Source organism: Streptomyces actuosus (genome assembly GCF_016921115.1).
Classification (GTDB): domain Bacteria; phylum Actinomycetota; class Actinomycetes; order Streptomycetales; family Streptomycetaceae; genus Streptomyces; species Streptomyces actuosus_A.
Map to the genome: position 1 here is coordinate 1 of NZ_JAFFZS010000049.1, position 43553 is coordinate 43553.

The 43553-nt window shown below is 69.9% G+C and carries 38 protein-coding genes; 11 read left to right on the forward strand and 27 right to left on the reverse strand.

The window, feature by feature from the left end:
- Nucleotides 1-35: 35 nt before the first annotated feature.
- The 24 genes from JS756_RS33065 to JS756_RS33175 all read right to left on the reverse strand — a co-directional run bounded on the left by JS756_RS33065 (nt 36) and on the right by JS756_RS33175 (nt 30816).
- Entirely contained in the window at nt 36-809 is a 774-nt protein-coding gene (locus JS756_RS33065; protein ID WP_205386964.1) for a GP88 family protein, read from the reverse strand.
- 416 nt (nt 810-1225) lie between these two features.
- Nucleotides 1226-1732: a hypothetical protein gene (locus tag JS756_RS33070; RefSeq protein ID WP_166633249.1), complete on the reverse strand. Its 507-nt coding sequence runs from the start codon at nt 1730-1732 to the stop codon at nt 1226-1228.
- 256 nt (nt 1733-1988) lie between these two features.
- Nucleotides 1989-2417 carry a hypothetical protein gene (locus JS756_RS33075; RefSeq protein WP_205386966.1) on the reverse strand — a complete coding sequence of 143 codons (429 nt, stop codon included), beginning with the start codon at nt 2415-2417 and terminating at the stop codon, nt 1989-1991.
- 161 nt (nt 2418-2578) lie between these two features.
- Entirely contained in the window at nt 2579-3049 is a 471-nt protein-coding gene (locus JS756_RS33080; protein ID WP_205386967.1) for a hypothetical protein, read from the reverse strand.
- A 20-nt stretch (nt 3050-3069) separates the two neighbouring features.
- Nucleotides 3070-5313: a hypothetical protein gene (locus JS756_RS33085; RefSeq protein ID WP_205386968.1), complete on the reverse strand. Its 2244-nt coding sequence runs from the start codon at nt 5311-5313 to the stop codon at nt 3070-3072.
- The gene (locus JS756_RS33090) at nt 5313-7910 is read right to left on the reverse strand and encodes a hypothetical protein (protein WP_205386969.1); all 2598 of its coding nucleotides are present in this window, start codon (nt 7908-7910) and stop codon (nt 5313-5315) included. The genes JS756_RS33085 and JS756_RS33090 overlap by 1 nt, the downstream gene beginning before the upstream one ends.
- Nucleotides 7910-8311 carry a hypothetical protein gene (locus JS756_RS33095; protein ID WP_240204735.1) on the reverse strand — a complete coding sequence of 134 codons (402 nt, stop codon included), beginning with the start codon at nt 8309-8311 and terminating at the stop codon, nt 7910-7912. The genes JS756_RS33090 and JS756_RS33095 overlap by 1 nt, the downstream gene beginning before the upstream one ends.
- A gap of 79 nt (nt 8312-8390) precedes the next feature.
- Nucleotides 8391-9506, reverse strand: coding sequence for a DUF4417 domain-containing protein (locus JS756_RS33100; RefSeq protein ID WP_024126644.1), 1116 nt, complete (start codon nt 9504-9506; stop codon nt 8391-8393).
- A complete protein-coding gene (locus JS756_RS33105; RefSeq protein WP_205386971.1) occupies nt 9503-10846 on the reverse strand; it encodes a ParB N-terminal domain-containing protein in 1344 nt (447 codons plus the stop codon). The genes JS756_RS33100 and JS756_RS33105 overlap by 4 nt, the downstream gene beginning before the upstream one ends.
- Before the next feature lie 36 nt (nt 10847-10882).
- Nucleotides 10883-11917 (reverse strand): replication-relaxation family protein, encoded by a 1035-nt coding sequence (locus JS756_RS33110; RefSeq protein ID WP_240204736.1) that lies wholly within the window; start codon nt 11915-11917, stop codon nt 10883-10885.
- Entirely contained in the window at nt 11914-14400 is a 2487-nt protein-coding gene (locus JS756_RS33115) for a type IV secretory system conjugative DNA transfer family protein (protein ID WP_205386972.1), read from the reverse strand. The genes JS756_RS33110 and JS756_RS33115 overlap by 4 nt, the downstream gene beginning before the upstream one ends.
- A gap of 32 nt (nt 14401-14432) precedes the next feature.
- The gene (locus JS756_RS33120; RefSeq protein ID WP_205386973.1) at nt 14433-14918 is read right to left on the reverse strand and encodes a hypothetical protein; all 486 of its coding nucleotides are present in this window, start codon (nt 14916-14918) and stop codon (nt 14433-14435) included.
- A 223-nt stretch (nt 14919-15141) separates the two neighbouring features.
- Nucleotides 15142-16599 carry a peptidoglycan DD-metalloendopeptidase family protein gene (locus tag JS756_RS33125; protein ID WP_240204737.1) on the reverse strand — a complete coding sequence of 486 codons (1458 nt, stop codon included), beginning with the start codon at nt 16597-16599 and terminating at the stop codon, nt 15142-15144.
- A complete protein-coding gene (locus JS756_RS37325; protein ID WP_240204738.1) occupies nt 16592-17272 on the reverse strand; it encodes a hypothetical protein in 681 nt (226 codons plus the stop codon). The genes JS756_RS33125 and JS756_RS37325 overlap by 8 nt, the downstream gene beginning before the upstream one ends.
- A gap of 75 nt (nt 17273-17347) precedes the next feature.
- On the reverse strand, nt 17348-19780 hold the full coding sequence (locus JS756_RS33135; protein WP_240204739.1) for a hypothetical protein: 2433 nt from the start codon (nt 19778-19780) through the stop codon (nt 17348-17350).
- Nucleotides 19777-22380, reverse strand: coding sequence for an ATP-binding protein (locus JS756_RS33140; RefSeq protein WP_205386974.1), 2604 nt, complete (start codon nt 22378-22380; stop codon nt 19777-19779). The genes JS756_RS33135 and JS756_RS33140 overlap by 4 nt, the downstream gene beginning before the upstream one ends.
- Before the next feature lie 42 nt (nt 22381-22422).
- Entirely contained in the window at nt 22423-22986 is a 564-nt protein-coding gene (locus JS756_RS33145) for a hypothetical protein (protein ID WP_205386975.1), read from the reverse strand.
- Entirely contained in the window at nt 22983-23324 is a 342-nt protein-coding gene (locus JS756_RS33150) for a hypothetical protein (protein ID WP_205386976.1), read from the reverse strand. The genes JS756_RS33145 and JS756_RS33150 overlap by 4 nt, the downstream gene beginning before the upstream one ends.
- A 16-nt stretch (nt 23325-23340) precedes the next feature.
- On the reverse strand, nt 23341-24462 hold the full coding sequence (locus JS756_RS33155) for a conjugal transfer protein (RefSeq protein WP_205386977.1): 1122 nt from the start codon (nt 24460-24462) through the stop codon (nt 23341-23343).
- Nucleotides 24459-24725: a hypothetical protein gene (locus JS756_RS33160; RefSeq protein ID WP_031048149.1), complete on the reverse strand. Its 267-nt coding sequence runs from the start codon at nt 24723-24725 to the stop codon at nt 24459-24461. Before JS756_RS33160 ends, JS756_RS33155 begins: the two co-directional genes overlap by 4 nt.
- A gap of 184 nt (nt 24726-24909) precedes the next feature.
- Complete coding sequence (locus JS756_RS33165; protein ID WP_205386978.1) at nt 24910-25863, reverse strand: hypothetical protein; 954 nt, start codon at nt 25861-25863, stop codon at nt 24910-24912.
- A 1496-nt stretch (nt 25864-27359) separates the two neighbouring features.
- Entirely contained in the window at nt 27360-29012 is a 1653-nt protein-coding gene (locus JS756_RS33170; RefSeq protein ID WP_307791341.1) for a hypothetical protein, read from the reverse strand.
- A 717-nt stretch (nt 29013-29729) separates the two neighbouring features.
- Nucleotides 29730-29858: a hypothetical protein gene (locus JS756_RS37730; protein ID WP_275892774.1), complete on the reverse strand. Its 129-nt coding sequence runs from the start codon at nt 29856-29858 to the stop codon at nt 29730-29732.
- A 181-nt stretch (nt 29859-30039) separates the two neighbouring features.
- Complete coding sequence (locus JS756_RS33175; protein WP_205386979.1) at nt 30040-30816, reverse strand: GntR family transcriptional regulator; 777 nt, start codon at nt 30814-30816, stop codon at nt 30040-30042.
- A 146-nt stretch (nt 30817-30962) separates the two neighbouring features.
- Between JS756_RS33175 and JS756_RS33180 the strand changes: the two genes are divergently transcribed.
- The 11 genes from JS756_RS33180 to JS756_RS33230 all read left to right on the forward strand — a co-directional run bounded on the left by JS756_RS33180 (nt 30963) and on the right by JS756_RS33230 (nt 39658).
- On the forward strand, nt 30963-31601 hold the full coding sequence (locus JS756_RS33180; protein WP_208106602.1) for a WhiB family transcriptional regulator: 639 nt from the start codon (nt 30963-30965) through the stop codon (nt 31599-31601).
- Nucleotides 31598-31882, forward strand: coding sequence for a hypothetical protein (locus tag JS756_RS33185; RefSeq protein ID WP_205386980.1), 285 nt, complete (start codon nt 31598-31600; stop codon nt 31880-31882). The genes JS756_RS33180 and JS756_RS33185 overlap by 4 nt, the downstream gene beginning before the upstream one ends.
- Nucleotides 31879-33423, forward strand: a complete 1545-nt coding sequence (locus tag JS756_RS33190) for a DUF2637 domain-containing protein (protein WP_205386981.1) — start codon at nt 31879-31881, stop codon at nt 33421-33423. Before JS756_RS33185 ends, JS756_RS33190 begins: the two co-directional genes overlap by 4 nt.
- 60 nt (nt 33424-33483) lie before the next feature.
- On the forward strand, nt 33484-33654 hold the full coding sequence (locus tag JS756_RS37965) for a hypothetical protein (protein ID WP_166633254.1): 171 nt from the start codon (nt 33484-33486) through the stop codon (nt 33652-33654).
- On the forward strand, nt 33651-34682 hold the full coding sequence (locus tag JS756_RS33200; RefSeq protein WP_205386982.1) for a hypothetical protein: 1032 nt from the start codon (nt 33651-33653) through the stop codon (nt 34680-34682). The genes JS756_RS37965 and JS756_RS33200 overlap by 4 nt, the downstream gene beginning before the upstream one ends.
- An 8-nt stretch (nt 34683-34690) precedes the next feature.
- Nucleotides 34691-35131: a hypothetical protein gene (locus JS756_RS33205; RefSeq protein ID WP_024126623.1), complete on the forward strand. Its 441-nt coding sequence runs from the start codon at nt 34691-34693 to the stop codon at nt 35129-35131.
- Nucleotides 35128-35955, forward strand: coding sequence for a hypothetical protein (locus JS756_RS33210; protein WP_240204740.1), 828 nt, complete (start codon nt 35128-35130; stop codon nt 35953-35955). The genes JS756_RS33205 and JS756_RS33210 overlap by 4 nt, the downstream gene beginning before the upstream one ends.
- Nucleotides 35956-36232: 277 nt before the next feature.
- Nucleotides 36233-36469 carry a hypothetical protein gene (locus tag JS756_RS33215; protein ID WP_024126621.1) on the forward strand — a complete coding sequence of 79 codons (237 nt, stop codon included), beginning with the start codon at nt 36233-36235 and terminating at the stop codon, nt 36467-36469.
- 218 nt (nt 36470-36687) lie between these two features.
- Nucleotides 36688-37269: a hypothetical protein gene (locus JS756_RS33220; protein WP_205386983.1), complete on the forward strand. Its 582-nt coding sequence runs from the start codon at nt 36688-36690 to the stop codon at nt 37267-37269.
- Between the two features lie 32 nt (nt 37270-37301).
- A complete protein-coding gene (locus tag JS756_RS33225) occupies nt 37302-37826 on the forward strand; it encodes a hypothetical protein (protein WP_024126620.1) in 525 nt (174 codons plus the stop codon).
- Nucleotides 37827-38668: 842 nt separating this feature from the next.
- Nucleotides 38669-39658 (forward strand): hypothetical protein, encoded by a 990-nt coding sequence (locus tag JS756_RS33230; protein WP_205386984.1) that lies wholly within the window; start codon nt 38669-38671, stop codon nt 39656-39658.
- Between the two features lie 1152 nt (nt 39659-40810).
- On the opposite strand, the gene JS756_RS33235 is transcribed toward JS756_RS33230, so the two are convergent.
- The 3 genes from JS756_RS33235 to JS756_RS33245 form a co-directional block, all read right to left on the reverse strand.
- The gene (locus JS756_RS33235) at nt 40811-40984 is read right to left on the reverse strand and encodes a hypothetical protein (protein WP_205386985.1); all 174 of its coding nucleotides are present in this window, start codon (nt 40982-40984) and stop codon (nt 40811-40813) included.
- Between the two features lie 87 nt (nt 40985-41071).
- Entirely contained in the window at nt 41072-41455 is a 384-nt protein-coding gene (locus tag JS756_RS33240) for a BAR domain-containing protein (protein ID WP_205386986.1), read from the reverse strand.
- Between the two features lie 501 nt (nt 41456-41956).
- The gene (locus JS756_RS33245; protein WP_205386987.1) at nt 41957-42583 is read right to left on the reverse strand and encodes a hypothetical protein; all 627 of its coding nucleotides are present in this window, start codon (nt 42581-42583) and stop codon (nt 41957-41959) included.
- Nucleotides 42584-43553: the final 970 nt, after the last annotated feature.

Consider the following 43553-nt stretch of genomic DNA (forward strand, 5'->3'; position numbering starts at 1 on the left):
TGCCCCCCGGCCCCCTAAGACACCCCCGTGAGTATTCAGTGCGCCAGCGCGAACTTCTGGCCCGCGCGAGCGTTCTTCGCGCGCAGCTTCTCGTCGCGCGCTCGCTGAAGGCTGCCGAATGTCTCCTGCCCTTGCTTCTTGAGAAGGTGCGGAATCCGGTTCGCCGGGATTCCGACGAGAGGGGACTCGCTGAGCACCGCCAGAAGGTCCGATTCCGTCTGGTCGGTGTAGTCGGCGGCGATCAGCGCTTCGACGTTGGGGAAGACGTCCGCGTGCCTTTCTGTGCTCAGGTCGATGAGGTGGTCCTCTTTTCCTCCGAGGCTGTAGCACCAGAGGAAGTTTCCGGGCGGATCGTTGGCGACAAGCCGCTTAAAACGGCTGATTTCCTTGGTGTAGCAGTAGAAGCGAACGCCCGGTGAGCTGCGCATGATGCGCAGCCAGGTGAGAAGGTATTCGTCGGAGAAGAACTCGCCTGAATCGTGCACGCGAATCCACTTGCCGACGTACCTCTTGTGCGTGAGTTCCTCCGTCATCTGCCTCTCGAATTCCTCCGGGTTGTCCCGGCAGAGGAGGAGATTCCGAATGTGTGCTGCGCGGACGTTCTTGAACCGGTACGTGCCGACCCGGGCGTAGCACAACTGTGCGCACACGCCGGCCTGAGGGCAGACGTTGAAATGGCTTCCATCAGGCATTTCGATCACGAAAGCCGGCAGTGTCCAGTTGAATACGCCGATCCTCCTCAGATCCGAGTTCTGGGTGAGGAGCCGCTTGGTGGCGGTGCGGCCGGTCGCGTTGGTGCTCTCAGACATCTCGTTCCTTGTGTTCCGAAGGGGAGGGCGGGCGGGTGAGGCGCCGGGCATCCCGCGTGCGGGCGCATGCGTGCGTGGATCCGAGCGCGATCACGCCGCAGTCGGCTCTCGTGAACGCGGCCGGTCCTGGCGATGGCGCTGGCGGTGCGCGCTGCTCTGGTGGTGGCCGCCGAACTGGGCGTCGTCACCCTGACTGGCGATCAAGCCGGTGGGCCGTGGCGAGGTGCGCTTGGTCTCGGGCTCCAAGAGGCCCTGTAACTCGGCGACGCCCGGCGACGTCGACGACGCGGACGTCGCACTGTCTCCCCGGGTCGCCGCGACCCGGCCGAGCGGCTGCCGGCGTGGTGAGGTGTCGCTTCATGCAGGGCGCCCCCGGCTGATTCAGCCGGGGGCGCCCGTCGGGTAGGGGAGCGCGATCAGTTGCCGCGTGCGAGGCAGCCGTCGGCGTGCGCGGGGGAGGTACGGAGGCGGGGGGATCCCCCGAGGCCGTCGCGGGTCTGGAGGAAGTGATCGCCCAGATCTTCCAGGGAGTTGATCTCTTCGACGGGCACCGGCTTGCCGCACCGGTCGCACGGGCCGATGAGGTCGAAGGTGAGGCGGCGGCGATCGTCGTAGGTCGCGAGGAAGTTCAGTGTTCTGTCCGCGAAGGGGATGGACAGCGCCACCGCGGGGAAGTGCTGGCCGTCCGCGACGAGCGGATGGGTGTCGTCGTCCTTGGTGCGGATGCTGACCGGGCGGCCAAGGGAGTTGAGCGAGAGACGGTGGCGCAGTACCGCCTCCACCCAGCGCAGCTCGGTGTCGTGGCTGTGGAGGGCCGGGTCCGGACCGATCCGGCTGGCCTGTCCGGTTTGTGCGCGCTTCACCGCGGCCTGGATGGCTGCGGCCTCAATGGGGTTGGAAGGCGTCCTCGTGGTGCTCGGCATCGGATCTCCGAGAAGAAGGGTCGGGTCCGTGATCGGCACGCTTGCGCGCCTCATGGACACCGGGGCTGGAATCGAAGGCCGCGGACAGCGGCTCCGGCCGGCGGAATCTCCCGCCCGGCGTCAATCACAGTACCTATTGAAATAGGAATACGCAACATGATGGTTGAAGGGACGGCCGGCCAGCCGCTGCTCCCAGGGAAGACGTACGAGTGGGGGCAGCGGCACGGCCGGCCTGTGTGCTGCGGACGTGGCCGGCCTATGCCGGCGCGGTGGTGAGCTGACCGACCTGGTCAAGCAGGAGTTGGGCCCGGGCGAAGGCGGCCGCCTTGTGACCGTACGACGGGACGACCAGGTGCATGGTCTCGTGTGCCAGGGCGCGATCGGCTTCCTCGCGCGTGGTCACCAGCCCGAGGTTGATGGCCATCAACGGCACCTTCAGCCGTCCGGTCTTCGGGCCCAGGTACACCTGGGCGGCATAGTGCGAGAGGTAGGGCATGCCGCTGATCGAGGCGTATGCCGCAAGATCGGTGACGAGGTGAAAGTTGCGCTCGGACACCGTCGCGAACAGCTTGGCGCGCCAGCGCAGCCAGCCCACGTCGACGGGGAGGTCGCGCTCGTGCTCCGGCAGCGGGCTGCGCAGATCAGCGTGCCGCTGTTCGGTCACCGGATGTGCTCGATCTGCCATGTGCTTCCTCCTCTCGAGTGGGGTCCTGCTCTTCCGCCAGGGCGTCCGGCAGGCCGTCCCCATCTCCGGGCCGGCCAGTGGTCGTCTCGCGGCGGTCGGGCCGCGGGGACATCATGCCAACACGTCCCGCGGCCGCCCTTCGGCACCGGCGACGGCGCTGCTCAGGCATAGCGTCCGTGCCAGGAGTCCGCGTCCAGCCGCTCCAGTGCGGCGTCCTCCTCTGGGGTGAGGCGGTTGGTGAAGTCGTCCCAGCGGTTCAGCTGCTCGAGTTCGGGGCCGTCGGCCGGCTCGATCCGTGCCTTCTGCCCCGTGGTCAGCTCCATCTCCACGCCGTCGTCCACGAGGTCGGCACTGGCTACCGAAAGAGATCGCCGCCGAGTCAGGTTGAGGTTGAACAGGTAGCCGCCGCCCTCGGCGTCCTGGCCACCGACCAGGGGCCTGATCCATATGACCTGTTCGTCGTCGTCCTCGAAGCGGTGGTGGCGGGCGAGAGCGGCGCGGAAGACCTCCGTCCCGTCAGGGCCCGACACGACCAGTCGCGCGCCGGCATCCACCGGGTCCCCGGTCGCACTGTGGTTGCCTGCGACGAGGTCTGCGAACCGCTGGCGCCACTGCTGCTGTGTTGCTGTCATCGAATCGCTCCTGGTCAGCCCTAGTAGTCGGATTCCGTGCACAGGACATCCTCGACGGGTTTCCCGCCGAGCTGGGTGATGCCCCGCGCGGTGAGGGAGGCAAGGATGCTGCTGCGCTCCGCGGCGGTGTGGCACACGATCCTGCTGGGAGCCTCGGCCCCCAGCAGGTCGATCCCGTTCCGGAACATGATTTCGTTGCTGCTGCCGGTGAACTTGGCGATCTTCATCGGGTCCCGTGTGATGGCCCCCGCGTTGTAGTTGTGGTGCGCGGGGTTGATGGCGCCGTAATGGTCGCCGTTGTAGGCGTAGTAGTCGCTGCGCTGCATGAGTACGCTCGGGTCGTCCCAGATCAGCCGACCCCCACCGGGGGAGCTGGGCGTCTTCTTGACCCGCAGGAACACGCTGTTGGCGCCGCCGGTCATCTTGTCGGCCTGCTCGCTCAAGCCCAGTCCCCCGCCGATGCCCATCACGGCCCGCTTCTCCGTGGAGGCCAGGACCCCGACGCCGAGGAGACTGGCGAGATCGCCGCCGTTGAGGTTGTGGCTCAGTGACCGGCCCTTGAATGCACTCTGGATCTCCGCCTTCTTGCCGGTCACATCGAAGCGGGACCAGGTCAGCCACTTCCCTCCGGTCGAGGGCGTCGGCTCGTAGCCCGGGCTGGCCGCGAGTTCGGCGCCGCTGGAGAACCCGGAGGCCTTCGCGACGGCGTCTCGGACGACCTCGACCTTCATGGGCAGCACCTTGTGGGATGCCTCCAGGTGGATTCTCTTCATGGCCGTCTGCAGCGCGTCGCTGTCGAGCCCCATGAGGGACTCCATGCGCTGGTGCACGATCTCCTGGACCTGGAGATCCTGGAGTCCCTGGGCCGTCTCCATGGCGGCCTTCATGCCGGCGGAGCCCTCCAGCCCCTGGGCCTGGATGTTGTTCGCCAGGTACGTCCACTCGCCCTCGGCCGCGGTCATGGGCTTGTTCATCAGGTGCAGCTGTTCCAGCCGATCCACGAGGTCCTTGCCGTGGCCGGCGCCCGCAGGGGCGTGGACTTCAAGCTGTCCCCTCAGCGAGAACTCTGTGTTCGCCGGGTCGTTGTCCTTGTACGGGCGGTAGACGGCCTTCCAGCCGTCGCCCATGTCGATCTCGTACTCCGTGCCTTTGGCGGAAGAGCGGCTGACACCGTCCCAGGACGTCTGCCCGGTGGCCGGGTCGAGGTTCGCCTGGATCCTGCTGGCCTTGCGGACCGTCGCGGCGAGCGTGCCGGGCTCCGGATCCCCGTCGGGCACCGGTATCTGCTTGGTGACCATCTTGGTCGCGGTGACCTCGTAGGCGTCCATCCACGGCATGACCGACCCGCCGTTGTCGATCTTGTCCTTCACAACGTCCAGCTGGTCCATGTAGTGCTGGGCCATGGCTTTCTCGTCGTCGCTGATCGACGGGTCGTTGAGGACGGCGGAGACCGCGTCGACGGCCGCCTGGTGCTTGGCGATCGACGCGTCCGACATCGGCAGGCCGCCCTTGAGCTTGTGCTGCACGGAGGTGATTGCGGTCTTGGTCAGCTCGGCCAGCTTCTTCTCCTTGTCGAGGTCGAGGCGCTCCTTGACCTCTTCCTCGACCTGGATCTCCTCCATGTGCGTGCCGGGGATACTCAGCGCGTCGAGGAGCTTCTCCTCGGCCTCCTCGGATATGTGCGTAAGCAGCACCTCCCGCGGCCCGTCCGGCGAGTCGTAGGCGACCAGGGTTGCTTCGGAGTTGATGAAGTCGTCCCCACCCACCAGAATCGGCGTCCCGGTGGGCTCGCCCACCGGAGGCGCCGCCGGCACCGGGGTCAGCGGGGGATCCGTCTCCTCCTCTTCCTCCTCGACCTCCTCGATGTCCTCGGCCTGGAGCAGCACGTCTTCCTCCGCCGACGGCTCCTCACCGCTGCTCTGCAACTCCCCCTCGGCGGACGCCTCCTGGGCCTCTTCCTCAGACGGCGCGGCGGCCGCAACAGGCTCGGGCTCAGATTCGGTGCCCAGGAGCCCATCGAGCTCCGCCAGCGGGTCCTCGTCGACCGGAGGTTCCGCAGGGGAAGCCGGCTCGGCAACAGGCTCAGGCAGCTCGGGCACCTCGAACGCCGCCTCCCCCGAAGCCCCCGCGGACACGCCCGCCAGGTCGGCCCCCTCACCTGCCACCGGCGCACCGGTGATGTCCAACGGGGCGGCAGGGGCCTCGGCGAGCGCGGTGGGGCTGACCGCGTAACTCTGGTGGCTCGACTTCGATCCGGTTCCCATCAGCTACCACCGCCGTGCTTGAGGGAGGCGCCGGAGGGCAGGCCCAGCTGCTGGACGAAGAAGTCGGAGAAGTTCTCGCGCAAGTTGTTCTTCCTCTCTACGGCGTGGTCCAGGAACGCCGTGGCGATCTGGTCATGCGTGACCTGGGATTGCGGGATCTTCAGGGCTTTGGCCGCCCGGCTGCGCATCTGCGGGACCCAGGCCACACCGGATTTGGCGCCCTCGTACGCGGTGGAGTGCAGGACGGAGCGCAGCTGTGCGTCCGGCATGGACTCGAACTTCTTGATCACCGGGTGTGCGGCGGCTGGATTGATCTTGACGCCGTTGGCAAGGCCGCCCGAGAGCGCCGCCTGATAGAGCTTCTGGTGGATGGGAGTGACCCCGTTGGGGTCGTAATTGACCGAGAGCTTGTCCGCACCGAAGAACTTGTACGACTGGCCGTGATCAATTTGCACCAGTCCTCCAGATGGCGTCTGGAGCCAGTTGTCCTGGTAGCCGTCGTGATCGCTGATGAGCCACGAACCCACGTGCGACCGCACGATGGTGTCCACCTGGGTCTGTGTCCACTGGCTCGGGCTGGAGGTGAACGGCTTGGCGCCCTGCAGCAGCGGCTGGACAGAGCCGGCTGTGCCGTCCTTGGTCTTGTGGTGGTAGACCGGCACCGACGGGACGCCGCTCAAGGCCAGGATCTGGGATGCGGCGGCCTCGGTGTGGCCCAGTGCGCCGCCATGGTTGTGATCGGCCTTGAACATCCACGGCGATCCGTCCGGGGCGGCATGGATGGTCTTGGCGTGTATCCCTCCGAGGTGGGACGCCGTCGTGCCGGCGCCGAAGGTCCAGCTGGCGACCTCCTTGGCGTCGACGCGGGCTGGCAGGTCCTGGTTGGTCGCCTTGGCGTGCTGGACGGCAGCCATCATGGCCTGGACGTTGGCGTTGAAGGAGCCCGGCTTCGGTGCCTTCACCGGCTTCGCCGCCGAGCCGGTGCCCTTCGCCGGCAGTTTGCTCGCCAGAGCCTGGACCGCCTCGTCCGACGCCAACCCGTCATCGGGCTTCGTCGAAGGGGCCGCGGCGGCTGCCGCCTTGGCGGCCTTGGCCGCCTCCTTCTTCGCGACGTCCGCGTTGACCTTGTCCTTGATGGCCTGCTGGTCGTACTTCTTGTTGAAGCTCGCGGCTATGTAGTTCTGGACCTGGGCACGAGTGGCCTTGGCGTTGTTGTCCATGCCCAGCTCGCCCGCGACGGTGCGCAGGTCGGAGAGCTTCTGCTTCGCGGCCCACGACTTGAAGTCGCTGGTCAAATCGCCGGGGTGAAGGTACTTCCCAGGTCCGAGAGCCGGGTGCTCTGCGTACGGGGTATCGCTGGCACCGCCTTGCTGGGTGTAGGAGTACCAGGCGTTCACGTCCGTCTGCATGTCCCGGACGTCGCCGGCGTTCTTCGCCCACGCGGCGATCGCCTGCGGCGCGCCAGGGTCGCCCGCCGGCGGCAGGTTCAGCGGCTGGTCGCCACCGGGAGCCATCGCGACGTGGGCGGCGTAGCCGGCGTCGAGGTTCGCCAGCTGCTCCTGCCGCTTGGCCGCAAGGGCCTTCAGCGACTGCACTTCGCTCTCGGGTGTGCTCGGCCGCATCAGTGCCACGAGCTGGTGACCACCGAGGTGCATCGCCTCGGTCTCGCTCAGCTGCCCGGAAGCGAGAGCCTGCTGCACCAGAGGCTGGACGTCCTTCGCGTGCACGTACGTGTGGTTGAGAGCCTCGTCGACCGCAGACTTGGCCTCGGCCTTGGCCTTGGTCAGGTCCTCGCCGAGCTCGGGACAGTCGGCCGACGCCAGCTTCTGCTCGGCCGCGAGCATCGTGTGCAGGGCCTCGGCCCTCTGTTCCTGAGCTTGAGGCCCGTAGGTCTTCTTCGCCTCATTCCAGGCGTCGATCGACGCGGTGACTGCCTGGGCGGAGGAGGCGACCTCGTCCGGCGTGGCCTTCCATACGCCGCCGCTGACGGGCGGCTCGGTGCCCTCGATCTCGTGCAGGTCGGCGAGCGTCATTCCGCCGACCGTCTTGCCGGCGAGCAGCTCGTTGTACCGGCTGAGCGCGGCGGCCTGGATCTTGGCCTTGGACGGAATGTCGCCCGGGTACGCCGGGTCGAGCCAGTGGACCAGGGGGTGCTGGCCCTTGCCGGACAGGCCCACCAGTGCGGGGTGCTCGAAGCCCTTGGCCTCGGCGATCTCGCGCAGGTCGTCCTCGTCGAGCGAGTTCAGATAGGCCAGCGTCTGCGCCTTCAGTGCCTTGGTGTGGGCCTCGATCTCCTCGTCGGAGGCGCCCGCCTCCTTCAGCTTCTCGATGGCCTCCTGAGCCTGCTCGACCTGGCCGACGAAGAGGTCGTAGCGCTCGACGGGATCCGTCGGGACCTCGTCTTCGGGGTCGACGGCGAACGGCGGGTCGGCGATCTCCTCCATGAGGTTCATCGCCACCAGGAGGTCGGCCTTGGCCTGGACCTCCTCGTCGGACATCGGCTCCGCGGGCGCCTCGGCCACCACGTCGTCCGCTTCGGACGCCGTGGTGGGCCCGACAGCGTAGGAGGCGTGCGAGGACTTGCTGCCGGTGCCCATCAGCCGTCACCCCTCGGTGGGAGCGCAGGGATGACCTCGGCGAGCAGTCCGTCCAGAACGAGGTCGGCGGCGTGCGTGAGGTCGAGCGCACCCTCTGGAACGTCGGCGGGCTCGAGCGAGCACGCGCCCCCGGACTGCGCGATCCAGCGCTCGATGTCCTTGTTGGTCGTGGTCTCGCCCAGGCGCTCGCGCCAGGGATCGGCCTGCTCGTAGACAAGGGGGACCCAGCGCACGACCCGCTCGGCCGGCTGCCGGCCCTCGTCGAGGCCGAGCACGGCGACGGGGTCGACGGGGAGGCCGAGTCCGGGGTGCCAGACGAGCAGGATCCACAGTCGCCAGGCCGGAGCGGCCGGTGACGGCTCCGCCGTCTCGGCATCGGTGGGGTTGGGTTCAGTCGTCACGGAGGCTCCTCCCGAAGGTGCTTTCACCTGCTACAGGTGTGGGAGGAGCCGCCGGTGTGACAGTGCGGGCGAAGAAGTTTCAGCGGCTGGGCAGGAGCGAGGCCATGTACTGGACGGTCGCGGCGAAGGCGTCCTCGGTCCGGGCGTGGACGTCTTCGCGCCCGTTGGCGGTCATCACCGCGCCGTGCAGGGCGTATTGGTGGGGGTTCTGGGAGATCAGGGTCAGCCTGGGGCCGAAGATCTGGGCCATCTCGGCGATGCGGTTGGCCCGGGACAGGCCGGTGAGGATGACCGGCATGTCGTCGGGGAGGTTCTCGGCCAGGAAGTGCAGGCCAGGCCGCTCCCAGCTGTCCCAGTCGGCGTTGTCGCGGACGGTCTGCACGTTGATGGCGATGCCGGCCGGCTGGGTGTCCTCGATCCAGGAGAGGTAGCGCTGGAGGTCCTCGAGCCGGAACCAGTACACGTTCGGCACGACGTTCACGCCGGCCTCGGCGAACTCCTGCGCGAGCAGGAGCGATCGGCGCATGTTGAGCAGGTGCTCGGTGCGCGGCCAGTCCCCGTAGATGCTGTAGTTGCACGAGAGGACCAGGTCCCACTCCTGCTCCGCGATCCGCTCGACGAGCCTGTCGCGGCCGCGGCGGGTCCAGAAGGCCTCGACGAGCGGGTCCTCGCCGTAGCCGACCAGCACGGCCTTCTGGTGGTCCCCGAGGGCGAGGGCCTGGCGGGCGGTCTGCTCGGTGAACCGCTTGTAGAGCGTGTGGGTGTCGGGCGAGAACACGCGCCGCAGACCGACTCCGTAGGCAGGCCAGTTCAGGCTGGCGTCGAGCTTGGTGACCGCGGAGCCGTCGGTCATGGGGATGAAGGCGGGCAGGCCGTCGGGCAGCGTGCTGTCGACGGTGATGTCGTCGAAGGTCAGGGTGCCGCCGACGTCCGCCATCCACCCGGCTATGTCGGTCCGGCTCCCGCACCGGATCGGGCACTTGCGGGTCACGCACGCGTTCGCCGGAGCGTCCGCCTCGGCCGCCGAGCACCCGCAGAACCGGCAGTCGGAGTTCTGGCCGGTGCACAGGGGCTCGACGGTCGCCGGGCCGCCCCGGCCGTCGGGCCCGGCGTAGAAGGCGCAGCTGTTGCAGTCGCAGCCTCGGCCCGGAAGGGGCACGCCGACGGTCGGGATGGGCAGGGAGACACTGGTCATGCTGCTTCGCTTCCTTCGGTGGTTGCATCGTGGTCCGTCGCGCCGTCGCCGGTGGCGCCTTCGAGGTGGTCGTGGAGCTCGCGCAGGGCAAGGCGCAGGGAGCCGCGGTCGTACCGCGCGATCTCCTTGCCGGCCCGGACCTCGGCCAGCAGCCCGCGGATGCCGTCCAGGGCGGTACGGATCGTGTTCGACTCCACCGCCGGACGACTCGGGGCGGTGTCGGCCGGCATCGCTTCTGCGGCGGCTTCCGCTGGCGCCGTCGGCTGCATCGGATGGCCCAGCTCAGCGATCTCTGCCCCTTCATCCGCGCCGAGGGCCGACGGAACAGCAGCGTCATCGCCTTCGTCGGTCTCCTCCTGGTCCTCAGCGCGGGTGGGGACCCGGGTGAGCTTCGCCCGGCGGTCGGCGTTCGCCGCGTCCTGCCGTTCCTCGGCTTCGGTGATGATCTCTTCTGGTCCGAGCTCGGGCTCCTCCAGGCCGACGTTCACGGCGGTCGGGAGCAGGTGGAGCCGCTTGGAGGACTTCAAGGCTGCCCAGATGCCCTCGGCAGCCTGTGCCCGGCCGTTGCGGAGCTCGGCGAATCTGATCCTCGTGTTCAGGCGGATCGCGGCTTCGTCCATCTCCTCGGTGAGGTCACGCGGCAGCGCGCGGAAGGCCCGTACGAGTTCACTGGCCTTGCGCTCGTTGAGCTGCAGCCCCAGGCGGTCCAGCACCTCGCTCCAGGGGGCGGCGCAGGAACTGTCGGTGCCGCGGATCTTCTCCAGGGCAAGGAAGCGTTCGGCCGGGTCGGGGATCGCGTAGACCTCTTGCGGCACGGGCTTGCCGGCCTTGAGGAGCTTGCCGACGAGGATGGCGCACCGCTGGTACAGCAACGCGGCGGCCTGCTCCCCGGGCCGGAGGGGCTCGCGGGCGAAGTTCTCGACGAAGCGCCACATGTGACGCTCCTCCTCGGACAACGGGCCCGGGCAGACCACGGCCGGCAGCGCCTGGAAGTGCGGGTTCTCCGGCCTGTTGACGGCGCCCCAGCGCATCGCGCGCAGGCGGCGCTCCCCGGTGACCAGGCGGATCGTCGGTGCCTTGCCGTCGACGACGATCTCCTCGGCCAGGACCGGCTCCAGGAGGCCGATGACGGACATGGAGGAGATGAGGTCGGCGAGTTCGGAAGGTGGCAGGGTGTCGGAGGGGTTGCGGGCGTGGGGCTCGGTGAAGGGTGCGCCCTGGCCGCGTAGCGGCAGCATCTCGAATCGCCGCTGCCGCAGCTTGACGCTGCGGTGCAGGATCTCGGTGAGCCGGATCATGCTCCCGCCGTCCGGCGGAGCCTCGAACGAGGTACTGGTCATGGCGCTGCTTCCTTCAGGGCCGCGGGGAGCGGCCGGTTACTTCGTGGCGAGGTAGAGGTCGGTGGGGGCGGGCCGGGTGGCCGGAGTGCCGCGCAGCAGCGGGGTGAAGATCGGGGCGAAGGGCCCGTGTTCCTGGAGCTGCTGCAGGGTGGTGACGCCGATGTTGATGTCGCCCTTGAGCCGGCTGAGGCGGACGTCCGCACCGGCGCGCGTGTAGAGGTCCTCGGTGCGCGCGGCCAGCCGTTGCGGGCGCCGGTCCGGCTCCCCGGCCTTCGGCGGCGCCGCGTCAAGAACAACCAGGACCCGGGGAAAGACCGGGTAGTTGTACATCCACGCCGGCCGGGTCGCGTTCGGGGTGCGTCGCGTGCGATCCGCGCTCTGCGGGACGTACTCGTACAGCCGGCCGTACGCCTGCAGCTTCGCGGCGAGCCGCGCGGAGGTCATCGTGGCGCGGTCGAGTTCGACGAAGAAGCTGAGCATGGTGCGCCGCCCGTTCTCCACGTGCACGTAGTTGAGGACGGCGTCGCTGATGACGTGGTCGTCCTCGAAGCGTCGTTGGCCGTCGCGGATCCGGTTGGCGACTTCGGGGGTCCAGTCCAGCGGCCCGCACTCGTGCCCCAGCCGACGCGCCCACTCGACGAAGGCGACCCCGACCTCGTTCACCGCGAGCGTGTGCGCCTGCCGGGCGCCGGCGACGGACTCGGGCGTCACCCGGTACGGCCGCGCGGGCAGTTCGCCGGCCTCCTCCACGGACTCGGCGCCGGCTTCGGTGAGGAACCACAAGAACGGCTGGCTCTGCACCCGCCCGCGGCCGCCTGGCCCTTGGGCCCGGATCCGGTCGACCAGTCCGGCCTGGAGCAGCTCGGCGAGCTGCCAGCGCAGGTACACGGGGCGGGCCGGCCGCTTCTCCGGCAGGGTCAGCAGCACGTGCAGCTGGTGGGTGGAGAGCACCCGGTGCTGGTACAGCAGCTCCAGGACCTCGCCGCCGATCGCGTGGAAGCTGCGCGTGGGTGACGCGAAGCTACGCGTAGGCGCCGCCGAGGCGGCCGCTTCGACAGGGGGCAGAGTCATCCGAGCCTCGACTGGTTCTGGTGGGGGTTGATCGGGTGGACGTTGTCGGGGGCTTCCTCGGCCGGGTTCGGCTCCGCGCCGCTGATGACGGTGCCTTCGCTGTCGTGGACTCGCGGCCTTGCCGCTCCGCTGTCGGACGCGGTGACGTCGACCGGTCCGTCCGGGCCCTCGGGGTCGGGCGGTGCGGCCTCTTCGAAGTCGGGCTCGTCCGGCGGCAGATCGGCGCCGGCCGGTTCGTCGTCGTCCGGCGGGACGGGGAGGGTGACGATGAACCGGCGCAGCCGCGAGTCCAGGCGGCGCAGGTCGGTGAGGATGTCGCGGACCGAGCGCCGCTGCAGGTTCTCGTCGATGGCCCGCGCCAGCCGCTCCTCGTTCTGCGGCCGGTAGTAGTCGCCGTACAGGTCCTCCACCGAGGCGCCGCGGACCCGGAACGGGTCGGTCGTGCCGCCTTCGAGCGTCACGGACATCACGTAGCTGTACCGGTTGAGCTGGACGATCGTGTCGGGGGCGACCTTCTTGCCCCAGCGGCGGGTGACCAGCGTCGCCTCGTCGACGTCGGACGCGGTCGTCGACAGGATGGACAGGTTCTGCAGCAGGCCCTGCCTGGTAGTGGCGCTCAACCGCTGCGCCATCTGCGTCATGGCGAGCAACTTCACGTTGTACTTGCGCAGCTGCTCGGTGATCTGGGCGAGGGTGCCCTTCGATGCGCCGTCCACGCTGGTCAGCTCGTCGATGAAGGTGTAGAAGTCGCGCCGCTGGTCGGGCGGGGTGTCCCGCCGCGAGAGGCCGGCCCGGAAGAGGTCGTAGATCAGCAGGGAGCTGATGATGCGGTCGACGTCGCCGGTGCCGGCGGGGCAGACAAAGACGATCTTCCCGGTGTCCATGGCGTGCCGGATGTCGTACGTCGACCGGCTCGACCCGAGGAACGCCTTGATCGCGTTGGAGGAGGACAACCGCTCGATGATGTTCGTGACGACCGGGATGGCTTCCTTGCTGTAGCCCGGGAAGACGTTCTCCCAGAAGTCCCGGATGTCCTTGGGCAGGTACGGCAGCACGTTGGTCCGCCAGACGGCGTCCGTGAGGATCGTGCGGATCTGGAAGACGGTGGGCGCCAGGTCGGGCCGGCCGGCGCGGCAGACGTGCCACGACAGGTACACCAAGGACTCGACCGCGCGCGTGAGGATGGTCTTCGCACGGCCGGCCGAGTCGGACCAGTTCAACGCCGCGGCGAAGCCGGTGACGATGTACTGGACGATGTCGGGGATCTCGGACTCGCGCCGGCGCTCCATCGACAGCGGGTTCCAGGAGCCGACCATCTTGTCGAGCTCGGGGCTCGTGAGGTCGATCTCCCAAATCCGGTCGGCCAGTTCCTTGTGCGCCAGGTACGGCCGGGCACGGGTCCAGCCGTCACCATGGGGATCAAGGAAGAGGACGCCGAACCCGCCGTGGGCGATCGCGATCGCCTGCACGAGCGACATCTCGGTCTTTCCGAAGCCGGACTTGCCGAGGAACAGGGCGAAGAGCAGGTACTTCAGCGGGACGCCGGCGAGGCGCTCCCCGCCTCCGGACTTCGCCACCCACCCGAGAGGCAGCAGACCGCGCTGTCCCGTCCACGTCGGCAGTGCGGCGGGCGGCGGCGGGACGACTCCGCCCGAGCGGGCGATGTTCGGGGCCATGTTGTGCTTGGTGGGCGGCTTGAGCAGCCCGGCGATCTCCTGGGCGGTCACCCAGGAGTGCCGGCGCGGTACGAAGAGCCCGGTCTCGAAGCGGCGGTCGAACCTGCCCCGGTAGATCCAGTGGTCCGCCCGGACGCGGGTGACTCCGAGGTGGAGACCGACGGGGCGCAGGTGGTTGTCGCCGGACCACGGCTCCAGGGCGGCGAGGACCTGGTCGAGCAGCATCCGGGCCCGGTACTCGTCGCGAGCGCAGGTGCGCACGAGCAGCTGCATGGAGAAGACGGGCTCGGCCCCGGGGACGAGCTTGCCCATGGCGGCCTTCATGTCCGTGATGCGGTAGGTGGTGCGCTGTTGGTGGTGTTGCCGCTGCCGTGCGCCGCCGCCCTGATTGCCTTTCATCTCGGTGGCGATCTCGGACATCACCGCGCCGAGGTCGAAGCCGAACCGGTTGGTGCGCTGCTGGGGCATGCCGGGTATGGCCGGCCCGTCGGAAGGGTTGCGGCGGGCCTGTGCCAGCAGGCGCCGGCGGCGGCTGCTGACACGGTTCGGGGAAACGGGCACGAGGTCCAGGACGACGTCGGCGCTCTCACCGAGGTCCTCGCGGACGTCGGCTACCGCATTGGCCAGGGCCTCGAGCGGATCCGGGGTGAGCGGCACTTCGCGCAGGGCGAGGTGGTCGGGGAGGGCCAGGGCGAGCTCGGCGCGGGCGTAGTGCATCTCCCGGGTGGTCGGCCTGCCGCGGCCGTCTGTTTCCGGCTTGGCTAGGTCGACCGGTTGGGCGACGGTCGTGTCTGCTGCGATGGTCATGATCTACCTGTCTGTGGTGTGCGTTCGGGGCGTCAGGAGCCGAGATGGATCTGCGGTCGTTCGCGCGTAGCCCGGCCGTCGGCTTCCACCGGCCGCATCTCCACCTGGGCGTAGCCCTGGTGGCGCAGCACCGACATCGCTCGGTCCGGGCCCTCGACCCTCATGGACAGCGATCCGTTGGAGCAGGTGAAGCGGACACGGAGGGCGCTGGTGCGGGTCGAGGAGACGAGCCAGCGCGACACGCTCTTGTGCGCGCGGGCCATCTGGTGTCCGAAGCGGATGACCTCTTCCGGCTTCGGGTCGAAGCCCGTGGTCGGCAGCACCTCCAGGGCGGTTCGCTTGGCCATCGGGCCGCGGGACAGGGCCCAGCGGACTGCGGCAGCGCCGCCGCCGGCAGCAAGAGCGAGCAGCGCGACCCACCAGGCGTTGGCCATCACCGAGTCCGCCAGCCGCTCGGCGTGACCCGGAAGGTCCCCGATGAAGCCGATCGCGCCGTCGACGAGGTCGTTCGTGGTCATCGCCCACCGCCCGGGGACGAGGCGCGCGGCGGCGCCGCGGCGGCCGGAGCGGGCACGGGGGGAGTCGGGAGCACGGCGGCACCTCCAAAGAGCAAACGGGCCTTTCACCTGCTACAGGTGTCGGGATCCGGCTCGGTGTGACACTCCGCTCCGAATTTCTTCGCGGTGTTGCGTCGGCCGGCGTCACGACCCCTTGCAGGGGCACGTGACGCCGACCGACGGGTCAGATGTCGACGCCGTGACCGCGGAGGTAGGCCAGCGGGTCGATGTCCGATCCGTACTCCGGTCCGGTGCGGATCTCGAAGTGGAGGTGCGGACCGCTGACGTTGCCCGTGGCCCCGGAGTATCCGATCCGGTCGCCGCCCTTCACCTTCTGGCCCACGGAGACGTTCAGCGAGGACTGGTGCGCGTACTGCGAGTACTTGCCGTCCCCGTGCTTGATCACCACCTGGTAGCCGTACGCGCTGTTCCAGCCGGCCGTCACCACGGTGCCCGGGCCCACCGCGCGGATCGCGGTCCCTGTGGGCACCGGGAAGTCGATCCCGGTGTGGTAGCCGCTCGACCACATCGACCCCGAGACCCGGTAGCCGGTGCCGATGTGCTTGTCGGCGACCGGGGCGACCCACGAGCCCGAGGTGCTGCCCGAGCCAGGCTCGGTGTAGTTGGGCCGCTTCATGATCAAAATCCGGCCTTTCCAGAACGAGAGGGGCTTGATCCGGACGCGGGCACCGGTATGCGGCGCGTCGATCACCTCCCCGCCGCCGATGAACATGGCGACGTGCTCCGGGCTGGAGGCGCTGCCGCCCGAGAAGAGCAGGTCGCCGGGACGCAGGTCCTTCTGCGAGTTCACCTTGGTGCCGATGTCGACCTGGTCGTACGTGACACGGGGGAGGTTCACGCCGACCTTGCTCCAGGCGTACTTGACCAGGCTGGAGCAGTCGCACCCGTTGGAGCCCTGGAACGGGGGCTTGCAGTTCCCGCCCAGGACGTAGGGGGTGTTGTAGGCCTCCTTGGCGCCCGCCACGACCTTGGCCAGACCCCCGGACGTCTTGCCGTCCATCGGTGCGGACCAGCGCTCAGCCCTGTCCCGGATCTCGCGGACGTACTTGCGCGTCTCCTCGTACGGCGGGATCCCGCCGTACTTCTTCACGTTGTTCCCGCCGGCGTTGTAGGCGGCGAGCATGTTGTCGACGACGTCACCGGGCACGCTGCGGATCTCATCAGCGAGCTTGCAGTCGTAGGCCACCATCGACGGAACCGCGTCCTCAGGGTCCAGCGGGTCCGCACCACCCTTGTTGTTGGCGTCGATGCCTTCGGTCGCCCAGGTGGAGGGGATGAACTGCGCGATGCCCAACGCGCCGGCTCCGCCGTCGGGCGGGTTCTTGCGAAAGGTGGACTCCTGGTAGAGCTGGGCGGCGATCAGCGAGGGAGTGACCTCCGCACAGCCGTACCTCGACACGGCATCGAGGATGATGGGGCGTAGCCAGTCGGGTATCTCTTTGGTGTCCGACAGGCCGCCGCCGAATCCCGCGTTCTCCAGTGCGTCGCTCGTGTTGTCCTCACCGATCGCCGACGACAGGGCCAGCACGGCGCTGATGATCAGGCCGAGTCCGAGCAGGGAGGAGACAAGGCCCGCGATCAGCACCCGTCGCAGGACCTTGGACTCGCCCTGCTCAGACATTGGGCAGCCCCACGACACGCCAGCTGCCGTCGGCGCCGCGGCGCAGCTTGAGGGCCACCTGCTCTTCGGACTCGGTGACGGGCCCCTTGGCCGGCGACTCCTTCAGCTTGTAGATCACGCGCGCGAAGCTGGAGTCCTCGCTGGGGGCAGGCGCTCCGTCCGGCAGCGACACCCGCAGAACCGTCACGGTCACCTGGACCTGGCGGTCCTTCCAGCTCAGCCACTGTTGCGTGCCGGCGCTGCCGCTGGTGTGGGTGCGCAGGTCCTCGGCGAGGTCCCCGGCGGCGTAGGCGGCGGCACGCCTGGATGCGTCGTCGAACGACGAGTCCCGGCCCGGCCGGGCGTCGTGGCTGGCCCATGCCGTCGTGAAGGCCCGGGCCACTTCGTCGACCGGCGCTGGAACCGACGCCGGGTCGGGGTCCGGTACGTCATGAGACCCGGACGGTTCGGCATTGGGCGAGGCCTCGGCTGGGGGTGTGTCGTCCTTGCCGTTCCCGACCGCTGCGCTGGATGGCGCGGTCGTACGCGGAGCCGATCCGGAGCCGGCGGGACGCTCGCCTCCACCGAGTCCGAGGAGCAGGGCGACACCAACAGCTGCCAGGACAGCCGCAGCGACGAACAGCGCGATCGTCCCGCGCTGAGCACGTACACGCGCGGCATCGGTTTTGGGCATGGAGGTCCCCCGTGAGGTGGTTCTGGTGCGGTGATCTGGGCGGCCGGGACCTTGGAGGTCCCGGCCGCGCCCCGGCTACGGCCGGGGCCTGGGCGGGCCGGGCGGCCGGGTGGCTCGCCGGATGGCCCGAGGCGGACCAGACGGCTTGGCCGGCGGTTTCGGCGGTGCAGGGGTGGGCGGGGTCGGCATCTTCGGCACCGCCGCCGGCCCGGCGGCCGGGGGCTTCACCGAACCTGGCGTCTTCGTGCCGGCTGTCGTGGTCGCGGGCTTGCCGGGTGTCTTGGCTCCGGCCGCCGTCGGCGCGCCCCCAGGAGTCTTCGGCGCGATGGCGCCGGCTCGCGGGCCGGGAGGAGTCGCGGCCCTGGGGTTCGACTGGATCTGTGCCAGGCCGAGGTTGACCTGCGCCTTCGTGCCTTGCTTCGCGACGAACTTGCCGGCCGTGGCGACGTTGCGCTTGTACTCGGCGCCGAAGTCCTTGGCCTCCTGGACCTTCTTGTCGATGGTGCGTTCCTTGACGGCCTTGAGCTGGTCGCGCACCTGCCCGGCCCGGGCGGTGGCCGCAGCGGCGCCCCGCTTGGTCGCGGCGACGCCGCGGGGAATGCCCACCGGCGCGCCGACGGTGGCCATGAAGGCGAACTTGGTTGCCTTCGCGCCGTACTTGGCGGTGGCGGCGGCCGCTTTGCCGGTGGCCATGGTGGCCCTGCCGCCCCGGGTCTGGGACATCTTGTTCGCGGCGGCCGTGGCCAACCGCTTCTTCAGGGTCTGCTTGGCCGCCTGCTGTGCCGCGACCTTTGCGGCCGCGCTCGCGCCGCCGGTGCCCACGGCTGCGGCGGCGTTGGTGGCGAGCCGGGCCGCGGTTCGCAGTCGGCTGGCCTTGCGGTTGGCCTGCGGCGAGCCGACCCAGGCGTTCTTGGCGGCCTTCATGCCCTGGCCGACGGGCCTGCTCACGCGCCGGGCCTCGCTGCGGGCCTCGCCCCACATCTGCTTCAGGCCGGGGGCGGTCTCGGCATAGCGGCCGGGGCTGTTGAACACCGAGCGGCGGGATCCGCCGACGCGGGCGTTGACGAGCTTGCGGTTGAGGTTGACCGCGATGCTCTGCGCGGTCTGCTTGATGCGCTTGTGGCCGGCCAGACCGGCGACGGCGGTGACGTCGATGACGATGAATTTGACGGCGAGGACGTCGCCGGTGTCCGCGTCGATGAGGGCCAGGACGATCAGGATGAAGATCGCCAGGAAGAGGATGGAGATGATGACGCCGAGGACTGCCTTGGTGATCGCGGAGAACCAGCGCCACAGGGTGGCGCGGCCGCCGCCGGGCAGGATGCCGGCGGTGAGGGCCCAGTGGCCGCGGATCGCCTCGAAGGCCAGCCAGCCCTGCGCGGTGAGGAACGTGCCGGTGACCAGGATCATGAGGATGGCCACGATGACGGCGGCGATCGCGACGAACAGAGCGGAGAAGGCGAGGTCGGCGGAGGCCCGCTTGGCCTTGGGCTTCACGTCCCCGCACGCGGCCTCGAACTTCTTCGAGTTCTCGGTGAGCTGCCCGATGAAGTTCGTGTCGTAGATCGAGTCCATCATCGCGGCGTCCCAGTAGTTCATCCCGAGCTGGTCGAGGTTGAACTCGGCGAGCTTGAACTCGCGGAACGCCTTGTCGCACTGTCCGTCGAAGGTCTGCCCGTACACCATGAGCTGGTTGGGCTTGACGATGAACGCCTCCACGAGGGCGTCAGTGATCGGCTTCGCCACGTTGTTGGGGTCGGCGCTGCCCTTGGCGCTCGCCGGGTCGTCGGCCAGCACGATGGAGGCGACCTCCAGAGTGAAGTCCTTCGACTTCCCCACCAGGCCTCCCTCCGAGAGCAGCATGGTGGAGCCCTGCGGCTGAGCCTGGTCGTGCTGGCCGAGCAGCACTTGGGCCGGCGAGACGAGCACGGTGGTGGTCAGTGCGGCGACGACGAGGGAGACCCCGATCTCGGCGAAGCCTCGTGAGCGCTCCTTGAAGAGGATCAGCCAGCCGCAGTAGAAGCCGGCGAACGTCAGGAACAGGCCGGGGAGCCCCAACCTGTCGATGACCTGGTTCTTGATGGTGCTGGAGATGTCCTCGACGGGGCCGACCATGACCTTGGCCAGTCCGAAGTTCAGAGCCCACTTGATCAGCCAGCAGGTGAAGCCGATGACCCACTTCGAGACGCCGAAGAGCAGCTGGGCGACGATGTTCCAGATCTTGAGGTCGATGTCCTTCCAGCCACCGGTATCCGTTTTGACGGTGTAGGAGCTGATCGGGACGCCGTCCTTGTCGGTGACGTTGAACGGCTGGAGCAAGCCGTCGCTACCGTCCTTCGGCTTCTGGTTCAGGTTCTTGCCGGCCGGGCCCGCAGCCGGCGCGGAGGTGCTGGGCGAAGGCGACGGGTCTGCCGTGGCCGCAGGGGCCAGCACCACGGTGAACAGGGCCACCAGGACGGCGATCAGACCGAGGCGCCGCTTGATCCCCCTTCGCTGTATGCGGCTCATGCGAGGGCTCCGTCCGCCTCGGCGAACTCCACGGCCTCGTCGTCCTCCTCGGCGCCCTGCCCAGGCGTCGTAGTGATCGCGGCGGCGGCGTTCTCGTCCGCCGGGATCAGCACCTTGATCCCCGCGATCCGCTTGCGGAGGTCGCGGTAGAGGCCCTCGCCGGCCCGCAGGGCGCGCTCGGTCTCGCTGACGTTGAGCGGGGAGAGGTTCTCGGTGATGACCTTGAGCATCTCCTCGTCAGCCGGGTCGAGATCGAGGAACTCCAGGCACCTGGCGGCCAGCGCCTTGCCGCGGTGACGGAAGACGAAGATGTGGGACAACAGCGCCCGGATCTTGTCGCCGATCTCCGACTTCGGGCCGATGTCATACGGGTCGTGCGAGCCTGCGAAAGCGCCGGCGTTGTGCTTGCGGCCGTCGGCGATGAGCTCGAGCAGCAGGTTGGAGCCCTCCGCGGACGAGGTGAGCCACCAGCACTCGTCGAGGAAGACGCCGGCGAACTCGTTCGGGTCGGCGAACGCGATCTCCCGGCAGAGCGCCGTCATCAGGTACATCAGCCGCCAACCGAAGCGCTTTTCGACCTCCAGGCTCGGGAGGCGGTGCTCGGAGAGCTCCTCCTTGGTGGGCAGGCCCAGGCGGTCGACGGCGAAGACGATGCTGTCGGCGTCGGTGATCCGTACGACCGGCAGCGTGGGGTCGAAGATGACGCGGCCGAGGTCCTTCTTCGCCAGCGACCGCAGCTTGCGCACGAGTTCGGAGGCGGCGGCGCGGACCGCGTTGTCGTTCGGCTCCTCCGGGTCGGGCGTGCGGGCCCGGTCGGCGAGCGTGTCCATCAGCGCGGTCATGCTGGGCTTGGGCCCGAGCCGGGTGGCCTCGATCGCCTCGGCGAGGGTGATGCCCTCGATGCTCATCGAGCCGATGTCCAGGAGCGGGGTGAGGAAGGACTCGGTGTAGCGGGCGGCGCGCGGGCCGCGGAAGACGCGCAGGGGGTCGAGGGAGACGCCGGCGTTCTCGTCGACGTTGATGATCTGGGTCGTGCCGGGGCAGGCGTTCGCGAATCGCGACCACTCCTGCTGCGGGGTGCGGTCGATGACCAGGGCGCGGCCGCGGGAGTTCCTCTGGCCGGCGCGGTGGCCGGTGGTGAGGATCGAGTACATCGCGCACTTCATCGCGACGGACTTTCCGGAGCCGAGCTCGCCGACGAACGCGGCGGATGCCGAGGCGTTGACGCGGGGGCCGTGGGAGAAGTCGACCAGAACGGGGCGGACGCCGCCGCCGTTGAGCTGGAGGCCGAAGAGGCTGCCGGAGTCGTCGCCCAGGCCAGCGCCGCAGAACGGCATCGACATGGCGAAGTCCCTGGCCAGCAGGTACTGGGTGTAGTCGAGCATGGGCCCCGGGGTCTTGGTACCGGGCAGCATGCCGTGGAAGAGCGCGACCTGGTCGCCGGTGGGCCTCACGAGCGTGTAGTCGTTGCCGCCGAAGTGGTTGGCCAGCGACGTCGCCTTCTCGTCGGCTTCCTCGGGGGTGGTTCCCCACACGCAGGTGGCGACGGTGGCGCGGATCTCGACCTCGGTGCTGGAGGCGGTGAGCCGGTCGCGGTACTCGTCCAGGGCGAAGGACGCCTTGTCGAGGGAGGCAGGCACACCGGAGGTTTCCCCGTCGTATTCGCCGCGCTGGTGGGCGAGCTCGCGCTGCTGGCGCCGGCTCTTCGGCTCTGCCTTCGAGCCGGACTCGACGTGCAGCCGGACGGCCCAGTCCACGGGGAAGTTGAACTCGTCCAGCGCCGCCAGGTACTCGCTGCCGGGGAAGCGGAAGGCTTCGGGCATCTCGCTGAGCACGCAGAACGCCTGGTAGGAGTCGCCGTGTTCGCTGGTGGCGCGCAGGTAGCGGCGCTTGAAGGGGTTGGTCGGGCCCTTGGAGGCCCGGGTACCGCGGCCGCCCTCGTCCAGGATCACCTGGGTGTGGGCGGTCACCGTGTGCCCGCGGCCGCGCAGGGCGCGCGGTGCGCCGTCCTCGGGAAGGAGCGGCTCGCTCAGGCCTCGGCGGGCGCTGTGCCCGTAGATCCACAGGATCTCCGCCTCGGTGGCCGGCCGCATCTTGATGCCGGAGGGCCAGCCGGCCGCCAGGCGGTTGGCCTGCTCCAGGCGCTGGCGCTCCTCGGCGAGGGAGATCGGGGCGACCGGCAGGCCGAGTGCGCCCATGACCTCGACCTGGAGGGAGGACAGGACCGCCCGGCTGCTCTGCTTGAAGTCGAGGTGGGGCAGGGGGACGGCGAGGAAGTCGACGCGGCCGGTGAGTTCGAGGTCCTGGAGCTGGTCGAGGACCTTCAGTGCCAGGTCGACGTACTCGGGGGAGGCGTCGAGGTCGACGCCGGCGGTCATGCGGGTGACGACCGACGCGGCGTCGACGCTCGGGCACAGGCTGAGCAGGAGGGCCTCGCCCCGAAGGGATTTGAAGAGGGCTTCCAGGGAGTCCAGCCGCTCACGCTTCGTGGACTTGCTGGCGTGGGTGTAGTTCTCGGTGTCGACGCGCCACACCGCCCACACGGTGGCGGCGGTGGTCCAGATGAGGTGGCCGCTGATGTGCCGGACGGGGAGACGCATGGGTTCTTCCTTCTGTGCTGGTGGTGATGACGAGACGGTTCGTCACTGCTCGTCGAGGGAGGCCAACAGGGCCTGCAGCCCGGTCTTGGGTTCCGACCGGGCCGCCGCGGCCGCGGCTGGCATCGGTACCGGGCGGGCTGTGCGCCGGGCTACGGGAGCGGGCACCGGGGCGGGCTTGGCGGCGGCCGCCGGGGCGGGCCGCTCGGCGGACCGGACGCGCACCGTGCAGGTGGCGGTCGCCAGTCGCGGTCGAGCGACCCGCTGCGGCTTGCCGGCCAGACGTCCCTGGGCCGGAGTGGAGGAGTAGATGAGCAGGCTGCGCACGGCGCGTGCCGGGTCCCGGCCGTCGAGCCGCGCGTACCGCAGCACCCAGGCCAGGCCCCAGGGGATCAGTGCCATGAGGATGAAGTTCATGGCGCCGAAGTGGGCCCACAGGTCCCGGGTCATGACGAGGAGCCCGAAGCTGATCACCATGGTCATGACCTGGGTGATCGTGTAGGGCCCTCCCGGGAGCCGGCCGGCTCCCGGGAGCTTGCCGATGACCAGCGGGTGCTTACGGGCTCGCGTGTACGAGTGCCCGATCAGCTCCTCCTCCGAGGCGCTCACGAGACCCGCCAGCCCTCACCCGCCATAGCGGGGGCGTCGCCGGTGACGTGGACGACGGACACCGACGCTGCGGTGTCGTCGATCTCGGAGCCGACCTTGGTCTTGAGGACGTTGAGGTTGCTGATGCCCCAGAGCACGAGGGCGGCCAGGACGAAGGCGACGAGGGTGCCGACGAAGGACCGGGTCTTCCACCAGGCCATCAGCACGGCGATGATCGCCATGAGGGCGGCCACGGCGAGGACCAGCGTGCGGACCTGCCCCGTCTTGGTGTTGGCCCAGTCGAGGACGTCGCCGGCGAGGACGACGTGGTCGGGGTTGGCTGCTGCCAGAGTGCGCATGAACGATTCCTCTTTCTCAGGAGTTCGACGGCGACGGCGAGTCAGATGCCGTGGCTGCGTCGGGGCTTGGGGTGGTGGTGTGCGGCGCCGCCGAGGGCGGGCTGCTCGCGCGAATAGCCGGGGCGTCGTCGACGGACGCGACCTCCCAGCGGCCGGCGCGGGACTTGAGGGTGAGCGCGTAGTTCAGCGAGACCGGGCTGCCGGCCTGGTCCGTGGCATCGACCTGGACCAGCTGGTGCAGCACCGTGCCGTCGGCCGGCACCTTCTGCTGGCCCGAGCCGGACGAGTCGTCCTGGACGCCGGTCACCTTCACCGCGGCGTACGGTGCAGGGCTGATCGGCTGGAGCCGCGTGCCGGGCGAGGTGTAGCGGTCGAGCTCGGTCGTACCGGTCAGGTAGGCGGCCAGGAATCCTCGGGCGGTCTCGACCGACGGGTCCGCGCTGCTCGACCCGCGGTCGGTCTCGTACGCCAGGCCGCCCGGCTTGAGCGCGGCCGGTGCGGCCACCTGAGCCGGCAGCGACGTCGCCGCGTAGCCAGCGGTGGCGCCCTGCTCCGTGCCGCCGGCGCCGGCCGGGCCGGTGGCCTGGATACCGACACGGAAGTACTGGACGCCCAGCCGCGTGGACTTGCCCTTGTCGTCGTGGGCGGTGACGTCGGCGGCGACGGTGACGGACCAGTAGCCGGGCTGGACCTCGCGGGAGGCGATCACGGTGGACTGCGTGGCCGTGCGGGTTCCGGGCTTGACCGCGAGCGCGACGGAGCCGGAGTAGTACGGCGCCAGGTCCCGCTCGGTGCCCTGGCCAGCCTGCAGATAGGCGGAGACGAACAGTTCAGCGAAGCCGGCCGGCCCGACCGGCGACGCCGGCGACGCCGCGGCGGCCGGTTTGGCCGCGCCCTGGGCGGGAGCGGACGAGGAGAGGAACGCGAGCGCGCCGAGGACGGGGCCGGAGACCACGAGCGCCCAGACACCGGCACGGACCAGCCGGGAGAGCCCGGCCATCTGGGCCGTGCTCGTCTTCCACCCGGTCTCATCCGGCTCGTCCGGCGTCTCCAGGGGCTCGTCGACCTCCTCGTCCCAGGCCTCCGCCTCGACGAGCTGCTTCTTGGCCGCCTTGCGCGGCCGGCGCTGCCGCTTCACGACGCCGTCCGCAGGGCCTGGACGGTCAGGACCGTCGAGATGCGCTCCTTGAGCTGGTCCGGCGTGCGCTGCAGCAGCACATCCCACGACGCCAGAGAGGCCTCCGACTCCTTGTCGAGGAAGGCGCGCATCTGCTCGTGCAGGTCACGGTCCATCGGCCGGCTCACCAGAGCGGCAGCGATCTTGGTCAGCTCGCGCGAGGCACGGGCCACACGGGCCTCGTCGGCGTCGAGCAGCTGTCGGCCGGTGCCGGCCGGGGACATCGTGGTCACGTCGGTTCTCCCGGAGTCGAGAAGGGGCGGGGGCGGGGATGTTCAGGTGGGGCGGAGCCGATCTGGCGGCCCTCTCGCCTGCTACAGGTGTTGAGAAAGCGCGCGGTGTGACAGTGGGGCCGAGGTTTTTTCGAACGACTTCTGCGGCGCCCGATCCGAGGGGCGCCGGGCGCCCTCAGGCCGCGGCGTGGTACTGCGCGAGGTCCGACTTCGCGCGCAGCGTGCGCACGGCACGGCTGGCGTGCTGCCGCAGCAGGTCTCCCTCGTGGCCCATGGACCGGGTGGTCATGTGGCGCTGGTCGGGGCGCTGCGAGGTGGACAGGTAGTACCGGGCGATGCGCTGGGCTTCGAGCTCCTTCAGCGCTCCGACCTCCACCGCCCACAGCAGCAGGTCGAGGACCTCCGTCCGCGTCTCGTGACGCGACAAGGCCGGCTCGTCGACATCGACGAGCTCCATCTGCGCGGCCCGCACAAGGAGATCGGCGAGCTCGACCGTGTGGTGCGGGGTGTCGGGGTCCTCGCTGGCGACGACGTGCGCGTATCGGGTGTGGGACTCGGCTTCGGCCAAGGGCGCGACGCCGGCGGCGAACTCCTGGACGTCCTCCACGTCGTCGAGGCAGGCGGCCAGGGTGCGGCGGGTCAGCTGCAGGGTGTCGAGCGCGAGGTTGTTGAAGATCCGCCGCGGCCGCCGGTCGAGCGGGTAGGTGCGGACGACCTCGAAGGCGGCGCCGAGCACCGTCGCACAGACGTCGTCCCACGGAAGGCCGTAGGACCGCCGCTGCGTCTTCGCCATCAAGACCGCCTTGGGCAGCAGGACTCGCACCGCCACCCGCCACGCGAGGTGAGCGTCGAAGCCGGTCCCCCCGGCCCGCTCGACCAGCAGGTGCATCACGCGGTCGTGGCCGTCCAGGTCCCCGCAGCGGTGGTACGCGGAGATCTTGTCGACCACGTCCTGAGGACTGGCCGCTCCGGCGAGGTCCGGGTGCTCCCCGGCCCACGCGGCGACGCGGTCCGCCGCTCGCAGGTCTCGGCAGAGCGCGGCCCAGTCGCGGTTCATCACGGTGAGCGTGTCGTAGCGGGGCGTGGACTCGGAGAAGTTGAGTGCCGGGGTGTGCTGGGTGGTGGCCACGTCCGTGTCCGTCCTTTCGCGCCATCTGGTCTCGATGGCGCTCACACTCCCGACGGGCCCCTTGACCGCCGTCTGACCGCGATTGCGGCCTGACGAGGTCAAGGGGAAACCGGCCTTGCCCACCCGGGCGGCCCAGCTGGGCAAGGGGGCCGTGGTCAAGGGGTGGGCGGAGTGGTCAAGGGGGATGGACGTCCACACAGCGGGGTGGATGGGTGCGCCCCACTTCCACCGAGGAGGGGATGGAGACCACTCCCACTGGCAGTGGATGGAGTGCGGCGCATCTGCCCCGCTCCATCCACTGGAGTGGATGGAGCACACCGAGTGGGTGGACCATGACCCGCCGCATGGCGTTCGGGTCCACCCGCACTCCGGCCACTCGGTGGGCCACCGCCCCCCATCCGTCCATCGCGATGGACGCCACCGCGAACTCGGACTGAATCCCCAGTGCCGCCATCGCCTCCGCACGGCGTCCTGTACGACTCCGGCGCGCGCTCGGGAGGAAGCCCTGTCCGGCCGCACCGCCCATCCGCTGGCCGGCCGGCGTCTCTCGGGTCGGCTTCCGCTGGCGTCGGTGCAGCCCTCAGCCTCATCGGGTGAGGCACGGTGAGCGGCCGCCGGGTTTCCCCTTGCCCCGGGCCGAGGTCAAGGGGAAACAGCAGGTGCCCCGGCCCATGGTCAAGGGGTGGAGGCGAGGCCGGTCAAGGGGGGTAGCAGCTCGTGCGGTGAACCTGGTCAAGGGGTGGATCGAAGAGAAGGGGGCATCGACCGAAGCTGTTCGGGGGCGGACACCCCGGGGTGGGTGACACGCTCAGCTCCAGCACGACCGGTCCGTGCCTCGGGCTGACGGCGTCTTCCGTCTATCGCCCGTTTCTCAGCAGTGGGTTGAGAGTGGGTGCCACCGGTGTAGTGCATCGCGGCATCGAGTGGAGCCCACCGTGTGGATGGACCATGGCCGATCCACTGGTGTTGCCCATCGAGTGGAGTGGGCCGGTGGGCGCCACTCGGTGGCGGAGGCCGGGCTCCACTCCACTGAGTGGGCTCCACCGTGTACGCGGTGGAGCCGGATGGAGCCCACTCAGTGCGAGGCGCCGGCGATGGATGGTGGGCTTCGCGAGTGGGCCGGGGTGGAGGAGGCCGTCGCACTGGCCCCGGTGGCGTCCACTCATCGGGTGGCCGCCACCCCCGGCCCTACTCCGCGCCGGCGTTTTCCGGTGCCGCAGCGCTGGGCGATGCACAGTGCGGTTTCCCCTTGACCCGGACTGCGTGTCAAGGAGGATCGCGGGCGGCCGGGGAGGCCGGTCAAGGGGGACCTCAGGCCCGGGTCCGGTTCATGGGCGTCGGCCACGCCTGCGCCCGTTTTCCGGGAACGGCCGCTGAAGCAGCGGCGAGGTGGGTGGCCGAGCTCTGCCCCATCGGCGCGCAGTGGAGCGCGCTCCAGTGGAGGGGGGCCGGCCCCACCCGGCAGTGGCGAGCCTCGACGGGGTGGAGTGCGCGGCTCATGATGCGGCCCACTCCATCCGGCGGGTCCGGCACCGGACGCAGAGGCCGGTGGAGCCGAGCGCCGGACGGGTGCATCCACTGCCGTCCCACCCCGCGCACACCTCGGGGTGTTCCGACGGGGATGGACCGCTGGCACGTCCACCCTCGTGCTCCTCTCGGCACGGCTTGCACCGGGGGGCGGCCGAGGCGGCGGGGTTCAGCACCAGGACGGCGCAGCCGCACTCAGGGCACCGGCCCCGCGGAGCTGCAGGAGTGGACCGGGGGACGGGAACCCGAGCGGGGGTGGGGCGGACGGTGGAGAGAGTGGAGGCGTCGGACTGCGCCGTGCCCTGGCGCCGGTCGCGGACGATCTCCTCGCACACTGAGCACTGGCGGCCGCTGCTCCACAGGACGCCGGCCTCGCAGTCGAAGATGCCGCAGCCCCAGCGGGGCAGGCCGACGCCGAGGATCCACCGGCCGGGGTCGCGGATCTCGTCGGTGAAGGTGCGGCAGACCCGCGTCTCCAGGCGCTGCCGAAGCCGGGCGTCATCGATGCCGGAACGCAGCTGGCTGCCGACTTCCCGGGCGATGCGCCGCTGCATGTAGATGCTGGTCTGCCGATAGAGCCGGTGCACCGGCTCGAGGACGGCGTGCACCCGGGCGCTGATGGTCAGCCCGGGCCCGCCGTAGGCGCCTGCGCGGTTGGTCAAGGGGGTGCCCGAGGGCTCGGTCAAGGGGGTGGTCAAGGGGGTCTGGTGGTCATCCGCGCGCAGCGCGAGCCCACCTTCGCCGGTGCCGTGCTGCGGCTGCGCACCGCGGTTTTCCACACCTTCACCTACCTGTACCTCGCCTACGGCGGGTGAGAAGAGGGCGCGCTCGTCATCAGGTCGGTCAGTCCTAGGTTCTTCCATAGTCGCGAGTGATCCCGCACCAGCCGACGAACCCGATCCCTCACCAGGACCAGAGGTGGAGGAGGGCGCGACGCCCGTGGAGGACGGCTGTCCACAGGCCGCGTCCTGAGCGGCGGCCGGGATGTCGTGAGCGACGAAGTGGTGGCGGCCGCGTACGCCCGCCCGCCGCTCCACGGTGATCCACCGCGTCGCCTCCAGCTCGTCGACGATCTCGCCGGCGGCCGCGGTGGTGAGCGGCTGACCGGCCCGCTGGCCGCTGTGGTGGTGCAGCGCCCCTGCGATCTCCGACTCGGTGAGCGGGAGCTTCTGGGCCTGGGCATAGGCGATGAGCGCGTACGCGCGCAGCTGGCGCGGGGTGAGGTCCTCCGAGGCAGCCACCGGGATCCACACGAACCGCTCCGTCGCGCACAGCGGCCGGGTACGGCGCACCGCCGAAGTGCCGTTCCCGCCGGGCAGGGAACGCCGGGTCGAGGACAGCTCGACTACGCCGTCGGGTCCGGGGCGCATCAGCTGCGTCATCCCGCGCTCGACGGAGGACTTCGACAGGCGGAGGTACTCCGCGATGGTCACGGTCGCCGCCGTGCACCCTTCCGGACGCGACGCCAGCGCGGCGATCTTCACGTAGACGGTCACCGCGACGTCGGCGTAGTGCGGGTTGGCGACGAGGCGCAGGGGCACCTTCACCCGCTGGCGGCGCTGCGGGCGCGCCTGATCGCCCGTCGGCGGCGGGCTACTGGGAACTGCTGCTGTGCGGGGCACGCTTCTCCTGGCGCACCGGTGCCGCGGGGCGGCGAGTCGGGTGCGCTGGGTCTCGACGGCGTCCGGCAAGGACGCGCGGTCTGGGGTCTGGCCAAAGGCACTCGGGCGGAAGCTGAAGGAACAGGTCCTTCAGCTGCTACGGGTGTTGAAAAAGCCGACGGTGTGACAGTCCGGCCGAGAAAATCCCTGGCGAGCCTGTGACCTGCGGGTCAAGGGGGTGCCCGGGGCGGCGACAGACCCCCTTGACCAGCCACCTGGCCGGGGCCGTGAAGGCCCGTCGGGCAGGCGTGGGAAGCGAGGCGGTCAAGGGGTGCTGGCGGCAGCGGGTCAAGGGCCGACCACCGGGCCGCGCTGCGCTCCGGCCGGTCCCGGCGGGAGCGCCGGTCGCGAGAGCGGGTACGCAGCGTGGCGTCGAAGTCACGGACGGGCGAAAAACAGCCGGGATCGGCGTGCTTAGGTGGCGTCCGAGCTGACAAAGGGCATGGGTGTACTGCAAGATGGACCCCGTTCTCCCGGGTCGCCCCGGGAAACGACAAACCCCCTCGGGGGAATTGCTGCTGGAGGGCAGTGATTGCCGGACCATTCGGTCTGGCCCTCGCTCAAGCTGGGCCGCTAACCCAGGACTGAGCGGTGACGGCCGGCAGAGGAGCTGCTAACTCCGAAGCCGGCGGAGAGGGGCGAGGAGCAGCCTTTGCTAGAGGCGCCCGCCCGGAAGACCTACGACATCCTCAACTCCCCCTTCCAGGGGGCATTCGCGTTTCTGGGCCCGGACACGCCGGGCAGCGCCCACGGCAGCTCCGCGCCCGGCGCGGTGGATCCGCTCGGGGCCTGTGCGGTGCTGGTCATGGGAGAACCGCCTTCTCGGTTCGCCGGGCTCGGCGCCGTGCGCCGGGGGCCCGAGGTGAGGCGTATTGGATCAAGCGAAAGTCACCCTATCCCCTGACGCCCGTCGTGCACACGCACTCGGCGCGTTGTCCACTCGACGTCGAAAAGTGCGGCCAAAAGGGGCAGTTGACTCGGAGAGTTTCTAACTGGCGCTTCCTGTACGGATGGTCACGCGATCCGCACGTACTACCGTCAAAAGGTATGAAGTTGGGCGCTCATCCGTAAAACCGACTCTTCGAATCTCGAACACCGTGGTGCCGACCTTGGACTTGAGGAGCGAGCACTCTTCGGTGGTGGCCGGCCGCGCGTCCCAGTTGCTGGCGTGGCTGTCCTCGCGCCGCAGCGGGCCAACCGTGAACGGCGCGACGGTGGCGGCTTCGACCGCGGTCACCGTGAGCGCGGCCGGGGTGAAGAGGGTCTGCAGCGCCCATGGAGTGCCGGCCTGCAGCAGCACCGCCTGCCGGACGGACAGGGCGGCGTCCGGCGCGACGGCCAGAGCCTCGACGGCTGCTGCATCAGTGCCGGGATCCCCGCGCCTGATGTCGTCGTGGCCGCTGTCGCCGGGATCCCTCGGCCGGAGCAGCCCGTCCTCGTGCAGTCGGACCTGTATGGCGGAGGCCGGCTGCAGTACCCGACTGCGGCGGCGCGGCGCCGTCTCGACCAGGCCCTCCTTCTCGAGGAGTCGTAGGGCCTGGGCCACGGTGTTCGGTGCGACGCCGAGCTTCTCACCCAACTCGCGCTGACCGGGGAGCTGCTCGCCCGGAGCCAGCTTGCCGCTCAGGATGTCGGCGCGCAGTGCGGCCGCGACCTGCTCGTGCGGGTGATGGGACGTCATGGGCATGGGCACATCTTGCCGCACCCGCCAGAGCGCACGGCTCATCCGCTGGACCTTCTTCCTTGACGTGATCGCCAACAGCATGCATCATCTGACGCATCTGCATTAAGGCAGTTAAGGCAGATGGCGCGTGTAAAAGCAAGCGACCCCCGGGGCTGGTCCCCCCGGAGGCCGCGAACGCGCCTCACCACCCACCAGAGCGTCACAGGAGATGAGAACGCGTGAACACCATGATGGCAGCCCGCCCGCCAGCCTCCCGCGCCATCCCGGGCACGGCCGAGGCCAGCATCGCCCAGTTCGTCGCCGCGACCGATCCGCTCGACAGCCTCGTCGCCAGCGGCTTCCTCGACCGGCAGGACGGCCACTACGTCGCGCAGGAGCTGCGCACCCCGCAGCTGCGCCAGACGATGAAGTACTCGGTCTGCCTCACCGCCGACCCGGACATCGGCCACTTCTACCAGGAGGACGGAGAGCCGGACACCGACTGGCGCCGGCGCCGCGCCCAGACCGTTCGCGACCACTGCGCTGTGTGCCCGGTGCGCGCCGCGTGCGCCGAACTCGCCCTCCGCGAGGGCGACACCGTCGGCATCCGCGGCGGGCTGACCCCCGAGAAGCTCAAGCGCCGGCTCGTCATGGAGCGCGACCGGCTCGACCAGGCCCTTGCCGAGGACCAGCGCGCCGCCCAGAGGCAGCAGGCCCGCATCGCCGCGGCGCGCGAGGTGCAGCGGCTCGCCGGCCAGTACCTCGGCACCTCCGGGAAGCCCGAGAAGCGCCTGGAGAACATCGAGAACGTCCGCAAGGCCGCACGTCACCGCGACGAGCTCGTCGCCGACCACCGCCGCTCCGCCGGCTGGACGGCCGCCGCATGAACCCCGCCGACGACGCCCACGCCCTCAACCGCGCCCTGGTCAGCGCGCTCGCCCGCCGCGACGACGTCCTCTTACTCCCCGTCCTCGTGCCGGCCGGCGCCGACATACCGCCCGTCAACCCGCTCACCGCGTTGCTCCTGGTCCTGCTCCGCCAGGCCACCGCCGAGCGCGACGCCTACAGGGACTGGATCACCCAGGACCCGATCCCGCCCAGCGACGACCCGCTGCGCGCCCGGGCCGCCGAAGCGGCCAGCAACCTCGCCCGGAGGGACTCCCCGTGACACCCGACCTCGCCCCCCACGGCGCGGCTCTCGCCGAACTCCTCGGCAGCTGGCAGTTCGTCCTCGGGGCGCTCGTCCTCACCCTCGGCCCGGCGATCGCCCTGCGCCGACGCCGCATGGCCCTGGCCGCGCTCACCGACGTCGAGCGCGCCGCGGCAGCCGACCGGCGCGGACGCCGGGTCGAGGACCTCCTCACCGTCGTCATCGCCGCAGCCGCGGCCGCCCTGTCGGCCACCGGTCTGCGCCGGGTCGGACACCACCAGATGGGCCTGGACGCCCCGTTCGACCTCCTGCCCTTCGTCGCACTCGACGTCGCGGCGATGGTCTGCGGCCGCCGAGCCCGCCGCCGTGCCCGCGACGGCGACGGATCGGGTCTGTCTGGCGCTCTCTTCTGGATCCTCGCCGGCATCAGCTCGGTCTTCTCCGCGTCCGAAGCCGGCTCCCTCCTCGGCGGCGCGGTCCGCGCGGTGTGGCCGGTCCTGGCGGCCGTGCTCTGGGAGATCGGCTCGCTCGAGGAGCGCCGCGCCGCCCGCACCAAGGGAGGACGCCCCGACCGCCGCATCGCGCTGGTGCGCCTGCTCCACCCCGTCGAGGCCTTCCGCGTCGCACTGCTGCTCGCCGCCCGCCAGGACCTGGCCCAGGAGGAGGCCACCGCCGAGGTCCGCATCTCCCGGGCTGCCTACCGCTGGTACCGGCTGCGCCGTGCCCAGGACGCGGTCAAGAGGGCCGGTGGGATGACCCGCTGGGCATACCGCCTCGCCGAGATGCATGCCGACGGCCGCGCCCAGGATGCCAGCGAACGAGCGGGATGCTCCGACCCCGCCATCCTGAAGCGCGTCGTCGCCCGGCTGCAGCTGCGCGTACGCCAGTCCGACATCGCCGGGATGAACCTGCGCAATCCCGTCGCGTTCGAGGGCATCCTCAACACCCTGATCGGCACCATCCCGGCCATCCCATCCCAGACGGCCGACCCCCATGCCGCCCCGTCATCCCACTCCCGCGACGAGGAAGACGGGCAGGTCAAGGCCGGGATGGGCGAGGGAGACGAGCCAGGGGAGGACAGCGGCGACGAGGACACCGCCTCGCCGGACCCGGACGCCGACGCCGGGCAGGATGATGACGCGGCTGCCGGGCGGAAGACAGACGAGGAAGTCATGGCCGCCTTCGTCGAGACCGTCCCACGCAAGGAGGACGGCACGTTCGCCTGGGGCATCAACAAGATCTCTGCCGCCCTCGGCATCGGGAACGGCCGGGCCAAGAAGTTCCTGGACACCCAGTCCGAATGGCTGCCCAAGGCGCTGGCCGCCCATCCCGTCGCGCACGGCGCCGACGGCGAAGAGCCCGACCACTTCGACCAGGCCCTCGCCCTCGCCAACGAGTCGCCGCAGCCGGCCGCCCACGCCCAAGACCCCCAGCCCGCCCCGGCTCCGGCCGGCCAGCAGCAGCTCGAAGAGCTCCTCCGCCTCGACCCGACCGCGGGTGACCACTTCGAGGAGCACGACAGCGGCCTCCTCGTCCCCGCCGCCGGCAGCCGACCCTGACGCCCCGCTCCGCAGGGCCCCCCGCAGGGCTGCCCGCGAGCACGACCGTGAGGACCACACATGTCCACCACCTTCGACCAGCACGTCACCGAGGCCCTCGCCCTCATCGCCCCGGCCCGCCGCCCGGTGACCTCCGCCCGGCCGGCCCGATCCGCCGGCGCCCCACAGCACGGCCGGCCCCGCCTCGCCCTCGTGCGGCGCCCCGTCTCCCACGAGGGGAGCGAGCAGTGAGCACGACACCCTTCACCCGCGGCCGTACCAACCAGGCAAACACCGAAACCCCCGAGAACGAACCGTCCCAGACCCCGGAGACGGGCGACGGCATGCCGGACGACGAGACGCGGCTGCGCCGCCTCCTGTTCCGCATCGGCGTCCGACCGCTCGGCCACGCCGAGCAGCCCGTCGAGGAGGAGCCCGAGCAGGGCGCGGCCCGCCCCGACCGGGCCCTGGAATCCGCCGGTTCCACCCGTCGGATCTCGATGTCGCCCGGCGGACGGCTGCCCGTTCCCGGCCAGACCATCAACCTCACGGACGACCAGCAGATCCCGGCCGACGAGCCGATGCCCGCCGAAGACCAGGACACCACTGCGGAATCGGAGCCCGCAGGGGAGCCGGCGAACAGCACGTGGCCGCCTCGTGTCCCCTGGCGCCGGGGCAAGGACGACGACCAGGCCGAGGGGGCCGGGGGCCCGGAGGCCGCGGACGCGGACGAAGACCTCCCAGGTTCGGAGGGCGAGGGGCCCGACTGGTTCCGCGTACGGAAGACCGCCGATCCGCAGGCGCCGGAACCGGACCCCTACGAGGTGCACAACCACTACTACGGCACCGGCCAGGAGCCGGCGGCCCCCGCAGGGGAGGGGACCGGCCCGGCCGGCCCGGGCCGCAACCGCAGGTCCCTCACTGCCTGGTGGGCGTCGCTCACGCCGCTGCAGCGGTTCATCCTCCACAACGGAGCCGCGGCAACCGCCGGCGCCTGGAGCTGGGGCGTCTTCACGGCCCAGTGGAACACCGGCCTGCCTCAATGGACGCTCGCCGTCATGCACGACGCTGCGGCCAGCAGCAACGAGCCGTCCACCCCGTTCATCGTCGGCGGCGGCGTGATCCTGCTCGCCGCGGTCGTCGGCGGCGGCATCTCCGCCTTCGTGGAGAGGTGGCTGTACCGGCTGCCCTCGTTCTGCGCCGCGGTCCGCTTCCTCACCCACATCCCGGTCGCCTCCGCCGGCATCGCCGTCCTGCTGTTCTCCGCCCCCACCTTCTAAGGACACCCGTGACCACCCTGCTCGCCGCCGGGGCCGGAACCAGCGCCCTCGGCCCGATGTCCGCCACAGCCGTCAGCGTCATCCTGATCGTCACGCTCATCTACGGCATCTGGGGCAAGGGCAAGAAGAAGCTGGCCCGAGGCCCAGCCCAGGCCATCGGCTTCTTCGCCGAGCTCGCCTTCCTGCGCGCCGGCTCCTGGCCCCACGACCTCGGCACCGCCGTCCAGGACATCCCGCGCCAGATCGCCGAGAACCCCGACCTGGGGTCCATCGGCATGACTGCCGTCGTGATCATCCTGCTCGTGCTGTCCGCCTTCGCCCCCATCGTGCCGTTCACCGGCGCCCTGTGGGGGATGCTCACTGCGGCCGCCATGTCCGCAGCACAGGGCTCCATCTGGCGGGCGGTCATCGCCGTCGCCACCGCCGGGCTGTCCCTGGTGGGGGCATGAGCGGGAAGCCGGACACGACGAACACCGCCAAGCAGGGCCGGCGGAAGATCAGGCTGGAGCACATCCCGTTCGTGCGCGAGGTGCCCGTGGTGGCCAGCGCCACCATGGTCGCTCTGCGCTACGTGGGAGCCTGGCTGCGCGCCGGCGACCAGGAGAGCGGGGGGTTCCTCGTCCGCCTCGGTGCTCTCGGCATCGCCGGCTACATCGCCCTCTACTTCACTCAGAAGCACCCCGGCCTCTGGTACGCCTACGGCGCAACCGGACTGGTCATCGTCACGACCGTCGCCGTCCGTACCGGACTGTCGGCCGGCCGCACGGTGAAGGACCTGGAAGACGCGCACACCACTGCCGAGGAGGAAGCGCCTCAGGGAACCGACACCCTAAACGATCATGAAACGGCGGGGGAGTGGGACCCCGAAACGACGCAGGCCCAAGCCACTTCGGCCGAAGCCGACGCCGCCTTCGCAGCGTTCGTCGAGCACAGCGTCGCCTTCGCCGTCCGCCAGGGGCGCAAGGGCGTCCACACCGACACTCTCCTCGAACGGATCCACCGGGAGAGGATGCTGGCCGACTGGACGGAACCCATGATCAGACAGAAGTGCAAAGCCCTCGACATCCCCGTCCGAACCCAGATGGGCATCCAGGGGAGGAACTACTTCGGCGTGCACATCGCCGACCTCGAGCAGGCCCTCGGCAGGGCCCTACGGATCCCCGCCCAGCTGGTCCCCGACCTCACCCCGAACGCCCCCGCCGCACCCCCTGCCGAGCCCCCCGCTCCACCCCCCGAAGTCGCCTTCCTCGAGGCCCCTGCGGACAGTGCCTGAACCATCCGCCCGGGAGCTCCCCCGGCCGCCGGCCAGAGGGGGCTCCCGGGCGCCCGAAACCCCTTCCCGCCGGCCATCACTCCCCTCCCCCGCGCAGGCGCCGCCAGCCATCTATCGGCGACATCTACGACCGTCTGACCTGCGCATCTATGGCAACGCTAGAAGCATCTACCGCCCCCATCTACCGTTCCCTATCGGCTTGTTCCGATCCCGTAGGGCGCGGCACCCCGGTACCGTCGAACCACATCCGACAGGACCGGCGGAAGAGGAGCCCGCAGTGGCATGGCGGTACGAGTGCGGCCCATGCGGGATCACGACCGGGTGGCTGCCGAAGGATCAGGCCGCCGCCAAGCGGGATGAGCACAGGGACACCGTCCACCCCGGCATGATGCCGACGGCCGAGGTGTTCGAGTCCAACGCCAAGTCGATCGCTAAGGATCCGGCCGCCCTGCGCATGTGGGCGGTCATCGCCGGCATCTGCCTGCTCGCCTGGATCATCCAGTCCATTAGCTGACGCGCAAGCACTCACACAGCGCTCTGACGCGCCCAACGCCGGGGCTGCCCAACGCCTCACGACGAGGAGACGGATCGACACCTCAACTATGCGTTGCGTATTGAGGGTTCAATGTGTACTGTGATCTTCGCGGAGAAAGTTCCGCCTCTGTGTCACACGCCGCTCGCGCACAACACCTGTAGCAGACGAGCGCACCCACACACCTCCTGGAGCCCAACGTGCCCACGCCCCGCACCCTGACGCTCGGCACCGCCCTAACGGCCGCCGCGCTCCTCGCCCTCACCGGCTGCACCAACGAGCCCATCAAGCACGGCGAGGTCATCGACAAGCGTGGCTACGACGGTCGCTGGATCACCGACTACGAGGACGTGTACCGCCAGGACTGCTCGACCATCCGCACTAGCTCGTTCACCACTACCGCCTTCGCGGGCCGCAGCGGCGGCTCCAGCGGCAGCAAGTCCAGCAGCGGCAAGTCCAGCTCGTCGGGCAGCACCGGCAAGAAGAACAACGACACCACCCCCGGCGGCTCCGGCGGCTCGTCCGGCGGTACCCAGCCCGGCAAGTCGCTCACCAACGGAGGCACCTCCGGCACCACCCAGCCCGGCTCCTCCGGCTCGACCACAGACGGCAGCAGCCAGCCCACCAAGCAGTGCCAGCGGCAGTACGTCGGCCGGAAGCAGACCGGTCAGCACTGGCAGCCGGGCAAGTGGGAGCTCCAGCTCCGCGACGGCGACCGAACCGGCTGGATCACGGTCTCCGCGACCACCTACAACGACACCGATCTCCACGACCACATCTGACCGACCCCGGAGACCCGCGAGGAAGATCCGTCATGCCCGACGCACCCAAGTACACGCCCTACAGCATCTACATGCTGGAGCCACACGCTGATCATGCGACCGCCGAGAACGGCCACATCCCGATCGAAGCCATTGCCGAACGCGTCTACGGCAAGCCGTATAGCTCGCTGCGCGGATGCCAGCGGGACGACGAGCACATCGGTAATGACAGCGTGAAGCTGTACGAACTCACCTCCGACGACGACTACCTGGAAGCACTCGGAGACCTCGACGACGCCGAGCTGTACCTGGGCTGGGACTCCCGTACCGGCGAGAGCGTCGTCAAGACCGGCATGACTGAGCTGGATTACTGGCTGAGCATCCGCGTCGCTGACGAGAACACGCCAGCCACTGTCGAGGCGAACCCGCCTGAAACGCAAGACCTTGAGAACGCCGTGTTCGAGGACCGATTCTTCGCCGATCGCGCCTTCTCTCCCTCGCTGAAATTGGTCCTGGCCGATCTCATCCGGCGCGGCGAGATCCCGCGCGGGGATTACCTGTTCCGGCACTGGTGGTGATCGAAACGGAACGAGGACCGACGCCACGGAGCCCCGGTGAGTCACGACTGGCCCTCCTCCCTGGCGATCCGCTGCCACGCGACCAGTTACCCACCCCCAGCACACCCGTCCCGACTACCTCCGATGCGGGGCCACCACCCGGTGGCCCCGCATCATCCAGTGGGAGACACCAGATGCACCCCTTCGTTCTCGGAAGAGGCCTCGGAGCCGTCGTCACCCTGCTCGCTCTCGCCCTCAGCCGGCGCCTGACCAGGCGACCGCACTGCTCCTGGTGCGCCACAGCCTCGGCGTGGCCCACCTCCCAGCACGACCCCCTGCACTGCCGCGGCTACGTACAAGAACGACGCCGCGAGCGCCTCCGCGACATTGCACACGACGCCCGGTCCCGGAACCGAACCTCTGGGGCCACGCGCACCTCTCGACGAAGAACGGTGCTAGTCGCAGCCCAGGCTCAGTCCCCGCCAACCCGGAGCCCCATAAAGCCACTTCACCCAGCCCACCAGATGAGGACCGATGGCCCGCTGCCCCGCCACACTCCCGACGGATTACACCCCCTGCGCCGGCCCCGTCGCCGTGACCGTGCTCGACGCGGACAACGCTGGCGCCGATGGATGCGAACATCACGCCGCACGCCTCCTCGCCGTCCTCGACCGCGGCCGCGTCTTCGCACTGCCCCACGCCCCCGCCGGAGCGGCGCACCGCGTCTTCAAGGCTGCAGCTCCGCAGGGCGACAGCCTTCACCGCCTAGCCGACGCCATCGTGACCTCGCCTGCAACGACCCGATGAAGCCCGGGCCGACCAGGCCCCGCTAACCCGCCACCAGTCACCTGAAGGGAACCCTCGTGCCCGTCGGCCACCACCCCGAACACACCGTAAAGGCGTACCGCGATGAACGCCCGTCCATCACCCGGCTCATCCTCGAAGCGCGTTGGGCCCACTTTCGCCTCACCGACGCTCTCGAATACGACCCCGACAGCGACGCGGTTCCCGCCCTGCGCCGCTTCAACCTCCTGCACGCCGGCGCACTCGTCGACGTCCTCGCCCTGCGCACCCGAGACCCCGACCTCTACGAAGCCGCCCGCGACCACGGCGCCCTCCTCCGCGAGGTCGACGGCCTGGCCCTCGGCGACCACCCCCACAACGGTCTCGACCACCTGCGAGCCCAGTACGCCCGACTCCACCAGGACACCCACGGCGACTCATGCCTAGCCCCCCAAGCCACTGACGACTCTCTGCCACCCAAGCGCCCCTTCCTCCGACCCGGCCCCCGGCTGGTTCGCCAAATGCTCGACACCTACGCCTGGGCCAACCTCGGCCTCACCTCCCGCTTCCCCGCCGTCGACGTGGCCAGCGAACAACGGCGACACCTCATGACCCGCGGACTCCTACTCGACTGGGCCGCCACCGCGGCACCGGCCGACAGCGCCGCAGCGGTGGCCGCGGCCACCGCCGGCCACGCCCTGCGGGCCCTCGACCGCCGGCCAGCCCTGAACGATCTCCGCGCCCGCGCCTATCTCCTGGACGCCTTCCGCGACTTCGACGACCAGCACGAAGACGAGGACTCGCACCCCCACGACTGCGCAGGGCGATGCGACGGCACCGGCGAAGTCCTCACCGTGCTCACCTGGGAGCACCACGGCGACGACAACTACACCGCCGTCCACCAAGAGCCGATTCTCTGCATCGGCGCCCCCACCGCCCACGCCCCGGACTGCGCCACCTGCGGCGGACACGGCTTCACCTACACGCCCGGCTACCGCGAGCTCTGCCTCGACGGGCGCATCGGCGACGGCGAGCCCATCGCGGCCACCGTGGCATCGCAGGGAGCATGACCCCGCCGCGTCCCAGGCAGCTAGAACAGCCGGCGCTGAGCGGCACGCTCCACCTGCGCAGGCGCCGGCCTTCCCGGGGCCGCTCCTTTGGACTGTGATTTCTCTCCCCCGACCTGAGGGGGAGAGAAGTCTCTCCCTCCAGCGCGGCAACTGAGAAATCTCCCCCCTGACCTGAAAGGAGGGAGATTTCTCCTCCCCTTCCCAGGGAGCCCAACTGCAGGGGGGTGATTTCTCTCCCCTCCGTGAATGCCGGAGGGGAGAGAAATCACCCCCCGCGAAACAGGGGACTTGGCCACGCAGACCACCGCCAGAGGCCAGCTTGCCTTACAACTTGCCCCACAACATGCCCTACAACTTGCTCTACAGCTTGCCTTTCAACTTGCCTTTCAACTTGCCCCCAGGCTGCGCCCTCGACACGGAAACCTGCACTTCAGGGCGACGGTCAAGGGGGTTGGAATGCGCCGACTACTTCTCTACGAGACCCCCAAGGGCACTGAGGACATCAGCGAAGAGCCACAGGCGAACGACAGGAAGGAGGAAGCCGGCGGGGAGTGAGGAGGAAGGGAGACGGAAGGGGAGAGCAGCAGGAGACGGGAGGAGCGAGGGAGAGAGGAGCAGCGAACAGAGAGAGCAGGCGGACCGGCAACGGCAAGCAAGACGAAGATGCCGAGGAGCACAAGAGCCGAAGAGACAGAGGAGCAGCCGAAGCACACAACGACAGACGAGACACAGACAGACCACGAAGCACGGAGCCAGACAGGGAGAACGGAAGCGGGAAAGCCAGGGACCGTCAGCACGAGGCAGAGCCGAGACAGGATCGAGAGGGGCGGGGAGTTGAGCAGGTCGCGACGAGGGATGCGGAACGCAAGCGGCCCCGCCCAGCGAAACGCTGAGCGGGGCGCGAACAAGGGAGGCGGGGGAGGGGGCGTCGGAAGGGGGCGCGGCGCGCGGGATTAGGAGGCTGTCCGGAGCATCCGCCGGGCGGCCGCCCGGCCGCTGGCGCTGACGCGTTCCGCCGCGTGGAGTCGCAATGCTCGCGCTCGCACGAACGCGGCGGCCGCCTCAGAGTCGCCACCCGCTGCGCGGGCAAGCAACTCCGTGATCTTGCTGTCAGTCATCAGGGGTCCTTTCGGGGCGCACCAGCGCGAGCCGTTACCGGCAATGCGGCATGGTCTGTTCGGCGGCGGGGTTCGAGAGCGCGCGCGAAGCATCCATGGAGATCTTGAAGCTGAACACGGTAAGGACGATCGCGGAGACACCCAGCAGGACACCCAGGAAGATTCCAGTCCTGCGCCCGATCCTGCGGCCGATCCTGTGGTTCATCATTGCTCCCACTTTCCTAGCTTGTGAGGGTGGCGCGGAGATGTGCGGTCGGACTTGGGTGCCGCCCCCACCGGGGGGCGGCACCCGGCGTTAGAACCAAGTCGCCTCACAGCCGAGGTCGTTCCGGGCAAGGTCCCGAAGCGCGGACAGTTCACCGTGCGCCCCGCACTCAACACATGTGCCGCCGCGCCGGTCCCCGTCGGACTCGAAGTCGCCGATGAGAAGGATGTGCGGACGGGCTATGGGGGTCTTGATGTTGGACACGACCAGGCCGGACTCGGGGCGCGCGGCGGCGCGTGCCGCGAAGTACTCCATGCGCTCCTGGATGTCCTCCAGGTCCTGCTCGGCGAAAATCCAGGTCAGTCGCTCCACGGAGCCGGGCTCGCCGTACGGGAGCCCGGTCGTGGGGCACATCGCCGACTTCTCGGTGACGGGCGTAGCGACCTTCGGCGAACGGCGAAGCAGGGCGAGCATGGAATCTCCCAGGAGTTTGGCGCTGACGGCGACCGGCTGATGTGATTACAGTACACAACGAAACGCTAATACGCAACAATCGGGCGGTAAGACAGGCGGCGGGGGCGGGGCGGCCCGGCCCCGGTGGGTGAGGGGGGCCGGGGCCGGGCCTGTGGCGGGCGCGAGCGGCCCTTGGAGGGCGGGGCCGCCCGGCCCTGGTCTGGGGCTACTGCCGTCTGGGGGAAGGGCTACAGGGGGATCCGGGGGGATTGCGCGTCCAGCCGTCCCATGAGGCAGTCAGGGCAGAGGTCGGCTCCCCTCTCCGTCTCGTTGCCGCACTCCTCGCCCCATCCGGGGCAGGTGGCGGGTATCTCAGGCTGGCTGTTGCGCTGCGTCATCCTCGGCTCATCTCTACTGGTGCGGGTGGGCCCGGGGTGGGCCCGGGCACGGGCGGGGGTGGGGGGTGTGGGGGTTCGGCGGCCCCGTGTTGGGGGTTGGGGCCGCCGGGTGGTGGGTGGGGGGTCAGGCGGTCTTGTAGCCGTTGAGCTTCTCGACCAGCTCGGCGCGCATGAAGGCGAGTGCCTGTGCCTTGTCGTCGAGCTTGTTGATCTCGGCCTGGACGGCCTCGGCGCGCTTGCCGTTGAGGAACTTGGTGTACGCGGCCTCGCGCTTGGGGGTGTTCTTGTCTGCCTGGTAGGTGGTGACCAGGCCGGTGACGAGGTCGCGGACCTTCTCGAAGGTGTCCTGGCTGGCGTTCTCGGCCGGGGAGTTGGTCTCGAAGGCCGCACCCATGATCCGCTTGCGGAACGTCAGCAGCGGCGCGGCCCCGTTGTCCGTCTCGGCGGTCAGGTCGGCCGGGTTGACCAGGTGGCTGCCGACCACGTAGGGCAGGTCCATGTCGCCCAGCTTCGGGGCGTCGGTCCGCTCGTGGCGGTCGGTCGCGCTGCCCTTGCCGAACTGGACGTTCAGCAGACCCGCGACCTTCGGGAACAGCTCCCAGTTCGGGTGGACCACGACCGTGCCGATCGGGAACACCCCGTCCTGGAGGACGCGGGACAGGTCGTAGACCGCCTCGCCGTTCTCGCCCGTCTCGACCGCGTACGAGTAGGTGTTACCGGCCGGGGTGGTGAACGTCTGGGTACCGGACATGAAGATCCCCTCCAACAGGGTCAGTAGGTGGTTTCTCGGCCGGTTCTTCGTTCCCCCGACCTCGTGATAACTACAGTACACACCGAACCGCGAATACGCAACATCGGAACGGGATCACCCCCACACGCTCAACCAAACCCACCCCAAACTAGAAACCTCACGCCCTCCCCCCACCCTCAACGACCACCCCCACACCCCACCCAAGCCCGCGCGGCCAACCTGCCCCGAACCCACCGGAGCCACCCGACCCCACCCCCGCGCAACACCGGATCTAACACCCCCACCACCCCCCGCCCCGAATCTAACGGCACCCCGGGAACCCCCCACCAACCCAACCGGCGAATCTAACGCCCGCCCCACGCACGACGATTGAAGCGGCCCCGGATCTAACACCACCGGCCCACCGAATCTAACAACCCGCCAATTCCCGGAACGCGAATCTAACGCCACCCTCACGCACGCCCCGGATTGCCGCACACGGCCCCCTGGAGCCTCGCCCCCGCTATCCCCTTCCCCGACTGCCAACACCCCTGTAGGCTGCCGCAAGAGCCGCACAGGGAACGCCCGGCCGGACCGGAGTCACCCCCGGGGCCGGAGAAACGGAAACCCCGTCAATTCCCGCCCCACAACTTGAATTCCGGGGCCCCAAACCCTTAGAATGATCAGACCGCACGAGAAATCAGGACCACCCGCAGAGAAACGCCACCGGGACAACCTGAAAACCCGTCGAGAAACCACAGAAAAGGCCCGCCAGGACCACGAGGGAACCCCCTCCCACTAGCCAGCCAATCTCTGACCCCAACCCCCGGAAAGAGGAACCGAATTCGAGGCCGAACCGCCCGCCGGCCTCCGGCCCGCCCCGCGGGCCGGCTCCACGGCCGGCCCCTTGGCCGGCCGGTCAGCGCTCTGCGCTGACGGTCTGTCAGAGGGCGCTCTGCGCCCTCTGTACCCCCGCGGAGCGGGTACAGAG

Coding starts and splice junctions, on each gene's coding strand:
- JS756_RS37965 (WP_166633254.1), top strand. CDS start 33,484: ATGTCCACCACCTTCGACCAGCACGTCACCGAGGCCCTCGCCCTCATC.
- JS756_RS33115 (WP_205386972.1), bottom strand. CDS start 14,400: ATGACCATCGCAGCAGACACGACCGTCGCCCAACCGGTCGACCTAGCC.
- JS756_RS33090 (WP_205386969.1), bottom strand. CDS start 7,910: ATGGGCACCGGCAGCAAGTCCTCGCACGCCTCCTACGCTGTCGGGCCC.
- JS756_RS33185 (WP_205386980.1), top strand. CDS start 31,598: ATGAACCCCGCCGACGACGCCCACGCCCTCAACCGCGCCCTGGTCAGC.
- JS756_RS33070 (WP_166633249.1), bottom strand. CDS start 1,732: ATGCCGAGCACCACGAGGACGCCTTCCAACCCCATTGAGGCCGCAGCC.
- JS756_RS33085 (WP_205386968.1), bottom strand. CDS start 5,313: ATGGGAACCGGATCGAAGTCGAGCCACCAGAGTTACGCGGTCAGCCCC.
- JS756_RS33080 (WP_205386967.1), bottom strand. CDS start 3,049: ATGACAGCAACACAGCAGCAGTGGCGCCAGCGGTTCGCAGACCTCGTC.
- JS756_RS33125 (WP_240204737.1), bottom strand. CDS start 16,599: ATGTCTGAGCAGGGCGAGTCCAAGGTCCTGCGACGGGTGCTGATCGCG.
- JS756_RS33100 (WP_024126644.1), bottom strand. CDS start 9,506: ATGACCAGTGTCTCCCTGCCCATCCCGACCGTCGGCGTGCCCCTTCCG.
- JS756_RS33225 (WP_024126620.1), top strand. CDS start 37,302: ATGCCCGACGCACCCAAGTACACGCCCTACAGCATCTACATGCTGGAG.
- JS756_RS33180 (WP_208106602.1), top strand. CDS start 30,963: ATGATGGCAGCCCGCCCGCCAGCCTCCCGCGCCATCCCGGGCACGGCC.
- JS756_RS33075 (WP_205386966.1), bottom strand. CDS start 2,417: ATGGCAGATCGAGCACATCCGGTGACCGAACAGCGGCACGCTGATCTG.
- JS756_RS33210 (WP_240204740.1), top strand. CDS start 35,128: ATGAGCGGGAAGCCGGACACGACGAACACCGCCAAGCAGGGCCGGCGG.
- JS756_RS33105 (WP_205386971.1), bottom strand. CDS start 10,846: ATGACCAGTACCTCGTTCGAGGCTCCGCCGGACGGCGGGAGCATGATC.
- JS756_RS33135 (WP_240204739.1), bottom strand. CDS start 19,780: ATGAGCCGCATACAGCGAAGGGGGATCAAGCGGCGCCTCGGTCTGATC.
- JS756_RS37325 (WP_240204738.1), bottom strand. CDS start 17,272: ATGCCCAAAACCGATGCCGCGCGTGTACGTGCTCAGCGCGGGACGATC.
- JS756_RS33150 (WP_205386976.1), bottom strand. CDS start 23,324: ATGCGCACTCTGGCAGCAGCCAACCCCGACCACGTCGTCCTCGCCGGC.
- JS756_RS33065 (WP_205386964.1), bottom strand. CDS start 809: ATGTCTGAGAGCACCAACGCGACCGGCCGCACCGCCACCAAGCGGCTC.
- JS756_RS33235 (WP_205386985.1), bottom strand. CDS start 40,984: ATGATGAACCACAGGATCGGCCGCAGGATCGGGCGCAGGACTGGAATC.
- JS756_RS37730 (WP_275892774.1), bottom strand. CDS start 29,858: ATGACCAGCACCGCACAGGCCCCGAGCGGATCCACCGCGCCGGGCGCG.
- JS756_RS33120 (WP_205386973.1), bottom strand. CDS start 14,918: ATGACCACGAACGACCTCGTCGACGGCGCGATCGGCTTCATCGGGGAC.
- JS756_RS33160 (WP_031048149.1), bottom strand. CDS start 24,725: ATGTCCCCGGCCGGCACCGGCCGACAGCTGCTCGACGCCGACGAGGCC.
- JS756_RS33240 (WP_205386986.1), bottom strand. CDS start 41,455: ATGCTCGCCCTGCTTCGCCGTTCGCCGAAGGTCGCTACGCCCGTCACC.
- JS756_RS33140 (WP_205386974.1), bottom strand. CDS start 22,380: ATGCGTCTCCCCGTCCGGCACATCAGCGGCCACCTCATCTGGACCACC.
- JS756_RS33245 (WP_205386987.1), bottom strand. CDS start 42,583: ATGTCCGGTACCCAGACGTTCACCACCCCGGCCGGTAACACCTACTCG.
- JS756_RS33110 (WP_240204736.1), bottom strand. CDS start 11,917: ATGACTCTGCCCCCTGTCGAAGCGGCCGCCTCGGCGGCGCCTACGCGT.
- JS756_RS33175 (WP_205386979.1), bottom strand. CDS start 30,816: ATGCTGTTGGCGATCACGTCAAGGAAGAAGGTCCAGCGGATGAGCCGT.